This is a genomic window from Pseudovibrio ascidiaceicola (assembly GCF_900114245.1).
GTDB classification, from domain to species: domain Bacteria; phylum Pseudomonadota; class Alphaproteobacteria; order Rhizobiales; family Stappiaceae; genus Pseudovibrio; species Pseudovibrio ascidiaceicola.
The window spans coordinates 172,779-229,546 of record NZ_FOSK01000005.1 but is presented as its reverse complement, the minus strand read 5'-3'; the positions used below and the strand labels follow the sequence as shown (position 1 = coordinate 229,546).

The 56,768-nt window shown below is 52.3% G+C and carries 56 protein-coding genes (2 of these 56 cut by a window edge); 36 read left to right on the top strand and 20 right to left on the bottom strand.

Going from position 1 to position 56,768, the window contains the following annotated elements; all coding sequences use genetic code 11:
* The 3 genes in view from BM231_RS11520 to BM231_RS11510 are tightly spaced (at most 2 nt apart) and all read left to right on the top strand, a layout consistent with a single transcriptional unit that may run on beyond the window.
* A protein-coding gene (locus BM231_RS11520) for an amino acid adenylation domain-containing protein (RefSeq protein ID WP_093519476.1) crosses the window boundary here: on the top strand, positions 1-1,264 show its 3' portion. Its footprint begins 374 nt before the window's first position; 1,264 of the gene's 1,638 nt are visible here — the last part of the coding sequence; its start codon lies off the left edge, out of view; it ends in the stop codon at positions 1,262-1,264.
* A complete protein-coding gene (locus BM231_RS11515) occupies positions 1,264-2,577 on the top strand; it encodes a ferredoxin reductase domain-containing protein (RefSeq protein WP_093519474.1) in 1,314 nt (437 codons plus the stop codon). Before BM231_RS11520 ends, BM231_RS11515 begins: the two co-directional genes overlap by 1 nt.
* 2 nt (positions 2,578-2,579) lie before the next feature.
* Positions 2,580-3,368 carry an enoyl-CoA hydratase-related protein gene (locus BM231_RS11510; RefSeq protein WP_093519472.1) on the top strand — a complete coding sequence of 263 codons (789 nt, stop codon included), beginning with the start codon at positions 2,580-2,582 and terminating at the stop codon, positions 3,366-3,368.
* Positions 3,369-3,426: 58 nt separating this feature from the next.
* Here the strand turns inward: BM231_RS11510 and BM231_RS11505 are convergent, their stop codons facing one another.
* Entirely contained in the window at positions 3,427-4,326 is a 900-nt protein-coding gene (locus BM231_RS11505) for a LysR family transcriptional regulator (protein WP_093519470.1), read from the bottom strand.
* Between the two features lie 130 nt (positions 4,327-4,456).
* Here BM231_RS11505 and BM231_RS11500 point away from each other — a divergent pair, with 130 nt between their 5' ends.
* The 3 genes from BM231_RS11500 to BM231_RS11490 are packed head-to-tail and all read left to right on the top strand — an operon-like array spanning position 4,457 to position 6,150.
* The gene (locus tag BM231_RS11500; RefSeq protein WP_063296063.1) at positions 4,457-5,002 is read left to right on the top strand and encodes a carboxymuconolactone decarboxylase family protein; all 546 of its coding nucleotides are present in this window, start codon (positions 4,457-4,459) and stop codon (positions 5,000-5,002) included.
* 51 nt (positions 5,003-5,053) lie between these two features.
* Positions 5,054-5,518, top strand: coding sequence for a nuclear transport factor 2 family protein (locus tag BM231_RS11495; protein WP_093519468.1), 465 nt, complete (start codon positions 5,054-5,056; stop codon positions 5,516-5,518).
* 14 nt (positions 5,519-5,532) lie between these two features.
* Positions 5,533-6,150 (top strand): pyridoxamine 5'-phosphate oxidase family protein, encoded by a 618-nt coding sequence (locus BM231_RS11490; protein WP_093519466.1) that lies wholly within the window; start codon positions 5,533-5,535, stop codon positions 6,148-6,150.
* A 95-nt stretch (positions 6,151-6,245) separates the two neighbouring features.
* On the opposite strand, the gene BM231_RS11485 is transcribed toward BM231_RS11490, so the two are convergent.
* Positions 6,246-7,187, bottom strand: a complete 942-nt coding sequence (locus tag BM231_RS11485; protein ID WP_093519464.1) for a LysR substrate-binding domain-containing protein — start codon at positions 7,185-7,187, stop codon at positions 6,246-6,248.
* Positions 7,188-7,330: 143 nt separating this feature from the next.
* Here BM231_RS11485 and BM231_RS11480 point away from each other — a divergent pair, with 143 nt between their 5' ends.
* The 7 genes from BM231_RS11480 (at position 7,331) to BM231_RS11450 (ending at position 13,628) form a co-directional block, all read left to right on the top strand.
* A complete protein-coding gene (locus BM231_RS11480; RefSeq protein WP_093519462.1) occupies positions 7,331-7,846 on the top strand; it encodes a TRAP transporter small permease in 516 nt (171 codons plus the stop codon).
* A gap of 1 nt (position 7,847) precedes the next feature.
* Positions 7,848-9,146, top strand: a complete 1,299-nt coding sequence (locus BM231_RS11475; protein ID WP_057461316.1) for a TRAP transporter large permease — start codon at positions 7,848-7,850, stop codon at positions 9,144-9,146.
* A gap of 95 nt (positions 9,147-9,241) precedes the next feature.
* Positions 9,242-10,246, top strand: a complete 1,005-nt coding sequence (dctP, locus tag BM231_RS11470) for a TRAP transporter substrate-binding protein DctP (protein WP_093519460.1) — start codon at positions 9,242-9,244, stop codon at positions 10,244-10,246.
* Between the two features lie 145 nt (positions 10,247-10,391).
* Complete coding sequence (locus tag BM231_RS11465; RefSeq protein WP_093519458.1) at positions 10,392-10,721, top strand: (2Fe-2S)-binding protein; 330 nt, start codon at positions 10,392-10,394, stop codon at positions 10,719-10,721.
* Entirely contained in the window at positions 10,714-12,129 is a 1,416-nt protein-coding gene (locus BM231_RS27475) for an FAD/NAD(P)-dependent oxidoreductase (RefSeq protein WP_093519456.1), read from the top strand. The genes BM231_RS11465 and BM231_RS27475 overlap by 8 nt, the downstream gene beginning before the upstream one ends.
* The gene (locus BM231_RS11455) at positions 12,126-13,241 is read left to right on the top strand and encodes an NAD(P)/FAD-dependent oxidoreductase (protein WP_093519454.1); all 1,116 of its coding nucleotides are present in this window, start codon (positions 12,126-12,128) and stop codon (positions 13,239-13,241) included. Before BM231_RS27475 ends, BM231_RS11455 begins: the two co-directional genes overlap by 4 nt.
* Positions 13,242-13,277: 36 nt before the next feature.
* The gene (locus tag BM231_RS11450; protein ID WP_093519452.1) at positions 13,278-13,628 is read left to right on the top strand and encodes a RidA family protein; all 351 of its coding nucleotides are present in this window, start codon (positions 13,278-13,280) and stop codon (positions 13,626-13,628) included.
* Between the two features lie 43 nt (positions 13,629-13,671).
* On the opposite strand, the gene BM231_RS11445 is transcribed toward BM231_RS11450, so the two are convergent.
* The gene (locus tag BM231_RS11445; protein ID WP_093519450.1) at positions 13,672-14,280 is read right to left on the bottom strand and encodes a TetR/AcrR family transcriptional regulator; all 609 of its coding nucleotides are present in this window, start codon (positions 14,278-14,280) and stop codon (positions 13,672-13,674) included.
* 283 nt (positions 14,281-14,563) lie between these two features.
* Here BM231_RS11445 and BM231_RS11440 point away from each other — a divergent pair, with 283 nt between their 5' ends.
* From BM231_RS11440 to BM231_RS11425, 4 genes are all read left to right on the top strand, one after another.
* On the top strand, positions 14,564-14,941 hold the full coding sequence (locus tag BM231_RS11440; protein ID WP_093519448.1) for a hypothetical protein: 378 nt from the start codon (positions 14,564-14,566) through the stop codon (positions 14,939-14,941).
* Positions 14,942-15,070: 129 nt separating this feature from the next.
* Positions 15,071-15,748: a response regulator transcription factor gene (locus tag BM231_RS11435; protein ID WP_093519446.1), complete on the top strand. Its 678-nt coding sequence runs from the start codon at positions 15,071-15,073 to the stop codon at positions 15,746-15,748.
* On the top strand, positions 15,741-17,132 hold the full coding sequence (locus tag BM231_RS11430) for a sensor histidine kinase (RefSeq protein WP_093519444.1): 1,392 nt from the start codon (positions 15,741-15,743) through the stop codon (positions 17,130-17,132). The genes BM231_RS11435 and BM231_RS11430 overlap by 8 nt, the downstream gene beginning before the upstream one ends.
* Positions 17,133-17,240: 108 nt before the next feature.
* On the top strand, positions 17,241-17,885 hold the full coding sequence (locus tag BM231_RS11425; RefSeq protein WP_093519442.1) for a DJ-1/PfpI family protein: 645 nt from the start codon (positions 17,241-17,243) through the stop codon (positions 17,883-17,885).
* 54 nt (positions 17,886-17,939) lie between these two features.
* Here the strand turns inward: BM231_RS11425 and BM231_RS11420 are convergent, their stop codons facing one another.
* From BM231_RS11420 to BM231_RS11410, 3 genes are all read right to left on the bottom strand, one after another.
* A complete protein-coding gene (locus BM231_RS11420; protein ID WP_093519440.1) occupies positions 17,940-19,931 on the bottom strand; it encodes a copper amine oxidase in 1,992 nt (663 codons plus the stop codon).
* Between the two features lie 116 nt (positions 19,932-20,047).
* Positions 20,048-21,016, bottom strand: coding sequence for an AraC-like ligand-binding domain-containing protein (locus BM231_RS11415; protein ID WP_093519438.1), 969 nt, complete (start codon positions 21,014-21,016; stop codon positions 20,048-20,050).
* Positions 21,017-21,289: 273 nt separating this feature from the next.
* Positions 21,290-22,183, bottom strand: coding sequence for a LysR substrate-binding domain-containing protein (locus BM231_RS11410; RefSeq protein ID WP_093519436.1), 894 nt, complete (start codon positions 22,181-22,183; stop codon positions 21,290-21,292).
* A 155-nt stretch (positions 22,184-22,338) separates the two neighbouring features.
* On the opposite strand from BM231_RS11410, the gene BM231_RS11405 reads away from it, so the two are divergent.
* Positions 22,339-23,316: a TDT family transporter gene (locus tag BM231_RS11405; protein WP_093519434.1), complete on the top strand. Its 978-nt coding sequence runs from the start codon at positions 22,339-22,341 to the stop codon at positions 23,314-23,316.
* On the opposite strand, the gene BM231_RS11400 is transcribed toward BM231_RS11405, so the two are convergent.
* A complete protein-coding gene (locus BM231_RS11400) occupies positions 23,313-24,206 on the bottom strand; it encodes a MurR/RpiR family transcriptional regulator (RefSeq protein ID WP_063310603.1) in 894 nt (297 codons plus the stop codon). The two genes, BM231_RS11405 and BM231_RS11400, sit on opposite strands and share 4 nt — an antisense overlap.
* Before the next feature lie 144 nt (positions 24,207-24,350).
* Here BM231_RS11400 and BM231_RS11395 point away from each other — a divergent pair, with 144 nt between their 5' ends.
* The 7 genes from BM231_RS11395 (at position 24,351) to BM231_RS11365 (ending at position 32,323) form a co-directional block, all read left to right on the top strand.
* Positions 24,351-25,181 (top strand): N-formylglutamate amidohydrolase, encoded by an 831-nt coding sequence (locus BM231_RS11395; protein ID WP_093519726.1) that lies wholly within the window; start codon positions 24,351-24,353, stop codon positions 25,179-25,181.
* Positions 25,181-25,690, top strand: coding sequence for a TRAP transporter small permease subunit (locus BM231_RS11390; RefSeq protein WP_063287600.1), 510 nt, complete (start codon positions 25,181-25,183; stop codon positions 25,688-25,690). The genes BM231_RS11395 and BM231_RS11390 overlap by 1 nt, the downstream gene beginning before the upstream one ends.
* On the top strand, positions 25,687-27,012 hold the full coding sequence (locus BM231_RS11385) for a TRAP transporter large permease (protein ID WP_057461333.1): 1,326 nt from the start codon (positions 25,687-25,689) through the stop codon (positions 27,010-27,012). The genes BM231_RS11390 and BM231_RS11385 overlap by 4 nt, the downstream gene beginning before the upstream one ends.
* 139 nt (positions 27,013-27,151) lie before the next feature.
* Entirely contained in the window at positions 27,152-28,207 is a 1,056-nt protein-coding gene (locus BM231_RS11380) for a TRAP transporter substrate-binding protein (protein WP_063297147.1), read from the top strand.
* Positions 28,208-28,338: 131 nt separating this feature from the next.
* Positions 28,339-29,736, top strand: a complete 1,398-nt coding sequence (locus BM231_RS11375) for a glutamine synthetase family protein (RefSeq protein WP_093519432.1) — start codon at positions 28,339-28,341, stop codon at positions 29,734-29,736.
* Positions 29,737-29,771: 35 nt separating this feature from the next.
* Positions 29,772-31,154, top strand: coding sequence for an aldehyde dehydrogenase family protein (locus BM231_RS11370; RefSeq protein WP_093519724.1), 1,383 nt, complete (start codon positions 29,772-29,774; stop codon positions 31,152-31,154).
* Between the two features lie 5 nt (positions 31,155-31,159).
* Positions 31,160-32,323 carry an iron-containing alcohol dehydrogenase gene (locus BM231_RS11365; RefSeq protein WP_093519430.1) on the top strand — a complete coding sequence of 388 codons (1,164 nt, stop codon included), beginning with the start codon at positions 31,160-31,162 and terminating at the stop codon, positions 32,321-32,323.
* Between the two features lie 72 nt (positions 32,324-32,395).
* Here BM231_RS11365 and BM231_RS11360 read toward each other — a convergent pair whose 3' ends face one another.
* From BM231_RS11360 to BM231_RS11325, 8 genes are all read right to left on the bottom strand, one after another.
* On the bottom strand, positions 32,396-34,201 hold the full coding sequence (locus tag BM231_RS11360) for a M24B family metallopeptidase (protein ID WP_093519428.1): 1,806 nt from the start codon (positions 34,199-34,201) through the stop codon (positions 32,396-32,398).
* Between the two features lie 26 nt (positions 34,202-34,227).
* On the bottom strand, positions 34,228-35,229 hold the full coding sequence (locus BM231_RS11355; protein WP_093519426.1) for an ABC transporter ATP-binding protein: 1,002 nt from the start codon (positions 35,227-35,229) through the stop codon (positions 34,228-34,230).
* The gene (locus tag BM231_RS11350) at positions 35,226-36,221 is read right to left on the bottom strand and encodes an ABC transporter ATP-binding protein (protein WP_093519424.1); all 996 of its coding nucleotides are present in this window, start codon (positions 36,219-36,221) and stop codon (positions 35,226-35,228) included. The genes BM231_RS11355 and BM231_RS11350 overlap by 4 nt, the downstream gene beginning before the upstream one ends.
* Positions 36,221-37,096 (bottom strand): ABC transporter permease, encoded by an 876-nt coding sequence (locus BM231_RS11345; protein ID WP_093519422.1) that lies wholly within the window; start codon positions 37,094-37,096, stop codon positions 36,221-36,223. The genes BM231_RS11350 and BM231_RS11345 overlap by 1 nt, the downstream gene beginning before the upstream one ends.
* A complete protein-coding gene (locus BM231_RS11340) occupies positions 37,093-38,034 on the bottom strand; it encodes an ABC transporter permease (protein WP_057461341.1) in 942 nt (313 codons plus the stop codon). The genes BM231_RS11345 and BM231_RS11340 overlap by 4 nt, the downstream gene beginning before the upstream one ends.
* A gap of 187 nt (positions 38,035-38,221) precedes the next feature.
* A complete protein-coding gene (locus BM231_RS11335) occupies positions 38,222-39,799 on the bottom strand; it encodes an ABC transporter substrate-binding protein (protein WP_093519420.1) in 1,578 nt (525 codons plus the stop codon).
* Positions 39,800-40,212: 413 nt separating this feature from the next.
* Complete coding sequence (gene maiA / locus BM231_RS11330) at positions 40,213-40,848, bottom strand: maleylacetoacetate isomerase (protein WP_093519418.1); 636 nt, start codon at positions 40,846-40,848, stop codon at positions 40,213-40,215.
* Positions 40,849-40,934: 86 nt separating this feature from the next.
* Positions 40,935-41,435, bottom strand: coding sequence for a MarR family winged helix-turn-helix transcriptional regulator (locus tag BM231_RS11325; RefSeq protein WP_208860284.1), 501 nt, complete (start codon positions 41,433-41,435; stop codon positions 40,935-40,937).
* Positions 41,436-41,745: 310 nt separating this feature from the next.
* Between BM231_RS11325 and fahA the strand changes: the two genes are divergently transcribed.
* The 11 genes from fahA to map all read left to right on the top strand — a co-directional run bounded on the left by fahA (position 41,746) and on the right by map (position 52,262).
* Complete coding sequence (gene fahA / locus BM231_RS11320) at positions 41,746-43,014, top strand: fumarylacetoacetase (RefSeq protein WP_093519414.1); 1,269 nt, start codon at positions 41,746-41,748, stop codon at positions 43,012-43,014.
* Positions 43,015-43,029: 15 nt separating this feature from the next.
* Complete coding sequence (locus tag BM231_RS11315) at positions 43,030-43,980, top strand: MBL fold metallo-hydrolase (RefSeq protein WP_063297136.1); 951 nt, start codon at positions 43,030-43,032, stop codon at positions 43,978-43,980.
* Positions 43,981-44,406: 426 nt separating this feature from the next.
* Positions 44,407-46,029 carry an FAD-dependent oxidoreductase gene (locus tag BM231_RS11310; protein ID WP_093519412.1) on the top strand — a complete coding sequence of 541 codons (1,623 nt, stop codon included), beginning with the start codon at positions 44,407-44,409 and terminating at the stop codon, positions 46,027-46,029.
* Positions 46,026-46,235 (top strand): DUF2783 domain-containing protein, encoded by a 210-nt coding sequence (locus tag BM231_RS11305; protein ID WP_063319972.1) that lies wholly within the window; start codon positions 46,026-46,028, stop codon positions 46,233-46,235. The genes BM231_RS11310 and BM231_RS11305 overlap by 4 nt, the downstream gene beginning before the upstream one ends.
* 19 nt (positions 46,236-46,254) lie before the next feature.
* On the top strand, positions 46,255-46,797 hold the full coding sequence (locus BM231_RS11300) for a VOC family protein (RefSeq protein WP_057461348.1): 543 nt from the start codon (positions 46,255-46,257) through the stop codon (positions 46,795-46,797).
* An 88-nt stretch (positions 46,798-46,885) separates the two neighbouring features.
* Entirely contained in the window at positions 46,886-47,935 is a 1,050-nt protein-coding gene (locus BM231_RS11295) for a TRAP transporter substrate-binding protein (protein WP_063310617.1), read from the top strand.
* Positions 47,936-47,970: 35 nt separating this feature from the next.
* Positions 47,971-48,444: a TRAP transporter small permease gene (locus BM231_RS11290; RefSeq protein ID WP_093519410.1), complete on the top strand. Its 474-nt coding sequence runs from the start codon at positions 47,971-47,973 to the stop codon at positions 48,442-48,444.
* A gap of 4 nt (positions 48,445-48,448) precedes the next feature.
* Positions 48,449-49,765 carry a TRAP transporter large permease gene (locus tag BM231_RS11285; protein ID WP_093519408.1) on the top strand — a complete coding sequence of 439 codons (1,317 nt, stop codon included), beginning with the start codon at positions 48,449-48,451 and terminating at the stop codon, positions 49,763-49,765.
* 159 nt (positions 49,766-49,924) lie between these two features.
* Positions 49,925-51,175 carry an NAD(P)-binding domain-containing protein gene (locus tag BM231_RS11280; protein ID WP_093519406.1) on the top strand — a complete coding sequence of 417 codons (1,251 nt, stop codon included), beginning with the start codon at positions 49,925-49,927 and terminating at the stop codon, positions 51,173-51,175.
* A 104-nt stretch (positions 51,176-51,279) separates the two neighbouring features.
* Entirely contained in the window at positions 51,280-51,486 is a 207-nt protein-coding gene (locus tag BM231_RS11275) for a ParD-like family protein (protein ID WP_063310621.1), read from the top strand.
* Complete coding sequence (gene map / locus BM231_RS11270) at positions 51,483-52,262, top strand: type I methionyl aminopeptidase (RefSeq protein WP_093519404.1); 780 nt, start codon at positions 51,483-51,485, stop codon at positions 52,260-52,262. The genes BM231_RS11275 and map overlap by 4 nt, the downstream gene beginning before the upstream one ends.
* Positions 52,263-52,375: 113 nt before the next feature.
* Here map and BM231_RS11265 read toward each other — a convergent pair whose 3' ends face one another.
* The 5 genes from BM231_RS11265 to BM231_RS11245 form a co-directional block, all read right to left on the bottom strand.
* Positions 52,376-53,083 (bottom strand): glycosyltransferase, encoded by a 708-nt coding sequence (locus BM231_RS11265; RefSeq protein WP_093519722.1) that lies wholly within the window; start codon positions 53,081-53,083, stop codon positions 52,376-52,378.
* 283 nt (positions 53,084-53,366) lie between these two features.
* Positions 53,367-54,221, bottom strand: a complete 855-nt coding sequence (locus tag BM231_RS11260; protein ID WP_093519402.1) for an isocitrate lyase/PEP mutase family protein — start codon at positions 54,219-54,221, stop codon at positions 53,367-53,369.
* 17 nt (positions 54,222-54,238) lie between these two features.
* Positions 54,239-55,510: a TRAP transporter large permease gene (locus BM231_RS11255; protein ID WP_093519399.1), complete on the bottom strand. Its 1,272-nt coding sequence runs from the start codon at positions 55,508-55,510 to the stop codon at positions 54,239-54,241.
* 9 nt (positions 55,511-55,519) lie between these two features.
* Entirely contained in the window at positions 55,520-56,026 is a 507-nt protein-coding gene (locus tag BM231_RS11250; RefSeq protein ID WP_093519721.1) for a TRAP transporter small permease, read from the bottom strand.
* A gap of 179 nt (positions 56,027-56,205) precedes the next feature.
* Positions 56,206-56,768, bottom strand: partial view of a TRAP transporter substrate-binding protein gene (locus tag BM231_RS11245; protein ID WP_093519397.1) — the 3' portion only. Its footprint extends 427 nt past the window's final position; the window shows 563 of its 990 coding nt (coding positions 428-990); its start codon lies off the right edge, out of view; its stop codon occupies positions 56,206-56,208.

The window sequence follows — 56,768 nt, the reverse complement described above, 5'->3', positions numbered from 1 at the left end:
TGCCGCCCTGCGCGTTGGTGCAGCGTATATTCCGCAGCATGTGGGTGTTGCGCCAGAAAAGGCGTTGAACCACATTGCCTCTGTGACTGGTGCCGAAGTCATCCTAACGCTTCGCAGCCTTAAAGATCAGGTGCCGGTCGCCGAAGGGCAAACTCTCATCGCGATAGAAGATGTGATCGAGGATGAAACTCTGCCGACCACGCCGTTAGAGGGTGAGCAACACAAAGCACAGCCGGACGATCTGTGCATGATCCTGTTCACCTCTGGCACCACAGGCGTCCCAAATGGCGTTCAGGTCACCCACAAAAACCTCTGCAACATATTGCAAACCAGCCCCGGTGATCTTGGCATGCGTCCTGGGTTGCGGGTGGGTCAAATTCTTTCCATCGCGTTTGATATGGCGGCTTGGGAAACTCTTGGTGCTGTTTCAAACGGCGCTACGCTGGTTATTCGCGGCAAAAGCATTCAGGAAACAGCCGAAAAGGTGGACGTGCTGATTGCAACACCGTCAATTCTAAACTCGCTTGACCACAGCCGTTGCCAGCAAATGCAAACTGCTGCTGTCGCAGGCGAACCATGCCCAAGACCACTTGCAGATGCATGGAGCAGCTTCTGCCGCTTCTACAATTCTTGCGGTCCAACCGAAACCACCATCATCAACACGGCTGAGCCGCACTATCCGGGCAAGGAAATCCTCTCCATAGGTCGTCCGACACCCAACAACACGGTCTATGTACTAGACGAAAACTTACGGCCCGTTGCCATTGGCGAGAAGGGCGAAATGTGGGCTGGTGGTGATTGTGTGACTGCTGGATATCTCGCCAATCCCGATCTTACGCTTGACCGTTATCGTCCAGATCCGTTCCGTCCCGGTCACATGATGTTCCGCACCAAAGACCTTGGTCGCTGGACCAACACAGGTGAGTTGGAACATTTTGGGCGAGTTGATGATCTGGTCAAAATCCGCGGTTTCCGTGTGGAACTGGACGGTGTTTCCAACACATTGGAAGCAACGGAAGGCTGTGATCAGGCAGTGACGCTCAAGTTCGACAGCCGCAATCTGGTTGCCTTCGTCAGTCCGGCGAATGTGTGCACCAACACTGCGGCCCAGTCCGTGAAAGACAAACTTCCTTACTATTGTAGTCCAACGCTGATCCTTTCCATGGATGAGTTGCCTCGCACACCACGCGGGAAGTTGGACAAGCGCCTGCTTTTGAAGCTGGCACAAGACCATATTGACGCTCAGGGTGTGGAGTTAAATTAATGACTATTGAAGCAACAACTGCTGAAACTCGCAGTTACAACTGGCGACGGATAACGCGCCATCCATCCTTGATGGAGTACAACCGACTGGTGATGCTGGTCGCCGTGGTCAACATTGCAGTCTTTATCGCAGGTTTACAGGATGGACGCTGGTTTGCAGAAACTGGCTTTGCCCTTGGTGCTATTGCAGATATGGCGCTGATCAACCTGTCTCTTGGCATCCTCATCCGGCAGCAACGGGTGGTCAACGCCTTGTTTTGGCTGGCAACCCGCATTCCAACCAGCTGGCCGCTATGGCTTCGTTGGGGCGCTGGCAAGGTGTTCCATTTCGGGGGGCTTCACTCCAGCAGCACGGTGTCCGGCACAATCTGGTTTGGCTTCCTGCTTTACGCCATGGTTGCGAACCGCGTTGAAGGGGCCGCACTTCCATCAGATCAGACGCTTGCTCTCAGTGGGGCAATGGTCGCGTTGATGGTTCTACTTATCGTCACGGCACAAGGAGGTTTCCGCGCGCGCCATCACAACACCTTCGAGAAGGTGCACCGTTTTGTTGGTTGGACAGTGCTGGGCTTGTTTTGGGCACAGACTGTTTCCATCACACAGGACACTGGCGGCGTTCTTATGGAAACTCCAGCATTCTGGATGCTCTGCCTCATCACACTGTCCATCGTCTCACCTTGGCTCTCGCTGAAGCGCGTTAAAGTGGATGTGGTGAAGCCATCCAACCATGCAGTTTTGGCGAAGTTCGATTATGGCGATACGCCATTCCCGGGCAGCTCAAACGCAATCAGTCACACTCCATTTGGCGAGTATCATGCGTTTGCAAATATCCCATCTCCAGCTGAGCCAGGCTATCGCCTCGCCATCAGTCGGGCAGGGGATTGGACCGGAGACTTTATTGAAAACCCGCCAAGTCATGTTTGGGTGAAGGGCATCACCACCTCTGGCGTTGCGCGTATTGAGGTGCTGTTCAAGAAGGTCGTTTACGTTGGGACTGGTTCTGGCATTGGCCCAATTGTTCCGCACCTGCTTGCAGGTGACGTACCGAATAAGGTGATTTGGTCAACACGCAACCCACGTAAAACCTATGGCGATGCCTTCGTTGATGAGATTGAGGCAAGCACTGAGAACCCGGTGATCTGGGACACAGACTCCCAAGGTAAACCAGACCTGACCGCATTAACTCTGAAAGCGGTTGAGGAGAGTGGAGCCGAAGCTGTCATCGTCATTTCCAACCAGAAACTGACCCGCAAACTTGTTCATGACATGGAAAGCTTCGGCATTCCGGCCTATGGCGCAATCTGGGATAGCTGAACATGTATGAAACTATTGAAACATCCGTCGAAGGCCGCGTTGCGACTATTCGCTTCAATCGCCCAAAGGCTCTGAATGCACTTAACTCTCAGGTTCTGGAAGAGGTACTGGACGCTGCGACCAAGTATGATGCAGACTCTGCCATCGGTTGTCTTATCCTGACAGGCAACGAGCGAGCCTTTGCAGCAGGTGCTGATATCGCAGAGCTTAACGTGCAGGATTACGCCAGCATGTACTCCAGCAACTTCTTCACCGGATGGGATCGTTTTGCGGCGCTTCGCATCCCGAAGATTGCGGCTGTCTCTGGCTATGCCTTGGGAGGCGGCTGTGAGGTCGCCATGATGTGCGATATTATTTTGGCGTCAGACACCGCCAGATTCGGCCAGCCGGAAGTGAAGATCGGCTGTATCCCGGGTATTGGCGGTTCTCAGCGTCTGACCAAGCTGGTTGGCAAAGCACGGGCCATGGATCTCATCCTCACAGGCCGCATGATTGATGCGCAAGAGGCTTACGACATGGGTCTCATTAGCAGAAAGATCCCTGCAGATGAGCTGATGCCCGTTGCAAATGAAACAGCAAAGACTGTTGCTGGCTATGCACGCGACATCACGATGATGGCACGGGCCTGCGTGAATGCGGCGGATGAAAACTCATTGGAAAATGGCATTCGTTTTGAACGGCAGATGTACCATGCCTTGTTTGGTTCTCCTGCCCAGAAAGAGGGCATGGCCGCCTTCCTTGAAAAGCGGCCGCCAAACTTCAATGAGCAAGCAGAGCTGGAAGATGCTTAAATAAATGAGAGGCGCCCGGATACCATGTGAACATTCCGGGCGTTTCACTTTTTAGGTATCAGTCTCCGATAAACGGATTGTCTCGCAAGTGCTCAGCGGCGAAGTCTACGAATGACCGCACTTTTGCGCTGGCTCGTCGGCCTTCCATATAAACGATATGGACTGGAAGCGGCTCAGGCTCATAGTCCTCCAGCGCCAATTGGAGCACGCCATTCGCCACATCTTTTGCTACCTGATAGGACAGCAAACGGGTAATACCAGCCCCACCTATTGCGGCCTGAATAGCTGCACAGTTGTGATTACAGCGCAAATGCGGGCTGATCTTCACCACCTCAGTCTTCCCACCGGCAAACTTCCAATGGCTGCTCGTTTCAACCGAGGTCGGCTGGATAATCTTGTGCTTTGTAAGGTCTGACGGTGTTTGCGGTGTGCCACGCTCACTAAAATACGATGGTGATGCACAAATCACGCGGCGGATACTGCCTACGCGGGTGGCATAGAGCCCGGAATCCTGCAGATGTCCGATGCGGAATGCGACATCCAGATTATCTTCCACCATGTTGACGATGCGATCATAGAACTCCGCATTGGCGGTCACTTCAGGGTAGAGGTCGAGATACTCTGTGATCAGCGGGATGATGTATTTCTGCCCAAACAGTATGGGTGCAGTGATGGAAAGCTCGCCGATTGGCTTGGCATAGCTGCCGCTGACAAACGCTTCTGCCTGTTCAACACTCTCTAAAATGCCTTTTACATCGCAAAGATAATGCCGGCCCGCATCCGTCAGTCGGACGTGACGAGTGGTTCGGTTGAATAATCTTGTGCCAAGGGATTGCTCTAGCCGCGCAATGGAGCGAGTGACGGCAGGAGCTGAAAGGCCAAGCTTCTTGCTGGCTTCCACGAAGCTCTCCCGTTCAGCCACCTCCACAAACACCTGCATTGTTTCAAGTTTGTCCATATCAATCCCGCAATCAATCTCATTTATTGCGCTAGTTGTAATAGTGAATTGCACATTAGCCCAATTATTTCTTTTCAAACATTGGTTACATGAAGACCATCATCCGATTTTAAAAATAAGGAGATACACAATGTCACGCATTCCTACCCCATCTTCCATTGAGGCCGCTCCTCAGGATTCCCAGGCTTCCCTTCAGGCCGTCAACTCCCAGCTCGGCTCTGTGCCAAACCTCTTCCGCATCGTTGCTAACAGCCCGCAGGCGCTGGAAGGTTACCTCGGTTTGAACGGCGCACTTGGCAAAGGAACTCTACCAGCTGCTACTCGTGAGCGCCTTGCGCTGGCTGTTGGCGAGCAGAATGGCTGTAACTACTGCCTTTCCGCACACACATACCTTGCTTCCAACCTTGCCAAACTCTCCGCTGACGAAATTGCAAAGAACCGTCGCGGTAGTTCTGAAGATGCGAAAGCAGCTGTTGCTGTCGAGTTTGCTGTCGCAATCGTCAAGAACCGTGGAAAGGTTTCGGATGCACAGGTACAGGCCGTGCGCGATGCGGGTTATTCCGACGCAGAACTGGTTGAGATTGTTGGTCATGTCGCCCTGAACACGCTGACCAACTATATGAACGAAGTTCTGGGAACCGAAGTGGACTTCCCTGCTGTTAAAGAACTTGCCTGATACAACGGGCGGGTGGAGCCCAATCCACCTGCCACCCTTCCGGAGATCGTCATGACCAGACCACCACTCCCTCCGTTCACACGGGAAACAGCCAGCGCCAAAATCCGTGCGGCGGAAGATGGCTGGAACTCTAGAGACCCGCAAAAGGTAGCTCTGGCCTACACGCCAGACTGCCAATGGCGGAACAGAGCAGAATTTGTAACTGGACGCCCCGAGATTGAGCAGTTGCTTACTCGCAAATGGACCCGAGAGCTCGATTACCGCCTAATTAAAGAGCTATGGGCCTTTGAGGGAGACCGAATCGCGGTTCGCTTTGCCTATGAGTATCATGACGACTCCGGACAGTGGTTCAGAGCCTACGGCAATGAAAACTGGGAGTTCGCTGAGGACGGCCTGATGAAGCGCCGGATTGCAAGCATCAATGAACATCCGATCACACAAGAGGAACGCAAGTTCCATTGGCCGTTGGGTCGCCGCCCTGATGAGCATGCAAGCCTGAGTGATTTAGGTCTGTAACTGGAGGAAACCCCATGTATTCCAGTGATATCGGCTTCACTCCCACAGTGAAAGCCATCCAGAGCCGCAAAGGCTCCCGCCGCGGCTATGCCAGTATGGAAGAGCGCGGCGGTTGGAAGAGCGAAGTGACAGAAGAACTGGCGCAGTACATTGCAGATCAGCGCAGTTTCTTTCTGGCAACGTCCAATGCTGATGGCCAACCTTACATTCAGCATCGCGGAGGCCCAGCAGGCTTCCTTAAGGTGCTGGACAATCACCATCTTGGCTTTGCAGATTTTCGCGGCAACCGTCAGTACATCAGTCAGGGCAATCTGGAAGATAACTCCAAGGCCTTCATTTTTCTGATTGATTACGTGCAGAAGACGCGGATCAAGATCTGGGGTACAGCCAAGGTTGTTGAGGATGATCCGGGATTGGTTGAACAGCTGATGGATTACGATCAACCGTACCGCGCAGCTCCAGAGCAGGCGATTATCTTCCGTGTTGAGGCGTGGGATGCCAATTGCCCGCAGCACATTCCGGTCCGCATTGACGCCGAGTGGGTCAAATCCGCTCTGGAAGAAAAAGAACAGAAGATCGCAGAGCTGGAAGCACAAATCCAGAAGCTGCAAAGCGTCGTACAAGCGAACTGATTATATCGAATAGCAGGTGGGCGAACTCACCTGTTACTGCGTATTCCCGAAACTTATCTGGCCCTAATATCGGGAATACGCACTACCTCTCACCGCTATTGTGGCCCCCCATAAAAATCACCCCATTGCTTCTTTTCAATCTCCGTGACAGCACTCAGCAGCTTTTGCCCAAACGCATCTGCGAGTGCGGAGGCAGGCCGTTGTGATGGGAGCAAGATTGAAATTGCCAGCACCACCTTGGGCGCGAACGGTCGAAAAACGAGAGAACTGTGCTCCCGTGCAGTGTTCAGATACCCATCCGCCGTCATCGGATCACAAATGCAATAGCACAAGCCATCTTCCACAAGCTTCAGTGCAGGGAGGAAGTTGCGTAACTCGAAGCGTTGATTGAACACCGCTTTCTGGTCATCAAATGCCATCCGCGTGGAAACGCAATTTGGGTGCATCTCTGGCAGTGTCGCTAATGGCTTGCCTGAGAGGTCTTTCGCTTCAATAACCTCCTTGCGTGCCAGTGGATCATCGCTGCGCAAAGCACAAATGCAATTGAGCAGGAAATCATGCGTGATCAGCGCACTGTTGGGAGCGGGAGTTTCTGCCAGTCCCACATCATATTGCTGAGAGGCGACCCACTCTTCAATCACGTTAGACCCGCGCATCATCAGCGAAACCTTCACCTCCGGCTTGTCATGCACGAACTCTGAAATCAGTTGAGGAATGAGCACCTGAGAGGACGCAGGCATGAACGCCACATTGAGCCGTCCTTGCTGCAAAGAGCCGATCTCGCGCATGGTGCGGGTGGAACGAGCCAGACGGTCCAGAATAGCTTCCGCTTCCCCCAAGAAGAACTGCGCTTCCGGTTTGCGGATCAGTTTCCCGCGCTGACGTTCAAACAGTTCGATCCCAAGCTCCTGCTCAAGGTTCGCAATGAGGGAACTTACCGCAGGTTGCGTGCGGCCTAGGGTACGTGCTGCTTCAGAGATAGAGCCTGTTCGCATTACTTCACGAAATGCCTGCAACTGTCGAAAACTCAGGTTCATGTAACCACCTGTTATTGTGAGGCAATTACCAACCCCATAATTTTTTTCTATACCTTAATAGATTAAATCACTTTGATTTTATAGGTCAAAATCGAAATCTTCCCCGAACAGCGCTGCGGACATCTACTTAGGGAGGATTGCTGATGGATCGCTTAATGAGCCTGCTGCTGACGGGGCTGATATGCCTTGTTGCACTGGGCCAATTTGTACAGGTGATCACGCGATACCTGCTTGAGATTCCAGTTTTGGGGCTGGAAGAAAGTCTGCTCTATCCAACAATGTGGCTCTACATGGTGGGCGCAGTTAATGCCTCCCGCGAGAACAGCCATATCCGTGCTAACGTTCTGGAAATCTTCCTGAAAACGCCGAAGCAAGTGGCCGTGCTCGCCCTCGTTGGTGAAGCGCTGAGCCTCGCAATTGGTTGCTGGCTCACCTACTGGGCATGGGACTTTACCAAGTATTCGATGCGTGTATGGCGCGAGAGCCCGACCCTCTACATCCCGACCTTTTACGTGGACATCGCGCTGATCACTGGCCTTGTCCTGATGATGGTGTTCACCGCAATTCAGCTGGGCCGACACATCCATCAGGTGTTGACAGGGACATTCCCGGAGCCACTTCCAACCTCAACAGAACCCCCAAAAGAGGAGCTGGCCTGATATGGTTGAGATTGCACTTCTTTCCGTTGCAGTTCTCGTAATTCTGCTCACTCTTGGCGTTCCGCTGCCGTACTGCTTTGGCGCGGGTCTGATGACTATGTACTTCGCTGGTGATGTCATCATGAAGGGCAACATGCTCTGGGGCTTCCAGCAGCTCGGCAATCCTGTTCTGCTTGCTATTCCGCTGTTTGTTCTGGCGGGCACGATTATGAGCGTCAGTGGCATCGCCGCTAGTTTGCTTAACTTCGTCAACATCTTCATCGGCCATTTGCGTGGCGGTCTGGGTGTTGTAGCGACCGTCAGCTGTGCGTTGATCGGTGCAATTTCCGGCTCTGGTCTCACAGGCGTTGCCGCCATCGGTCCTCTCCTCATTCCTGAGATGGAAAAGCAAGGCTATCCGCGGGCTTATGCAACTGCGCTCATCGCCAATGCATCCTTGCTTGGCCTGCTTATCCCACCAAGCGTGACCATGATCGTTTATGGCTGGGTAACAGACACATCCATCCTCGCCTGCTTCCTTGCAACGCTTGGTCCCGGCTTGCTGATCATGTCCAGCTTCTCTGTGGTGAACCTGCGTCTGGCCCGCAAGTTTGACCTGAAACTGGAAGACCGCCCACGCGGCAAAGCTTTCGTGCAGGAAGCAAGTCATCGCGGGTTCAAGGCGACTCCAGCGCTTCTCATGCCAGTCATCATCCTTGGCGGCATCTACGGCGGCATCATGACCCCGACAGAAGCTGCTGCTGTTGCAGTAATCTACGCAATCCCTGTCGGGTTCCTTATTTACCGCGGGCTGGATGCCAAAACATTCCTTGGCGCTGGTAAAGAAGCGGCAACATCCGTTGGCGCGATCATGCTGATGATCCTGTTCTCAATGATCCTCTCCCAGATGTTCGTGCTGGAAAGCGTGCCACAGGAACTGGTGGAGGCGATCTTCTCCATCACCGAGAACAAGGTTCTGCTGCTGATCCTCATCAACATCCTGCTGTTCCTTGTGGGGATGGTGGTGAATGATGTGACCGCGATCATCCTGATTGCCCCGTTGCTTCTACCTCTCATGGAAGCAATCGGCATTAGCCCGATCCAGTTTGCAGCGATCATGGGCGTCAACACAGCCATGGGTGGTGTAACCCCGCCATATGCTTCGATCCTCTATCTGGGCGCACGCATCGGCAAGGTGCCAGTCACGCAAGTGATCCGCCCGGCCATGATCCTCATCCTGTTTGGCTATCTGCCGGTGGTGTTCCTGACCTCCTTCTGGGCAGATCTGTCTCTCTTCATTCCCCGGCTCTTTGGTTACTGACCCCATCACCAGACAAGAGCCCAAAGCGAGCTGTGGGAGCAGCTCCGATAACAGCAACCTCAGTTGCGATTGAAAACAAAACACAGAGGTGAACTATGATTTTGAAGGCATTGAAAACAACCCTCGCGCTGGCAACCATCATTGGTGGTGTAAGTGCAGCATCTGTCGCGCAGGCCAAAACACTGAAGATCAGTCACATCCGTCCGCAGGGCGCAACTGTTGATCTGGAAGTGAAGGACCTTGCTGAAGAGCTGAAGAAAGCAACCAATGGCGACCTGAAGATGAAGATCTTCGCAGCAAGCGCACTTGGTGACTACACCACTGTACAAGAGCGTATTTCTGTTGGCGCTATCGACATGGCCGTACAGCCAGCAGCAACTGCTGTTGAGCGCAAGATGCAGATCAGTGCCTTCCCGTATGTGGCTGAAAACTGGGAGCAGGCGCAAAAGATCTACGGTCCAGGCGGCGCAATCCACGACGCAATGAAAGAGCTTTACGCCAAGCAGGACATCACCATGCTGGCCGCTTATCCGGTGTACTTCGGCGGTATCGCGCTGAACCGTGATGCGGTGGCTCCGGGTGATCCAAACGCAGACAAAGGCATCAAGGTTCGCGTACCAGGCATCAAAAGCTTCCAGCTGACTGCAGATGCTCTGGGTTACATCAGCTCTCCAATCCCGTTCTCCGAAGCCTTCACCGCTGTTCAGACCGGTGTTGTTGATGGCGTCGTGGGCTCCGGTGCTGAAGGTTATTACGCCTCCTTCCGTGATGTCGCGAAGACTTACATCCCAGTGAACACCCACTTCGAAGTCTGGTACCTGATCATCAACTCCGAGCGTTTTGAAGGTCTTGATGAAAACTCCCGCAAAGCTCTCGTAGAAGCTGCGAAAGAGTTTGAAGCCAAGCGTTGGGCCAAAGCGGAATCCGATCAGGGTGCGTTTGAGCAGAAACTGGCAGACTACGGTGCGACTATCGTCAACCTTTCTGATGATGAATTGGCAGCGGCGGCCAAGAAAGTGCGCGCAGACGTATGGCCACAGATCCTGAACGACGTTGGCGCTGACTGGGGTCAGTCCATTCTTGAAAAAATCAAGAACTAAAAGTCCAGACCGATAGGTCTCCAAAGGATCAGGCAGTTTTGTTCCCAACCGGATCCCAATCCCGGTTTCATTCGGTCTGCCTGATCCGCCCGGTTTCATTGGGAAACCCACTTGTTTTAAAGCTTGCCACTAAAGGTCAGGTCCAATGTTCCGCTCACTGCGCAAACCCGAGACCCAAAGCGTCTCCATCAACATCAACGGGCAGACGGTTCAGGTTGCTGAAGGCTCCAGCCTTTGGGCAGCCATGGCATTGCACGGTGAAACACAAACCCGCCTTGCCTCTGTCTCAGGTCAGCAACGCTCTGCCTATTGCGCCATGGGCGTGTGCTTTGAGTGTCTTGTTGAGATCAACGGTGTGCCAAACCAGCAGGCCTGTATGACGACAGTAGAAGAGGGCATGCACGTCAGCAGCCAACACCTGACCGAACAATCCATTGCTGCACTTCATCAAAAAGAGAGTGCTGATCATGAGTGACATTTTCGATATCGCTATTATCGGTGCAGGCCCGGGCGGTATGTCCGCCGCACTAGAGGCCGCACAGCAGGGAGCTTCGGTCGCTGTGCTTGATCGCAAAGCAACTCCCGGCGGTCAGATCTACCGGGATGTGACGCAGAGCCCGCTGTTGGACCCATCCGTGCTCGGCAGGGAGTACACCGAGGGCGCAGAGCTGGTTCGAGCCTTCCTCGAAGCTGACATTGATCGTCACCAGAATGCGGATGTCTGGCACATTGGAGAAAACGGCGAAGTCCTGTACTCACAAGACAATCAGACCCGCCGTCTTGTAGCGCGTGAACTCATTATCAGCCCGGGTGCAATGGAACGCCCATTTCCTATTGAAGGCTGGCACTTGCCGGGGGTGATGACAGCAGGTAGCGCACAGGTGATGCTCAAATCCGACGGCATGGTCAAAGATGGCGCTATCTTTGCTGGCACCGGTCCATTGCTTTACCTGATCGTAGCACAGTATCTTCGGCTCGGCGTAACCGTTAACGCTGTGGTGGATACAACGCCCGCTGGCGGGGTTGGGCGCGCGATGCAGCACCTTGGTGGTGCGCTCCGCAAACCAGCTTATCTTATCAAAGGCCTGAAGCTCCTCAATGAAATTCGCCGTGCTGGTGTTCCGGTCTTTCGCCATGCCTCCAACTTGAGCATACTCGGAGAAAGCAAGGCCGTTGGCCTGCAGTTTCAGCAGGATGGCCGAACCCACTCCATCAATGCTGGTCATATATTCCTGCATCAAGGTGTCATACCTAACCTCAACATGACGCGGGCGCTCGGTATGGAGCATCACTGGGCAGAGCAGCAACTGTGTTGGACACCAGTGCTGGATGACTGGGGTCAGAGCTCAATCCCGCACATTGCTGTGGTTGGTGATGCAGCAGGTATTCAGGGGGCTGAAGCAGCTCGCCACGCAGGCCGCCTTGCTGCACTCAAAGCTATGAACAAACTTGGCAAACTCAACGACGCAGACCTTCAGCAAGAAAGCTCTGCTAACCTGAAGGCCATAAAGTCCTTCAAAGCCTTCCGCAGTTTTCTTGATGCGTATTATCCTCCAACACCAGAGCACCGCATCCCTGTAGCAACCAACACGCTGGTATGCCGCTGCGAAGAACAAACAATGGGACAACTTCGTGCCGGGTTTGAGCAAGGAGCGAAAGACCCGAACGCGCTTAAAGCATTGACCCGCTGCGGTATGGGCCCGTGCCAGGGCCGCCAATGCGGGCACACTGTGAGCGAGTTGCTGGCAGACTGGCAAAACAAGCCTGTTTCCGACATCGGCTATTATCGCCTGCGCTCTCCGCAACGATTGCTCAGTGTTGAAGAGTTGAGCCAGTTCCAAAACATAAAACCAGTTCAAAAACCGGCTGAGGTGTCCGCATGAATTTTGATGCAATCATCATTGGCGGCGGCATACACGGCAGCGCAACAGCTTACTATCTGGCGAAGGCTGGTTTGAAGACGCTGGTGCTGGAAAAGGATTATGTTGGCCGTCATGCGTCCGGTGTCAATGCTGGCGGTGTACGTCTATTGGGCCGCGATTTTGCTGAAGTTCCGCTCTCCAAAGAAGCCATGTCCCGCTGGCAAACACTAGATGATGAGCTGGACGGTGACACTGGTTTTCGCAGACGCAGCCTGATCAACATTGCGATTGATGATGCAGACATGAGCAAGATCCAGACGCGGATCAATAGCCTCGCCGGACTGGGTTACAATCACGAAGTACAGATCGACCAGCAGGAATTGCGCGAGCGGCTACCTCATGTAGCGCATAATTGCGTGGGCGGCGTGGTGTCTGAACAAGATGGCTACGCGATCCCCTACAAGGCAACCACTGCCTTTCGCCGGGCAGCTGAGCGGCTCGGCGCGACGTTTCATGAAGGCGAGACACTCGCAAACCTGCGCCAGATTGGTGATACGTGGCAGGTACGAACCGATAAAGCCACCTATGACGCTGGCACTGTGATCAATTGCTCTGGGGCATGGGCGGACAAAACGGCCATGATGATGGGCGACAACACCCCGCTCTCACACAGCGCGCCTATGTTGATGATCACAGCCCGCATGCCGCATTTTGCTGGTCCTGTTGTCGGCGCAATCTCTCGCCAGCTTTCATTCAAGCAATTTGAAAATGGCACCGTTCTCATCGGTGGTGGCGCCAAAGGCTTTGCAGACCGCGACAGCAATCACACGACACTGGATTACAAGAAGCTGGCCCTTGCAGCTGAGACAACCAAAACCTTTTTCCCAATCATGAAGACAGCCGTCATCAACCGGATGTGGGCTGGACTGGAAGCCTACATGCCCGACAACCTACCTGTAATCGGGGCAGGGGTGAATGCACGCAATGCCTACCATGCCTTCGGCTTTTCGGCCCATGGCTTCCAGCTCGGGCCAGTCGTTGGTGATGTGCTCACACAACTGATCACAACAGGCAAAACCAATTTTGATCTGAACCCGTTCCGCATTGATCGCTTTGAGCGCAAGGTTCTTTAACTCCCAATATTTCCAAGACAACAGGAAAGTAAAACCATGACAATTGAACGGGTGGATTCCAACCACCGCATGAGCAAGATCGTAAAGCACAACGGAACAGTCTACCTGTGTGGTCAAACTGCGGCCGATGACCCAAGCTGGGACATCACCGAACAGACAAAACGCTGTCTGGCCAAAGTTGATGCCCTGCTGGAACAAGCTGGCAGCAACCGCAACAAAATCCTGTCCACCACCATTTATGTGCGCGATATGAAGGACTTCGCAGCGATGAACGCTGTGTGGGATGCATGGGTTGCAGAAGGTGAGAAACCAGCGCGTGCCTGCGTTGAAGCACGCATGGCCCGTCCGGATATTCTGGTTGAATTTACTGTGGTTGCAGCTCAGTAAAACACAGAGAGCCCGTGGTTTTGCGGGCTCTTGCCAACTCCTGTTACTTCTGAATGAGCCCTTCCACCATTACCTCCCAAGAGGCAAGGAAGCGTCGTTCCACTTCGTTGTTGGTGCCTTCCAGACGACTTAGGATCAGGGTGCCTTCAAACAACTCGACAATCGCTTCAACGATATGCGTTGCATTTGCCTGCCGGATCACACCATTTTTCATTCCCTCAACAATCTGCTCACTAATACGCGTGCGAAGCAGGCCAAAGAATTTCTTTAGAACCACACGCGCCACATGGTGCTTGTAAAACTCAACCCAAATTGCTGTAAGTTCAGAATGTGTGCCCAGATAGATCAGGGTCGTGACGCAGATGGACTGGATTCGTTCCAGCACATCCGTATCTGATGCTGTTTCTTCTTTAATTTGCTGAACGATCTCGTCATCACACATTTGCAGATATTCTGCCAGAATCTCATCCTTACTGGCAAAAATGGACCCAATACTTTGTTGCGAGAGGCCGGTTTCCTTAGCAATATCCTTGAACGTAGTGTTGAAATAACCGTTGCGTGCGAAACAACGCAGTGACCCGTTGAGAATGATCATACGATCATCCTGCAGAGCAGCGGGAACATCCTCTCTCCGTTGCTGGGGGTCGTCCATAAACGCTCTCCACACATTGGTTTGCAGGCACACTTAGGGCTGCAAGTCGGCATCCTTCAGGACCTTAGCGGAAAAGCTAGCATGCAATCACAGGGTTGAGGCCGGGGATGTTGCGCAAGGTTGATACGATTTTCTCCCATTCACTAAGCTCAAAGCTTCTATTGATTTGAGTTTGACGAATTTGCGTAAGTTTACAAACTTACAAAGCTCATGTCCGGCAGCTGAAAAACTGAATGAGTATTCCTTGGATGTCCCGGCAATAACGCCCCCAAGGAGATACATTATGAAAACAATCAGTATTTTGATGAGTTCCGTTCTTTTGACCGTTGCCTCAACCGGTTTTGTCGCTGCTGCGAGTTCCTCCAATCTAGAAGAAGGTCTCCAGACCAAAACACCATTTGTTGTCGCTGATGCAGCTTCCGATAAAGACAAACCTCGCACCGAGGGCGTTGAAGCTTGCAAGGATTATGATGGATCCTCTGAGCATGGCGATAATCATGATGACGATCGACGCGATGAGCATAGTGATCGTGATGAACACAGAGAAGACGACTTCGACCAGGGGCACAACGATGATCGTGAAAACGGCGATTGTGATGATCACGATGATGGGGTTCAGCGAGAACGCGTAGACGAGCGTGCCAGCAGGGTAAACGGCTAATATTATCTACGGTAGTCCCCAGCATTACCCTACAAAGTGCGCATCAACGTTCAAGCGTGTTGATACGCTTTCTTGACCATAACAATCCGTTCGTGCAAACACATCATAGAGCTATAGCCAGAGTATCTTATGCGCATTCTTTTGCTTGAAGACGACATCGAAATCGGAACATGGGTCGAAGATGGACTTTCCAAAGCCGGGCATGTCATCGATTGGGTCAAAGACGGGCACGATGCATTCTTGAATGCAACGACACGAGACTACGATGTCATTGTGCTGGATCGGATGACACCAGGCCTTGATGGCCTCTCGGTTCTAAAGGCACTACGCTCAACCAAGAATGCGGTTCCGGTCCTGTTTCTCACAGCCTTAGGTTCAGTAGAAGACCGTGTTGAAGGGCTGGATGCTGGCGGAGATGACTATCTGCCCAAACCCTTTGCGTTTTCGGAACTGTTGGCCCGTGTATCTGCCCTTGGACGACGGCCAAGTTCAAACACTACTGATACGGTGAGTTGCCTCGAGGTTGAGAAGTTTCAGTTGAACCTGCTCAAACAGCAATGTACCCGTGCTGGTCAACCTGTCCCGCTCAACGCCAAAGAATTTCGCCTGTTTGAGACCTTTATTCGCAACAAAGGACGTGTTTTGACCAAGAACATGTTGCTGGAGAAGGTCTGGGATATGAACTTCGACCCAACCAGCAGCGTCGTGGAAACCCATATCAGCCGGCTGCGCACCAAAATCGAAAAGCCGTTTGGTATTGAGCTCATTCGAACAATCCGCGGAGCAGGGTATATTCTTGATGACTAACTCTCTGAAACATCTCTGGCAGATGTCCGCGCTGCGTCAGGCATTTGCGCTCACACTGGTGTTTTTGGGGGGCTTGGTTGCAACGGGCTTTCTGGCAGATGTTTCTATTCGCGCCAACCTCAACCAAACTATCGACAACGACCTTCTTACAAAATTCAATCAGATCAAAGCTGATCTCGCTAAAGGTATTTCCTACCAATCCATTGCGGGTTCCTATCAATCTGAGAGTGAGCACTTCAGCGTTGATGAATTTGTCAGCTTCAAATCAGATTCCGGCAGGATATATGGGTATTCAATCCCAGACGTTTATGGACAGACAGGCTTTGTAAACCTCGCTCCCTATTACTTCCATGAGGAAGAGGGCGAAGAGGCAGAGGACCATGTAGAAACAGAAACCAGCTGGCGCGTTTATGTTGGCACCGTCCTCGGTGGCACGCTTGCCGTAGGCTCAAGTCTTCGCGCCAGTAACCAACTGCTGAACACATTGCCTTATGCGTTTTTGTTCAGTGGCGGTGTTATGATGTTTATAACGCTGAGCGGTGGCCTCTGGTTTGGCTGGCGCACGCAGCGAAGGCTCTCCAAAATAACGAATGCTCTGGACCAGATCGCAGCAGGTGATCTGGCAACCCGCATTGCACCTTCAAGCTGCAGAGACGATCTGGATATTCTTTCCGTCAAACTGGATGAAACCACACAGCGACTTTCAACCACACTTCAGCAAGTTCGCGACCTGTCAGTCAATATCGCACACGATTTAAAGACTCCTCTCACTCGTCTCAGAGCGCAACTGGAACAGACACAGGAGCAAAATCAAAAAGGTGTCAGCGATGCAGAAGGCGTTGCCGGAGCACTTAAGAAAACAGATAATCTGCTTGAGGTATTTGACGCCCTGTTGCGAATTTCGCGTGTTCAGTCTGGCGAGAGAAAAAAGCAGTTCCAACACATCCAACTGGCTGACTTGATCCATAATGTTGCTGAGATCTATCAAGCTGTCGTTGAAGAAACTGGCCGTTCTTTTTCCGTTGAAATTGAAGAAGCTGGAAGCATATCCGGCGATCAGGTACTTCTTGTTCAGGCACTTGCTAATCTCATTGAAAATGCCTTACGCCACACACCCATAAAGGCCAAAGTTACGCTGTTCGTTTCAAGAAACACGATTGGTCTGCGGGACAATGGGCCGGGTATACCCGAGGCGTACTATCCACGCGTTGTCGAGCCTATGTATCGAATGGAGCAGAGCAGGAGTACACCAGGCGCTGGGTTAGGGCTTGCTTTGGTGAAAGCCATTGCCGATCTGCACCAAGCAGAACTCGTTTTATCCTCTCCAGCTTCTGGTAAAGGCCTCAGTATTCAGTTTGTCTTCCATCCACCAATCAACGAGTAACTCGACACAAACTGAACTAATCACGGATCAAAATTGAGTTGATCGCCAAACAGTTTGCTCAGTGCACCATGGCATCTTTCACACCAATTATTTTGGAGGGATGTCCTTATGAAGCTCAAGATCTTATTGATTACCGGTGACTTTGGCGAGGACTATGAAGTCATTGTTCCATTCATGTTGCTGAAAGCCATCGGTTATGAAGTGCATGTTGCTTGCCCCAAAAAGCGGGAGGGTGAAACGGTCGCCTCGTCCATTCACGATATCAATAAGGACTATCAAACAGTCACCGAGTGGGAAGGGCACCGGATCAACATCAACGTGTCTCTTGAGCGTCTGAACCCTGCCGATTACATCGCCCTTGTGCTTCCCGGAGGTCGCTCCTGCGAATACTTGCGCACATACCCAATTGTCCGTGATGTAACATCTCATTTCATCAAGGAAAACAAACCGATCGCTTCCATTTGCCGAGGGGTGCAGATCCTGCTTGCCACGGGGCTTTTGAAGGGCAAAACCATGACGGGGAATTTTGTGTGTCAGACAGAAGTTCAGATGTCTGGCAATACCTACGAAAAACTGGGGTACGAAGGTGTCGTGGTAGATGGAAACATTGTTTATGGCGTGGAATGGCATGGCCTTTGGACGTGGATGCAAGCCTTCATGGAAAAGCTTGGGGTCATCATAGATTTGCCCCCCAAAGCTGGCCGCGTGAAACCCACTCCCGGAGAAGGATATACTTACAAAAGCCTCGGTTAGAGCACCTTCCGTTTGAAGGTAATCAAGGAGGATGCTCTAACCAAGGGTGCAGCCTTAGCTGGACTCGTCAGGCAACCGGATTGTGAGAGCCGGATTGCGAGGGAAGAAGTTCATTGGCTGAATATGGATGGTCTTCCATTCCGTTGACATGACCGGCCAGTCTTCCAAACGTGGTACGTGGTGGAAGCCAGCAGTGAACCATGTGACTACATCCTTGTTCATGAGTTCGCGGTCCTGCTTGACCCATTCTGCCAGACCATCAGACCCGTCAGATCCCATAGCGAGCGCGCCACCTGCATAACGCTCCTTTGGATCATAAGCAGTGTTCCAGACGCTGTACTCGATGTAGCGGTTACGCACGAACGGAGCATCGTTTTCAAAGTCAAATGGAGCATAGGACACGCTGCCGTGGTGGAGCATGTAGGCTGGCTTGTGACCAAGGTAACCGTCAACATTCCCGTTCATCACCATAAAGGCTTTCGGCTTCATAGAGCTGAGGCGGAAACGACCTTCCATCTCACTTTTGACCGGTGTGTTCTTAACGGTCCAGAGTGAACGACGTGGAACGTTGACCGGAGGTTCACCGCCAACAATCTCCTGCACCATCATGGTGTTGTCTGGTCCGTCCACGTCAAAGTCCAGACGGAAGTTAAAGTAGTGGTCATGGAACGGTGCCACCAGATGCGGCGCAATGAGCGAGCCATATTTGGTGTCTTCGGCAGCAGTTGGATCCTGCAAGGTTTTAGAAGCGACGCCCTTCACGGCATCCAGACCGGATGCACCGACTTTCAAGTAAATCGTGCCATCCTGCTTGAAGCGGTAATCGATCAGGTAGTCGTAGTTGCCAACCTCAGAGGCTGTGCGGATGACCAGTTCAGTTTCTGGCCGACCTTCTGCAGGCACAAACTCCGTTTCTGATTGAGCAAAGACTTCAAAGTGACGCCATGCCGGGTTCCCAATATCGCGCTCAAAAATGCAAATCGCGTCAGGAATTTCCAGTGGCTGGCCCATATCATCATGGATCAATGCCGGAAGGAAAGTCGCGTAATCCGGGCAATCTACATTCTTGCGCAGGGGAGTCAGGAACAGGCCAAATCCATATTCGCCGCTGTCCATATAGGTCCGCCAATACCAACCTGCCGATGGGTCCATATACGGTACGAACACTTCAGACAGGGAGGCTTGATAGAGCACTGAACGCCAGTTCGCACCATCATTGGCTTTGACCTGCGACAGAACAAGGCCCGGACGTTTATCGACGCGATACCGCATCTTCCAGATGTCCCAGGTGATCTCACTGCCATCAATGCTGAAGTTTGGACCACCTTCCTGACGCAGGCGCGCCGGATTGGTTTTAGCCCTTAATGCTGTGCGTTTGGCAACTTCGTCCTCATTATAGCCCCAGTCATCTTCTGGCAGCGGCACGGCGCCTTCATCAAGAACTTCCAGCACTTCGCGCTCAGAAAGCTCTACCACAGCCACCAGCCCCTCGACCGGCTTGGCATAGAAGTTGGAACTTGTCGGGTTCACGTAGCAAGGCACCTTCATCAGGCGCTTGCCCTGCTCTGCATCTGTGAAGAAGTTTCCAGCGGTCAATGGAAGGCAAAATACGTCATCTGGCGTTAACCCGCGTTTGGCAAGACCAGCAACCATACGCTCATCTCCAAGCGCAATCTCCATGGCTGACATAAAATCTGCCAACATGATCATGGGCTGACCTTCAAGCTCAGAAGTGCTTTCCACTGCTCCCTTAGTGATGTTCACTACGGCTTGGTAGAACTTGTCATTTTCCTGAAAATGCACAGTCGCTCTGCGATCAAGGCTCCCATCTGTCGCATTGCTCATGACCGCTTTTTTGTGCGGCTCCAAAAGCTCGATCAACGGATATAGCGTTTTATCACTGGCAGCATTGGCTTCAATCAGGGTTGCCCGAACTGCATTGAGTTCATCTCCTGTCAGGCCATCGAGTGGATGAGGATCTGCAGCATACGCGGCAGTCGTGAGCATTGAGGCGGCTACAAGCCCCCCCAGCATCTTTAAAGTCATTGGTTCCCTCCCATCGGAAGGGGAGATGAACCCACCTGTGTCTTCTCCCCCTAAATCCGTCCAATCAAAGCTTAGGCGAGCCCGGATCGCTGTGTCTGCGCATCCTGTGCAATTTACTAGGCATATCGGTTCACAGTCGGCTCGTTTTGCCTGATCTGCTCCGCAAAGGTACGCGGCGACATGCCCACCTGCGCCCGAAATGCCCGGTTGAATGTCGATAGATCGCGAAATCCAAACTCGAACGCCAGTTGTGAGATTCTGAAGGCTTGCCGGGTATGCAGACGGCGCGACAATTCGCGTTTAAACCGACTGACACGTACCTTGGCGATCTGTTCGTTGCAGCTCAACCCATGTTCTCTGAAGAGCCGATAAATGCTACTGCGTGACATACTGGAAAGCTTTGAAAGCTCGTCGATATTGAAACTCTCTTCCAACGCGTTGTCATGAATAAGAGACAACAACAGCTGCAACTTGTCGTAGCCCTCTTGCAGGGCGCCAGTATCTTCTTCAAGAAAAGTCGCACTCACCACATCGTTGAACGCCCCTGAGAGCAAATGTTGCTTCTGGCTTCCCGGTTGCGCTTCAAGCAGCAAATTCAAATGGGCGTTGATCAGTTGACCAGACCCAGAAAATGCCGGGATCTTGCGGCCACATGCATAGGTGGAGTTGAAGTGACGATGCAGTAAATGGCGGGGGATGTGGATGGAAATCTGGTCAGACCCTAAGGTATGGTTTGCCCTGAAACTGGAAGATTTGACGGAGTCGATCAACGTCATATCTCCAGGCTTGGAAAGCAGCGCGGTTTGTCCGTTCTGTTCCAACTCAGCTTCACCGCGAAGTTGCAGGATCAGGAAATAATAGGCCTCACCGTCCTTACTAATATCAGCAGGCCCGCGGGTGATCTCTTTTGCGTTGTGAGTGACACGGGCGCAATCAACATCACCAAGCTGGAGTATGGAGGCATTTCCCGTGACACTTCCAGCTTCTGTGTTTGTGACGAAGTGACCACAGATTTCGGTCAGCCGTGTGTTCCATTCATCCAGCTCAAATCGGCAGGATTGATTTGAAGGTATCTGAATACACACTGGCGCCTCCCCTAACCAAAGGGAATGCTAGAAAGAATCTAAACAGCAATCAAGCCAGATATATGCATTTTCCTATAAATGACCTATTTCATATTCATACCAACTCAGTTTCAACGGTCAGTTCAGCTAAGCGAACTTTGTATATACTATTGTAAAACAGAGTTTTATTAGGATGTAAGGCAGTCAAACCACAAGAATAGGCACAGTAGTCAAAATACATTCAAACACTGCTTATTTGCAATTCCATGGAACTCATATTACGCTCATTGGTCGTTATTCCCGGCCTAAGGCCCAATTGTGGGCGAACTCCCGGAAGGACTTGAAGACAGGGCTCTGGTACTTCTCGGTGTTATAGACCAGCGAAAATTGCCGGATCATCTTGCGTTTCAAGGGAACGATCGACAAGCGGCCATCTTGAACGGCGGCACTCACAGAACGACGAGAAAGCACTGTCAGACCGAGCCCTGCAATGACTGAGTTGACAATGGCAGTGGTGCTGTTGAGCTCGAACGCTTCTGTCCACTCCTCCAGGTTCGCTGCAACTTCCGTCAGAAAGTATTCTCGTGTGCCAGATCCCGGCTCACGCAAAACCCAGCTCTTTCTTTCCAGCGTCTCCAAATCAAGTGGCTCATCCGCCGAGGGGCATTGAGATGGCGCGCAGACCACCACCATTTCGTCTGTCATCCACGGCTCAACCTTGAGGCGCTTGTCACTGACCTTTGCCTCAATGAACCCCAGGTCCAACTCAAAATCCAGCAGCATCCGGCAGGTTTTGGTGGAGTTGGAAAGGCTCATGGACTGGTGCAGATAACCCGTGTTTTCACGGAAATCTCCAAGCAAGGTGGGCAATAAATGATTGCCGATTGTGTAGCTGGACCCAATGCGCAAGTTACCGTTGGTTGCATCGTCCCCTTCAAAAAGCTGCGTGATCGCTTCAGACCTATCCAGCAGTTCATCTGCCAGAGGGAGTAAACGGCGGCCTTGCTCGTTTAAGATGAGTTGCTTGTTGGCGCGATCAAACATCTTGCGCCCCAGCTGGCGTTCCAACTCCGCAAGAGCCATGGAAATGGCTGATTTGGTGAGAAACAGTTTTTCTGCCGCAGCTGTGATCGACCCTTCCTGCGTAATCGAAACAAACACTTTGAGCTGACGAAACGTTACATTCATTTCTCATTAGAGCCTATATGTGGGACAGTATTGTATGAGGTTCAATTTTACTGAACGACCTATTCAATATATTCAGATTTTCAGGACATATCAAATCAGCTAGGAACTTGAGTTGCATACTTTATCTTCTCACCCTCAGGTTACTGGCATTTCCGATGAATACTCTTCGAAACAAACTGGCTCACGTTCCGGCCCCTCTCGGTGGTCTCGCCCTAGGGATAGCAAGTCTCGGCTGGTCGATGGAAAATGCCGGCGATTTTGGAGGGGCACTGCAACTCACAGGCGCATTGATTTCCAGCGTATTGCTAGTGCTTTTGCTTGGTAAAATCTTTTTTGCGCACACTGCGGTTTTTGAAGATCTGAGGCATCCTGTTGTTGGAAGTGTGCTCCCGACAACCGCTATGGCGCTGATGATCGTTTCCTATGCAATCGCGCAATACAACTTCGCCATCGGGCAAATGCTCTGGTTGTTGGGGATTGCCCTGCATCTCACGTTCTTATCTGTGTTCATTTTTCATCGCGCAAAAGGCTTCAATCTACAACATATGGTGCCAAGCTGGTTTGTGCCGCCAGTTGGAATCATTGTGGCCGCTGTTGCTTTTCCCGGCGGTATGTTTGAAGGCTTTGCAAACGCTTTGCTCTGGTTTGGACTGGTTGCCTACGCGCTGATGCTCCCAATGATGCTCTATCGTTTGATTTTTCACGCCGAAGTGCCGGATGCAGCCAAACCGACCATCGCGATCCTCGCTGCACCAGCCAGCCTCTCGCTTGCTGGTTACCTCACACTGACGAGCAATCCATCTCCAATTATGGTCGCCGTGCTCGGCGGAATTGCTGTCGCGATGACGGCGCTGATTTACATCTCATTCCTGCGCTTGTTCCGCTTACCGTTTTCTCCGGGCTTTTCTGCCTTCACATTTCCGCTCGTAATTGGCGCAACAGCGCTCTTTAAAACGGTAACATGGATGGAAAGTCTGGGTGCGAATGCCAGTCTTGTCGCGCAGATCAGAGCTTTGGCACACATTGAGCTTTATGTGGCGATAGCAGTTGTTCTCTATGTGAGCTTCAAATACCTGACATTCTTCGCACCAGCCCTATTGCCAGCGCGCTCAACGGAGCAGCAGACCAACTAGCTGGATTTACTGAACATCTTGGTCTTGTCGAACAGGTTCTCCAGCGTGTTCATCCGCTCCTTGGTCACTTTCCATGTGGAGGTGGTCATGGCTTCGATCATAGCTTCCAGAATGAACATGATGACAACGCTACTGTCCCAAGCTGACGGGGCTTCAATGCGGGCGTTGAAAACATACTCCGCATTAACGGCAGCAGGTGACGTCCACTGATCAGTAAAGACGATCACAACCGCCCCACGTTCACGTGCTAAATCGACAAATCGCAGAATATCGTGTTCGTATCTTCGGATATCAAACACCACGACCACATCACCCTGTTTCATATTCAGGAGATAATGCGGCCACGTGTTTGAGTTGGAAGCGATGGCAATCACATCGTCGCGGATCACCTGCAAATGGGTGAAAAAATAGTCCGACAAAGCGCGTGTAATACGGCCACCAACAATGTGGACAGCGCGCTCACGATCAGTCAGCAAACGCACTGCCTGATCGAAATCCTGCGTGTCGAGCTGCTGTAAGGTTTGTTTCAGGTTGTCGATGACAGCGTCAGCAAACCTGTTCAGAATATGTGCATCGGGTGCATTTCTGGTCCAGCGCTCTTGTTTGGAGATTGGGTTGGAAATTGTTTCTTCCACCTCTAATCGCAAAGCGGACTGTAATTCCGTAAACCCAGCAAAACCAATCTTTTGCGCCATTCTGACAACTGTTGGGCCAGAGACATTTGCAGATTTTGCAAGCTCGGAAACGCTGCCTAATCCGCTGACTGGATAATTTGCAAGCAAAGAGACGGCCAGCTGACGCTCCGCACGAGTTAACCCATTAAAATGTCCGCGTAATTTTTCTGCGACAGTCTGTTCATTTGGGTCTCTCACGTCTCTCACCTGCCTCATGTATGTATATTTGCCTAGTTTTTAGGCTTTGTGAAACGTTCCTTTCAGACTAGTCTCCATGGAAACGTTTCTTTCAGAAACTCTTTTACGAATAAAAAGACTGAAAGTACAAGGAAAAACAAGATGCAATCGGGGGGACTGTTCTTGTCTGAAGTCAAAACTGACCAGATAGAATCTGTTGGCAACGACACTGTTGAAACGATCAATACAGGAGGAACGGCTCCAGTTGTGTTGATCTGCGAACATGCATCCAAGTTTATTCCTGCATACCTAAATGGCCTCGGTCTAAGTGAAGAAGCTGCAAGCAGCCATGCAGCTTGGGATCCAGGAGCTTTGGCGATTGCCAAACTTCTCTCCACCAAGCTGAACGCACCTTTGGTCGCTCAACGAATTTCGCGCCTCGTTTATGATTGTAACCGCCCACCGGAAGCACTCAGTGCAATGCCGGAAAAAAGCGAGATCTACGAGGTGCCGGGCAATGTTTCGTTGAATGATGAACAGCGGCAAGACCGGGCCAACAAATTTTATCGCCCCTTCCAGTCTGAAGTAAAACAGGTGATCGACGCCAAGTATACGGCGGGTCAGCTTCCAGTGATGGTCACGATCCACTCGTTCACACCGGTTTACAACGGCAAGAAAAGAGCCGTCGAGGTGGGTGTGCTGCATGACAGCGATACCCGCTTTGCCGATGCACTGCTGGAAGCACTGTGCCCATCGGATCTCTACGACATCCAAAGAAACGAACCATATGGGCCGGAAGACGGGGTTACGCATACCCTCGTTGATCAGGCACAATCCCGCGGCCTGCTAAACGTTATGATTGAAGTTCGCAACGACTTAATCGCGGAGCGCGCAGACCAGAAGAAAATTGCAGACTTGTTAGGAGAGGCAATTCTGCAAGTCCTGCCACAGTTTAGCGCTGAAACAACTGTGAGCGGGCAGGGAGCAACAACAAAAGCAAGGGCAGTAGATTAATGCCAAGGGGAATAGTTGTTTTCGTCAGGTATGTGGACTGGATCAACAAATATGTTGGCCGCTTCGCCATGTACCTCATCTTCGTGATGCTGGGGGTGCTGTTGTACTCCTCAATCGCGAAGACCTTTTTCGCGCCGCCACTCTGGACGCTGGAAACAGCCCAGTTCACCATGGCAGCCTACTACCTTCTGGGTGGCGCCTATTCCATGCAGACACAGTCTCACGTGCGCATGGACCTGTTTTACGGAAGCTGGTCTCCTCGGCGTAAAGCCACCATGGATGTCATGACCATCCTGCTTCTGATCCTGTACCTCATCTTCCTCCTTTACGGCGGTCTTTCCTCGTTGGAATACGCAGTCAAATACGGTGAGGAAAGCTACTCGGCTTGGGCACCACCTATGGCGCCGATCAAAGCCATTATGTGTTTTGGAATATTCTTGATGCTGCTTCAGGCAATCGCGACGTTCTTTAAGGACTTGGCCGCCGCCCTTGGGAGGCCTGCGCCATGAGTTATGAACTGATCGCAATTTTGATGTTCTCCAGCATGATGCTGATGCTCCTGACCGGGCAACGTGTTTTTGCTGCTATTGGTTCCGTTGCTGTTATCGCCGCCCTTCTGCTGTGGGGTGATGGTGGCTCCGAAATCGCCTTCTCCGCCAGCATGAAGCTGATGAAGTGGTACCCGCTCCTCACGCTGCCACTGTTCATTTTCATGGGCTATATGCTCTCTGAATCAGGCATTGCCGAAGATCTTTATAAGATGTTCCATGTCTGGACAGGTGGCCTTCATGGTGGATTGGCCATCGGCACAGTCGGCCTCATGGTGATGATTTCAGCCATGAACGGTCTGTCTGTGGCCGGTATGGCCATCGGCGCAACAATCGCTCTGCCTGAACTGCTTCGTCGTGGCTATGACAAAGTCATGGTAACCGGCGTTATTCAGGCTGGTTCTTCACTGGGCATTCTCGTACCGCCAAGTGTCGTTCTGGTTCTTTATGGCATGATCGCCCGCCAGCCGGTTGGTAAACTCTGGCTCGCAGGAGCTATTCCAGGTCTGCTGCTGGCAGGGCTGTTCATTCTTTACATCGTAGTTCGTTGCCGCCTTCAGCCAGAACTGGGCCCAACCCTTTCTGAAGAAGAGCGCAAAGAGATCACGTGGTCCGAAAAGATCCGCCTTTTGCAAGCCGGCGTGATCCCGCTGTTTATCTTCTTTGCCATGACTGGCCTGTTTCTGATGGGTGTGACCAGCCTCGTGGAAAGTTCCGCCGTTGGTGCAACAGCTGCAACACTGGCAGCTGCATTCAAGCGACGCCTCACATTCCGCTTACTGCACATCACAACTGAGAAAACGCTTCAGATCAGCTGTATGTTCATGTGGATCATCCTTGCAGCTCTCGCCTTTGGCGCAGTGTTTGATGGGCTGGGTGCTGTGCGTGCGATTGAAGGCTTCTTCGTGGGTGACCTTGGTCTTGGCCCATGGGAAATCCTTCTACTGATGCAGCTTTCCTACATCGTCATGGGCATGTTCCTGGATGACACTGCAATGCTGGTTATTGTGGCTCCACTCTACGTGCCATTGGTCAAAGTGCTTGGGTTTGATCTGGTCTGGTACGGCGTGCTGTACACCATCACCTGTCAGATCGCCTATATGACACCGCCTTTTGGTTACAACCTGTTCCTGATGCGTGCCATGGCGCCGCCGGAGATCTCTCTGACAGACATCTACAAATCCATCATTCCATTCGTGGCAATCATGGTGTTTGGATTGGCTCTGGTCACGATCTTCCCGCAAATCGCACTCTGGCTGCCCAACCTTTATTACGCGAGGTGACATGACAAGGCATCATCAACGTACCCATTGAAGTAATTAGCGAATTCCGGATGGAGACAGATAAAAATCACACCCCTCGCTATAAAAAGTCCACCGGTTCTGAGGGATCCAGAAATTCATATTCCAAGGGGAATTGAGTATGACGAATAGACGTGATTTTCTTAAAAAAGCTGGTTTGACAACCGTCGCCGCTGCTGGTGCATCTACTCTTGCAGCTCCGGCTGTTCATGCAGCAGGTCGTCCTATCAAATGGCGCCTTCAGACATATGCTGGTGCAGCACTTGCTCAGCACGTGATCAAGCCATCCATTGACGCCTTCAACAAGGCAGCAAATGGCGAAATGGAAATCGAGCTGTACTACGCCGACCAGCTGGTTCCAACTGGTGAACTGTTCCGTGCTATGCAGCGCGGCACCATTGATGCTGTGCAGTCTGATGATGACTCCATTGCAGCACCAGTAGACGTATCTGTTTTCGGTGGCTATTTCCCATTCGCTTCCCGTTACAGCCTTGATGTTCCAGCCCTGTTTAACCATTGGGGTCTGAAAGAGATCTGGGAAGAAGCTTACGACGAAGTCGAAGGCGTTAAGTGGCTTTCCGCTGGTGCATGGGATCCTTGTCATTTTGCGACAAAAGATCCGATCCGCAGCCTTGCTGACCTTAAAGGCAAGCGCGTCTTCACCTTCCCAACTGCTGGTAAATTTCTGACACGCTTTGGCGTTGTTCCGGTTACCCTGCCATGGGAAGACATTGAAGTTGCTATGCAGACTGGCGAATTGGACGGGATTGCGTGGTCCGGTATCACTGAGGATTACACTGTAGGCTGGGCTGATGTGACCAACTACTTCCTCACCAACAACATTTCCGGTGCTTGGGCTGGCTCTTACTTTGCCAACGAAGAGCGCTGGAATGAACTGCCTGATCACCTGAAGACCCTCTTTAACCTGTGCATGGATAGTTCTCACTACTACCGCCAGCACTGGTACTGGGCAGGCGAAGCAAAGCTGCGCACACAGGGCGAGAAGATGGAGCTGACCTCCATTCCTGATGAAGAGTGGGCAACTGTTGAAACAGAAGCTCTCAAGTTCTGGGATGAGATCGCAGCCAAGTCCGAGCGTAATGCACGCGTTGTTAAAATCCTGAAGGAATACAACGCAGCGATGGCAAAAGCCGGTCGTCCTTACCGTTACGGCTAAGCTGTTTTTCCAAGATTGGCCAGCCCGGTTTTTGGGCTGGCCACACCACACAGTAACGAAGCAGTGTCGGTGATGCCATGCAGGAGAGGCACGGGCATCCGCCGCTTTAACAGGGTCCTCGGGGAACAGGTATGTTGCGAGAAGAAACCAAAAAGACACGTAGAACCGGAAAGCTGACCCTCGACGAATTACGCGAGCTGGTCGCCACCGGTGAGATAGACACCATTATCGCAGCGCAAGTGGACATGCAGGGCCGCTTGATGGGCAAGCGTTTTCAGGGCGAGTTCTTCGTGAACAGCGCCTGGGAAGAGACCCACAGCTGTAATTATCTGCTTGCAACCGATATGGAGATGGCCACTCCGGATGGCTACAAGGCCACAAGCTGGGAAGCGGGCTATGGCGACTACGTCATGAAGCCAGACCTTGCCACCTTGCGCGTTATTCCATGGCTGGAAGGCACCGCACTGGTACTGTGCGACGTGCTAGACCACCACACCCACAAAGAAGTTCCACATTCTCCACGCGCCATTTTGAAAAGCCAGGTCGACCGCCTCGAAGGCATGGGCATGACCGCTAACATGGCAACTGAGCTGGAGTTCTTCCTGTTCAAAGAGAGTTTTGAAGAAGCCCACGCCAAGGGTTACCGCGGTATTTCTCCAGTTTCTGCGTACAACGAGGACTATCACATCTTCCAGACCACCAAGGAAGAGAACGTGATGCGTGCCATCCGTAATGGCCTTAACGGCGCCGACATTCCGGTCGAGTGTTCCAAAGGTGAGGCCGACGCGGGTCAGGAAGAGATCAACGTCCGTTATTCCGATGCGTTGAACATGGCAGATCGCCATTCCATCATCAAAAACGGCTGTAAAGAGATCGCATGGCAGAACGGCCAGAGCATCAGCTTTATGGCGAAGTGGCACTATGATGCTTCCGGCAGTTCCTCCCACGTGCACCAGTCTCTCTGGGGCAAGGATGGCGAGTCTCTGTTTTACGATCCATCCGGCGACTACGGCATGTCTAAGATGATGCGCCATTACCTTGCTGGTTTGCTGAAGCATGCGAGTGCCATCACCTATTTCCTCGCGCCAAACATCAACTCCTACAAGCGCTTTGCCGCTGGCACCTTTGCGCCAACCAAAGCCATCTGGAGCATGGACAACCGCACCGCTGGCTACCGTGTATGCGGCGATGGCACCAAGGCTGTGCGTGTTGAATGCCGCGTTGGCGGCGCAGACCTGAACCCATATCTGGCAATGGCAGCTCTGCTTGCTGCTGGCATTGATGGCATCGAAAACGAACTCGAGCTGGAGCCGGAATTCAGAGGCGATGCTTATGGAGGTGAGGGCGCTCGCGAAATCCCGACGACCTTGCGCGATGCTGCTACCGAGATGAAATCATCTGAAATGCTTCGTGGTGCGTTTGGGGGCGATGTGATTGATCACTACGCACATGCCGCCAAGATCGAGCAGGATGAATATGACCGCCGTGTAACCGACTGGGAAGTTGCACGCGGGTTTGAACGGGCCTGATAGAACCAGCCCACGCTGTGAATGATGAGTTGACCATGACAAAAACACTAAAATGTATTTCGCCGGTTGATGGTTCTGTATTTGCAGAACGTCCGGTGGCAAGCCAGAAAGAAGCAGAAGCCGTCATTGCCAGTGCCAAAACTGCGCAGAAAGAGTGGGCTGTTCGTCCACTCGAAGAGCGTATCAAACTGGTGATGGCTGGCGTCGCAAAGATTGGTGAACAGAACGACGAAATCGTTCCTGAACTTGCTAAGATGATGGGCCGCCCGGTCCGTTATGGCGGTGAGTTCGGCGGCTTTAACGAACGTGCCTCTCACATGGCAAAGATCGCAGAAGAGAGCCTTAAGCCGATCATTGCCGAAGAGAGCGACAACTTCGAGCGCCGCATCGAGAAGGAGCCGCACGGCGTCATCCTCGTGATTGCGCCTTGGAACTATCCATACATGACGGCGATCAACACCGTTGCACCTGCTTTGATCGCAGGCAATGCGGTGATCCTGAAGCACGCCACTCAGACGCTTTTGGTTGGTGAACGTATGGCCAGTGCCTTTGCAGAAGCAGGTGTTCCGGCAGAAGTATTCCAGAACCTCTTTCTTGATCATGACACCACATCGCACCTGATCGCAGGCCGCAATTTCGGCTTCGTCAACTTTACAGGTTCTGTTGGTGGTGGACGTGCGATGGAGATCGCTGCAGCTGGCACCTTCACGGGTCTTGGACTTGAGCTGGGCGGTAAAGATCCGGGCTACGTGATGGATGATGCAGATGTTGAGGCTGCGGCTGAAACACTCATTGATGGTGCTATGTTCAACTCCGGCCAGTGTTGCTGTGGTATCGAGCGCATCTACGTGCATTCTTCCAAATACGATGCTTTCGTGAAGAAGGCTGTCGAGATCGTTTCCGGTTACAAACTCGGCAACCCGCTGGATGAGAAAACCACCATCGGCCCTATGGCGAACGTTCGATTTGCAGAACTGGTACGTAAGCAGGTCGCAGATGCGGTTGAGCACGGCGCAAAGCCTATGATCGACGCAAGCCTTTTCCCGGAAGATGATGGTGGCGCTTACCTCGCACCTCAAATCCTCGTGGATGTAAACCACGATATGGAAGTGATGCGCGAAGAGAGCTTCGGTCCTGTCGTCGGCATCATGAAAGTGGAGAGTGACGAAGAAGCAATCCGCCTGATGAACGACAGTCACTACGGCCTGACGGCGTCTCTCTGGACACAGGACCCTGCACGGGCAGCAAAGCTCGGCGCTCAGATTGAGACCGGTACCGTGTTCATGAACCGTGCGGACTATTTGGACCCGGCTCTGTGCTGGACAGGCTGCAAAGATACTGGTCGCGGAGGCGCTCTGTCGGAAATCGGCTACCTGAACCTGACCCGTCCAAAATCGTATCATCTTAAAAAGGCATAAGAAAAATGACTCTGACAGCAAACTGGAGCTACCCGACCGCCATCCGCTTTGGTGCCGGACGCATTAAGGAACTGGCCGATGCGTGCGCTGCGGCTGGCATCAAGAAGCCATTGCTCGTAACTGATAAGGGCCTTGCTAGCCTGCCGGTGACCGCAAGTACCTTGGACGTGATGGAAGAGGCAGGCCTTGGTCGTGCCATGTTCTTTGAGGTCGATCCAAACCCAACCGAGATCAATCTGGAAGCAGGCGTTGCAGCCTTCAACGCTGGTAGGCATGATGGCGTGATTGCATTCGGTGGCGGCTCAGGCCTTGATCTTGGCAAGCTGATTGCGTTCATGGCAGGTCAAACGCGCCCTGTTTGGGATTTCGAAGATATTGGTGATTGGTGGACACGGGCTGACGCGGATGCGATCTACCCGAACATTGCTGTTCCAACCACTGCTGGCACTGGCTCAGAAGTTGGCCGCGCAAGCGTGATCACCAATTCTGAGAGCCACGTAAAGAAGATCATCTTCCATCCAAAGATTCTCCCAAGCGTTGTGATCTGTGATCCAGAGCTGACTGTTGGCATGCCGAAGATGATCACTGTTGGGACCGGCATCGATGCATTCGTGCATTGTTTGGAAGCCTACAGCTCTCCACACTACCACCCGATGTCTCAGGGCATCGCGCTGGAAGGCATGCGTCTTGTGAAGGAGAATCTGCCAAAAGTCGTTGCAAATCCGAATGATATCGAAGCTCGCGGTCACATGATGAGTGCCGCTGCGATGGGTGCTGTCGCCTTCCAGAAAGGCCTTGGCGGTATTCACGCGCTGGCGCATCCAGTTGGGGCGGTTTACAACACGCATCATGGTCTGACCAATGCTGTGATCATGCCAACTGTGCTCAAGTTCAACCGTGCAGAGATTGAAGAGCGCATTGAGAAACTGGCGTCTTACCTTGATATTCCCGGCGGTTTCGACGGTTTCTTTGATTTTGTTATGAAGATGCGCTCGGATATGGGCGTGCCAAATACCCTTGCTGAGCTTGGCGTAGGCACTGACAAGATTGACGTGCTTGCAGAAGAAGCAGTGAAAGATCCAAGTGCTGGCGGCAATCCGGTCGAGTTTACGCTGGAAGCTGCGAAAGCTCTGCTCATTGAAGCGATTGGAGAACAGGTGTCTGCCTGATTTCTGTCTAACTTACACACGATTAGCCCCGCAAAGCTTCAAGCTCTGTGGGGCTTTTTTTGTCAGCCGTAATTACTCCGGCAGTTCACAACAACTTATCAGATAGTCATAGGCGTCCGGGCTCAGTTCCGGGCCAAGAACCCGTTTCAAATCAGCATTGTAGTCGCCAAGCCATTTGATTTCAGCACGGGTGAGATCAACCATGTTGAGCATCTGCGGTTCAATGGGAATGTAGGAGAGGTTCTTGAAAACGAGGAAACCATCGTCTTCCTCTACGATCTCAAAAAGGTTCTCAATCCGGATACCGTATTGATTTGCAACGTAATATCCCGGTTCAATGGACATTACCATGCCAGCAACAAGGTCCACCGGATTGTATTGCTTACCGATGCGTTGCGGCTGTTCGTGAACGGAGAGGAAGTGCCCGATCCCATGACCGGTACCGTGATCATAATCGAGCCCCAGATCCCAAAGCGGCCTGCGGGCAAACCCGTCGATGTGATGGCCTTGTGTGCCTTTCGGGAAACGCAGTGAAGCCAACGCTACAAAGCCTTTGAAAACAGCGGTGTAGGCGGCTTTAAACTCTTCCGATGTTTCCGAGAACGCAAAGGTGCGTGTCGCGTCGGTAGTGCCATCCTGATACTGGCCGCCGGAATCCAGCAGATATGTATGTTCAGGAAGGATCGCGGTATTGGAGGCATCCGTGGCTGCATAATGGCACATTGCAGCGTTGCCGGCGGCAGCTGAAATGCTTCTAAAGCTCGGATAAACAAAGTCTTTCTGACGTTTACGCTCGGTCAGAATGCGTTCTTCCGCTTCCAGCTCGTGCACCGGATCGCCTGCCTTGGCTCTTTGCGGCACTTCCCGTTTTAACCAAGCAGAAAACTCGGTCCATGCAATGCCATCACGCACATGACAGTCGCGCAACCCTTTGAGTTCATTTACGTTCTTCTTAGCCTTGGTGAGCGTAATCGCACCCTGTTCCATGACGGGAATACCACCAGAAGCCTGAACAGCAAGACGGGTTGCGACGGGGGAGAACAGCGGATCGATCAGAACCTGCGTTCCTTCTCCGGTCATTTTTTCCAACGAGCTGATGAAGCTGGCAGGGTCTGCGGTTTCTACCTTCTCCAGTTCATACTCATCCAAGCTATTGGAAAGTTTTCGAGAATCCACGAACCAACTCGCAGAGCCATCGTCTTTTAGCAGCAGGAAGGAATGTGGGATAGGGTTGAACTCAACGTCATCACCGCGAACATTTAGAAGCCAGGCGATGTTGTCGGGCTGGGTTTCCACCAGCACCTTCGCGCCTTTGTGCTTCAGATGCGCTGCAATTTCAGTCCGTTTCTCAAGGCTGGTTTTACCTGCTTTTTCAAGAGAGTACGGCGTAACTGGAGAGAGCGGTTTTTCTGGTTGGTCCGACCAGACTGCATCAATGATATTGCTAGCTGTTGCCACCAGTAAGGCACTTGTGTCTTTAGCTCCACCAGCAAAACGATCCCACCAAGCTGAGGGGATAAGCATCGGATCGACGCCGATTTGCTGACCTGCCTTCATATTGGTGGAAATCCAATTTTCCAGTGGTTCATCAAAGATATGCTGGTAGGAGAAGAACTCGCTGCTACATTGGTTGCGCACCTGAACGGTGTAGCGGCCATCAACAAACATAACCGCTTGATCTACCGTGACAATCGCCAGACCTGCGGAGCCAGTGAAGCCAGTTGCCCATGCCAGACGCTCATCATGCGGGGCGCAATATTCCCCCTGATGCTCATCAAAACGCGGGATGATAACTGCATCCAATCCGGTGCGCTTCAGCTCGTCTCGCAGGAGGTTCAAGCGGTCAGTGGTTCTCTCAAATTTCTGATTTTCCAACATTTTTAGCTCGATCGTGTGATGGGGTTTTATGCTGATAGAAGAGCTTCGGCATGATGACAAGCCACTTTACCGAGCTCGTCTAATGCCCTCAATCTGGGAGTTTCACTTTGGCATTGCCCCGAGGCATGGGGACATCTTGCATGGAATGCGCAGCCCTTTGGCACGTTGAGCGGGCTGGGCAGTTCGCCTGATATTGAAGGTCGAGTATGGCGCTTGTCTGGATCAAGAGAAGGGGCTGCTGCCAGAAGTGCCTTGGAGTAGGGGTGTTTGGGGGCGTTGAAGAGCTGTTCTGAATCGCCGATTTCAACAATTGTGCCCAAATAAATCACGGCGACCCTGTGGGATACATGGCGGACAAGTCTGAGGTCATGCGCCACAAACAAGATGGTCAGATCCAGCTTATCTTGCAGTTCCAGGAGCAAGTTCACCACCTGCGCCTGAACTGATACATCCAGAGCCGACACCAGTTCATCCGCAACCAGCACCTCTGGTTCAACCGACAAAGCACGCGCAATAGCAATGCGTTGGCGTTGTCCGCCAGAAAACTCGTAGGGCAGCTTATCCGCAGCATCTTGCGGCAGGCGCACCAAGTCCAGCAACTCGGCTATGCGATCATTGATTTGCTCAGGTGGCCGCATGTTGTGAACACGCAGCGCCTCGCTCAAGACCTGTCGCACTGTCATGCGGGGATTGAGGGAGGAATACGGGTCCTGAAACATCATCTGGACCTTGCGGTTATACTCTCGCAAGGCAGCGGCATCCTTGGCCGCAACCTCTTGCCCGTCATAATGTATTTTGCCCGCATCTGCCTCATAAAGGCGGGCCAGACAGCGGGCTAAAGTGGACTTCCCGCAGCCAGATTCTCCAACAATGCCAAGAGTTTCACCCCGTTTTACTTCAAGGCTCACCCCGTTGAGTGCTTTGACGATGCGTTTTTGTTTGCGTTGAATTGCATCGAAGAGGGTTCTTTTGAGCGGAAAGTGTAAATGAAGGTCTTCAACTTCCAAAACCGGAGCTTCATAGGTCATGCCAGCACCTCCTCACGAATGTCTGCTGTGAAATGGCAGGCAGATGAAATTCCATCTCCCAACACCGAGAGTGGTGGTTTAGTACCAAGGCACACATCCTCCGCTTTGTGGCAGCGCGGCGCGAAGGCACATCCTTTGGGCAGAGCATCCAGCGCCGGTGGTGTGCCGGGAACAGAGTACAGCGGTGTGCGGGGTGGCATGTTTTCTGGTACCGACTTCAGCAGGCCAAGTGTGTATGGGTGCTGAGGTCGTTTCAGGACATCACGAACTGAACCGGTTTCTACCAGGCGACCAGCGTACATCACCGCAACACGATCACAGGTTTGTGCGACGACCCCCAGATCATGGGTCACCAGCACAATCGCCATATTGAGATCTTTGGCCAGCGACAACAGCAGCTGCAAGATCTGATCCTGAATGGTGACATCAAGTGCGGTGGTCGGTTCATCAGCCAGCAACAGCTCCGGATTGGACGCCAATGCGATGGCGATCATCACACGCTGCCGCATGCCGCCGGAGAACTGGTGCGGAAAGTCCTTGAGCCGTGATGACGCGCTGGGGATGCCCACCATATCCAGCAGTTCGATGGCACGTGCTTTGCGGGCGCGGCGGTCCAGATCGGTGTGGGCTTTCAGGTTTTCCTCAATTTGCAACCCAACAGTGAGCAGCGGGTTGAGTGAGGTCATGGGTTCCTGAAAGATCATCGAGATCTGGCTGCCACGAACGCACTGCAACTGTTTGTCTGTTTGAGTGAGCAGATCCTCCCCCTTCCAGTAAACGTTGCCTTCCACCGTGCCATAGTCGCGAGCAAGGCCGATGATGGAGCGCAAACTGATGGATTTACCAGAGCCACTTTCGCCCACCAGTCCAAGCACCTCACCAGCACGTACATCAAACGAAATGCCATCAACAGCGCGCAGAACGCGGCCTTTGCTGTGGAAGGTGGTGGTGAGATCGCGAACCTGTAACAGGCTCTCGTTTTGGTTGGTCATTATGATGCCCCCCGTGGTCTGAGAACATCAGCAAGACTGTCTCCCACAAGAGAGAATCCAAGCCCAGTCACAACAATCGCAATCCCCGGCATCAGGCTCATCCACCAGGCGGTGGTGATGAAGTTGCGCCCTTCTGCGATCAGCACGCCCCATTCTGCCTGCGGTGGCTGTGCGCCAAGGCCGAGATAACCAAGAGAAGACCCAAGCAGGATGGCGAGCGCCATATCGGTCATCCAATAGGTGATCAGCGGCGTTGTGGCGTTGGGCAGCAAATGTCGGAAGATGATGCGAGTGGAGGAGTATCCCATCACCTTTCCAGCGGAGGCATAATCACTGGTCATCTGCGTCATGATTTCTGCACGAGTGAGGCGGGCATAATAGACCCACTGTACCAGCGTCACCGCCACGTACATGTTGGTCAGTCCCGGTCCCAGAACCGCAACAACAGCAATGACCAGCACCAGAAACGGGAAGGTGATGGTGACGTCCACCAATCGGCCAAAGAGCACATCGGCAATGCCGCCGTGATAAGCGACCAGTGATCCAACAATCACGCCGATCACCATGGCAAAGAAGGTGGCGAAGAACGCAATCTGCATATCCACCTGATACGCCCAGATGACACGAGAAAGCGTGTCGCGGCCTAGATTGTCCGTGCCAAACGGATGCGCCCAGCTTGGTGACTTCTGGATCGCATTAAAGTCAAAGGCATTGGGATCATACGGTGCAAATGCCCATGGGAATACGGCAAGCAGGATGGAAGAGGACAGGATGAAGAAGCCCAACAAGAACCCAGGGCGAAGCAGAGCTTTGACCCGTGGGTGGAGCTTTTTCTTCTGCGGTGTGGTGGCTTGAAGAGTATCGAGCTGGGTCATGACAGGCGCAACCTCGGATCAAGCCATGCCTGCACCATGTCGGTGAACAGAAATACGAGAGAAACCATAACAGCGAAGGTGAGTGTGAGGCCCTGTATCAACGGATAGTCACGGGCAAAGATCGCTTCCAGCATCAACCGGCCAAGGCCGGGCACCGCGAATACCGTCTCCGTCACCAGCGTCCCACTCATCAGGTTGCCAATGGAAAGGCCAAGCAGTGTGACAGTGGAAATCATTGCGTTGCGCAGAACATGGCGGCCCAGAATGACACTTCGGGACAAGCCTTTGGAGCGGGCGAACTGAACATAGTCAGCATCCAGCACCTCAATCACCGCAGAACGCAAGTTCCGCATGATGATGGCAGAAGTGTAAAGCGCAACCGTCAGGGCGGGCAGCATCAAGTGGTGCAGGTGTTGCAAAAACGTGGTGCCGTAACCACCAACCGGAAACAGCCGCAGGGACGCTGCAAGGAAGGTGAGCAGCAACAGACCAATGTAAAACACCGGGGTTGAAAGCCCCACCTGAAAGCCGCTGCGAATGGCAATATCCAGACCACCATTTTTATTCAGCGCGGCAACAAAGGCCAGCGGGCCGGCAATGAGAATGGAAAGGCAAACGGCATAGAGAGTGAGGAACGCCGTGACTGGAATACGTTCAATAATAACTTCCAGAACAGGCGCTTTGAGAAGAATGGATGTGCCCATATCTCCACTCAAAGTGTTCTTTACAAAATAGAAGAACTGCATGACCAGCGGTTCATTTAACCCGAGTTTTTGGCGGATGAGTTCCAGCTGAGCTTCGGTGGCTTTGGCATCGGCCATGGCAATGGCCGGATCCCCTGGCAACATACGCACCAGCAGAAAGATAACGACCATCACAAGAAGAAAGGTCGGAATAATCTGCAGCAGCCGTGACACCAGATAGGAAAGTGACGACATTCCTGAGTCCTAATAGGGCGAGAGTATTGAGAGCCGAAGCGACAGAGTTATGAGATTGGCGCTTCGGCTTTCCGGATTGCATGGGGCAGGTGGTCTGGTCCTGCCGTTTTCTGATCAGACCATCTGCTCTGTTTACTTCACGCCCGGCTTGCCTGTTGATGCAGACCCGGCGCACTCAGTGGAGGAGTTATTTTGCAATCCACGCCGAGGAGAACTCGTTGTTCCCCAACGGTGTCTGGAGATAACCGTTTACGTTGGCAGACAGAGCAACAGCAAATGGCGTTTCATAGAGGAACAGAAGCGGAGCAGCATCTGCATAGATTTCCTGCATGCGCTTGTATTGCTCGCTGCGCTTTTCCGGATCAATCTCGGTATTGGAGGCTTCAAACAGGGAGTTGAATTCTGCGTTGTTCCAACCAGTGCCAACAGCTTTACGGGTTGGGTAATAGCCTAACCAACCTGCCACCTGTGCCGGATCGTTCACATCATTCACCCAGCCGTAGGTATGAATGTCGAACTCGCCGGAACGGTTCTTCGCGCCGCGGGTTGGGTTATCGACCTGCTCCACTTTCACGTTGACGCCGATTGCACCCCACATTTGCTGGATCGCAGCAAACAGAGTTGCATCATCAGAAGAGCCTGCAAGCGTGGTCAGTGTGATTTCTGCACCCTCAAGGCCTGATGCAGCTGCCAGTTCTTTCGCCTTGGCAACATCATATGGGTAAAGCGGGCCACCATCATGTGCCAGCTGGGTTGTCGATGCCATCAACGGGGATGTCATGGACTTGCCAGTTCCATGCGTGATCAGCTGAACCAGCGCGTCTTTGTTGATGGCATAGTTCAGCGCCTGACGCGCCTCTTTGGTCGCCATTGGGTTTGGAGAGCCATCTGCCCGGGTTTCACGAGAGTTGATCGGGCTGTAGATGATACGGGTGGATGGATACAGCTCCATGTTGATTGCAGGATCTGCCTTCAGTTCTGCTACGCGAGAGAATGGCACAAATTCAGCACCGTTCACTTCACCCGCCTGCAACTTCAGAATACGTGTTGCATCATCCGGAATCACGACGAAGCTTACTTCATCCAGATACGGCAACGGCTTACCATCTTCGCCCTGACGCCAGTAATGCGGGTTGGCGGAGAAGGTCATGGTGCTGCCGCGTGTGCGGTCCTTCAGCGTGAATGGACCGGAAACAGGCGTGCCCGGAGCGAAAAGAGCCGTTGCTTTTTCCTGATCATTAGCTCCCGGTGCTGCCTCAAATGCAGCCTTGGACACGATCGCGGTGTTGAAGGTCGCCAGAATTGAGATGATGGTCGGGTCAGGGTTCTTCATGGCGAGCGTCACGCCATTATCGGTCTCAGTGATGCTTTCAACAGAGCCCAGAAGACCGGACCACGGACCGAAATCAGGGTTGGTGGCGCGCTCCAGCGAGAACTTTACATCAGCCGGTGTAATTGCAGAGCCATCGGAAAACTTAATGCCGTCGCGTAGGGTGATGGAAATGGTTTTACCATCTGCGGAAACCTCATAACCGGACGCCAGACCCGGTACGATGGTCTTGCCATCTGCCTTGGTGCGAAGCAGAGTATCGTAGAGGTTTGTGACCATCCAGATATCTGGGTTCCGATCTGCATAAACTGGATCAACCAGGTTGGAATCATCATAGCGGGCGAAGGTGAGCGTGCCACCACGTTCTACGGCCTGAGCCGAATTGATGGCGAGCATCGACACGCCTGCAAGCGCGGCAATCAACAAAGTCTTCATGATAGTCCCCTCAATTGATACACGCCGGGCCTGCTTATTATTTTATGATGCATGGTGGCGTGCAGGTGGTGGCCTCTCCCAATAAATCCATTAGCCACCGGTGATATATCAGTATTATCTCTGATATATCTCTGTTTGCAAGAGGCAAAACTCAGTAAAGAAGAATTTTCACGACAACAAAGCGAGACAGGGAGATGGTTTAGGGGTGAAATATTGCTAAAATCACAGTTTCACTGAGAGAAACTTGCGCACATTATTCCTAGGAAACTTGGTATGTTTCTAACAATCTCGGAGCCAAACAATTGATTTATTCTGGAATACGGCTTTCCAGACAAAGAAACGCGGCGCAGGAATATTTTTCCAACACCGCGTTAAAAATGAACACCATTCATTGAACTGAGGGATATTTTCCCTCACGCATCCTGTTTAGGTGCTGCCTTCTGAAAGGCTTCAATCTGCTCAGTTTGCTTGATAATGGCATTGATGCGGGAGAGGTGAGATCGGTCCACACCCCAGCGATCCGCATTGTAAACTTGCGGTACAAGGCAGATATCGGCCAGTGTCACCTGATCCCCATGACAGAATGTGTCGCTCTGCCCATCTGCCAGCATCTGCTCAAAAGCATCAAGGCCCTTGGCGATGAACTCGCGCATCCAGTCAACTTTGACCTGATCATCTCCGCCAGCCAGCTCTACAATGCGCTGAACCACACCCAGATTACAAACCGGGTGAATATCCATAGCGATGGCATGAGACAGTGCTCGCACACGGGCACGCTCACGGGCTGAGGTTGGCATCAGGGCAGGGGCTGGGTGCAACTCATCCAGATATTCGATGATGGCGAGAGACTGGGTCAGCATATCGCCGTCCAAGTCCAGCGACGGCACAAAGCCCTGCGGGTTGCGGCTGAGGTTTTCATCAGCCTTCTGCTCGCCTTTAAGCAGATTGACCGTGACCATATCGTAGGAGAGCCCTTTCAGGTTCAATGCGATGCGGACCCGGTAGCTCGCGGAAGAACGCCAGTAATCATATAATCTAATGTTGCTCATCGTATTGGCGCCCCCTCCCAGAGCTCAATTCATGATCTTACGCGTATCCTTGTCCGAAAATCGGTTCTGATCTTCGGAGATACGCTTCAGGCCCCGTTGGCAGCCTCGGCACTCATTTCCCCAATAAGTCCCTCTGCGTTTTTTTGAACCTTTTCCATCAATTTCAGAAGAACCGCCTGTTCTTCTGCGGAAAGGTTCTCAGTCAGTGCCGCTTCCACATCCCGCACCAGCGGAATGACATCGTTGAACACGGCAAGACCTTTTTCGGTCAGACGCAGCACGGACTTGCGGCGATCCTCTCCGTCAATATCGCGGCGCAGAAACTCCTTCTTGCGAAGGGCCTGAACGGCGCGGCTGACATTCACCTTGTCCATACTGGAGCGCTCAACAATCTCTGAAGCAGACAGCGCCTGATTGCGACCCAGGATCGCCATGGTGCGCCACTCAGATACGCTGAGGCCATACCGTTCCCGATAAACACTTGAGACAGCAGTACTAACGGCTGTGCCAAAAACACGAACCTTGTAGGGAAAGAACGACCCAAGCTGGAAGTCTTCCTTATCCATCGTGTTATTCGCAGTCACCATCATCACGTCTCGTTGGTTTAAAATGAAACTATTGCACATAGATACTTGCACAATTATCCTGATAGTATCAATTGCAACTATATGTCAAGACCATCAAACAGCTCACTGATATATATCCCAAAGTAGAATAATCAGCTATTTTTAGCCATTTTGCAGCATTTTAGCCCGCTTTCTTACGCTTAGGGAATTTGTTTTAGCGGAAAATGTTATTGACAAAGTTACAAGTGAAACTATTCTGAGATTAGATAAATTACAGATTGCCTGAGTCTGGGAGGACTTTGCTGCGATCTTCAATTGCCAAGGATGTGTTATGACGAGTTGGATCGAGAGTGCGAATGCAGCGCACTGCCATTTCCCAATCCAAAATCTTCCCTACGGCGTGTTTGCCAAAAACGGTGAAGAGCCACGTTGTGGTGTTGCGATCGGTGACATGGTTGTTGACATGGCTGTGCTGGAATCTGCCGGCCTTCTCAAAGCGGGCGCCGCCACTACAGTTTTCGATAAGCCAACTCTGAATGCCTTCATGGGCCTTGGCAAAACATCCTGGGACAGCGTTCGCGAGCAGCTCACATCGCTGTTTGCGAAAGGCGGCAATGACGCGCTTTCTGGCAATGATACGTTGAAAGCAAAAGCGCTGGTGCCAATGAGCGCTGCGCAGATGTACCTGCCTTTTGCAGTTTCTGAATACACCGACTTTTACGCCGGCAAGCAGCATGCCATGAACATTGGCACTATTCTTCGCGGCGCTGAGAATGCACTACCACCAAACTGGTTGCATATCCCAATCGGATACAATGGCCGCGCCTCAACGGTCATTGTATCCGGTACAGATATCAAGCGCCCTCTAGGTCAAACCAAAGCGCCAACGGCTCAGGTGCCTTCTTTCAAAGCCTGTGCACGCCTCGACATCGAGCTGGAAATGGGCGCGGTTGTTGGTACGCCAAGCACTATGGGTCAGCCGATCACCGTGCAGGAAGCCGATGATATGATCTTCGGTTATGTGCTGCTCAACGACTGGTCCGCACGCGACATTCAAGGCTGGGAATATCAGCCGCTTGGTCCGTTTCAGGCGAAAGCATTTGCAACCTCCATCAGCCCGTGGGTTGTGACGAAGGCAGCACTGGAATCCTTCCGCACCAGCACACCAGAGCGTGAAAAAGAGCTTCTGCCTTATCTCAATGAGCCGGGTCCGATGATCTACGACATTGAGCTGCAGGCCTACATGCAGCCAGAAGGCGCTGACAAAGCGACTTTGCTCTGCCACACCAATTACAACCGCATGTACTACTCTGCGGCACAGCAGCTGACACACCACGCCATTGGCGGCTGTAAAATGAACACGGGCGATCTGCTCGGCTCCGGCACCATTTCCGGTGCGGACAAGGCTGAGTTTGGTTCCCTGATGGAACTCACATGGGGTGGCAAAGAGCCGATCACTCTGGACAGCGGTGAAAGCCGCACGTTCATCGAGGATGGTGACACCCTGACGCTGACAGGCTGGGCACAGGGCGATGGCTTCCGCATCGGCTTCGGCGAATGTACCGGCAAAATTCTGCCAGCTCCAGATTTCAAAGCATAATTTAGGATAGTGACGATGGCTAAAGCATTTGCATCCAGTGGCGACATGGAAGCCAAAAAGATCTCCTTCACCGAAGTTGGACGCGATCTGTATGCGTTCACCGCTGAAGGTGATCCAAACACCGGCGTTATCATTGGTGATGACAGCGTCATGGTGGTTGATGCGCAGGCAACCCCTGTCATGGCTCAGCTCGTGGTAGATAAAATCCGCGAAGTCACTGACAAACCGATCAAATACGTAACTCTGTCTCACTACCACGCAGTGCGCGTGCTGGGTGCTTCAGGCTACGGCGCTTCAGAAATCATTGCCTCTGAAAAGTGTGAGGGCATGATCTATGAGCGCGGTCAGGAAGACTGGGATTCTGAGTTTGGTCGCTTCCCACGCCTGTTTGATGCAGCGGACTCCATTCCCGGTCTCACATGGCCAACTATGACCTTCAAAGACCGGATGACCATCAACATGGGCAGCCGCAAGGTTGAGCTGATGCATCTGGGCCGTGCCCACACCGCTGGTGACATTGTTGCATGGGTTCCGGATGAAGGCGTGATGTTCACCGGTGATATCGTTGAGTACCACTCCGCCTGTTACTGCGGCGACGGTCACTTCAAAGACTGGGGCAACACGCTCGACGCAATCAAAGCCTACAATCCAGACGCAATTGCACCGGGTCGCGGTGATGCGCTTGTAGGCAAGGAAATGGTCAATAAAGCGATTGAGAACACCCGCGACTTTGTTGAAAGCACCTACAAGCCAGCAGCCCGCGTTGCCGTTCGTGGTGGCTCTTTGAAAGAAGCATGGGATGCTGTGCGCGCAGAATGCGATCCAAAATTCGCTGACTACGCAATCTACGAGCATTGTCTGCCGTTCAACGTCGCACGCGCTTTTGACGAAGCGCGCGGCATCGAAACACCACGTATCTGGACCGCTGAACGCGATCAGGAAATGTGGGCAGCATTGCAGGGCTAATATGAATGAGCTGAGGTGAGGGTGTCCTTTGTTGGCGGCTTGCAAGCTGCACAAAATCCTCATCACCACCTTTCTCCATTGAAGAGATAAAGGTCGCAACGCTCAAACCAAATCGAGGTGGAAGACCTAAAGAGAGATGACAGGAAACTACAGAATTTGGGTCACTCGCATCAGAGCGAATGCATCCAAGAAATAGAAAATACTGGCTCGCGGCAACAGCTTGAGTTCTTGTCTCTCTCAGCATTTTGGCAGTGTTTATCCTGAACACCAATTTTGCTGGTCCCTTCCACCTTCAATACCGCAGGCGAAAGCCACCCCATATGCGTCAGGGCGCCGGATGGACCCCAAGTTCCAACCGGCTCTCCAAAGTTGATTGATGTTTTGCCGGATGCTGGCTGAGGCATCACACTTGCTGGGAGGCAGCGTATGACGAAAAAAAAGATTTTCGAAGTTCCGCTTTATCCGTATGTCCGATCGCCGGATCAGGATGCGGAAAAGGCAGTGCGCCATAAGGTTGTTGTGGTGGGAGCGGGCCCGATTGGTCTGGCTGCAGCAATTGAACTGGCCATGCAGGATGTTGAAGTTGTTGTTGTCGACGACAACGATAAGGTGAGCTGGGGTTCCCGTGCGGTTTGTTATGCAAAGCGCCCGCTGGAAATCCTCGACCGCATTGCCTGTGGTGATCAGTTTGTCGACAAAGGCGTTCAGTGGAACGTGGGCAAGGTCTTCTTTGATGAGCGTCAGGTTTATCAGTTTGACCTGTTGCCAGAAGACGGCCACAAGCGTCCGGCTTTCATCAACCTGCAACAGTATTACTTTGAAGAGTATCTGGTTGACCGGGTCAAAGAGCTGCAAGCACAGGGCAAGCCTATCGAGATCCGGGGCAACAACAAGGTTGTCTCCGTAGATCAGGGCAGTGACTTTGCAACTGTTGAGCTGGAAACACCAGAAGGCAACTACTCCGTTGAAGCCGACTGGGTGATCGCGTGTGATGGCGCAGCCTCTCCAATCCGTGCCATGATGGGTATGGATTTTGTAGGCCGCATCTTTGAAGACAACTTCCTGATTGCTGACGTGGTTATGGAAGCGAATTTCCCGACAGAGCGCTGGTTCTGGTTCGATCCGCCTTTCAACCGTGGTCAATCCGCTCTTCTTCATAAGCAGCCAGACAATGTGTGGCGCATCGACCTGCAGCTTGGCTGGGATGTCGACAAGGAAGAAGAGAAGAAACCCGAAAATGTCATTCCACGCCTGAAAGCCATGTTGGGCGAGGATGTAAACTTCGAGCTTGAGTGGGTTTCCATCTACACCTTCCAGTGCCGCCGTATGGAGCAGTTCCGCAAAGGCCGTGTGATCTTTGCTGGCGACAGTGCCCACCAGGTGTCTCCGTTCGGTGCCCGTGGTGCAAACTCCGGTCTGCAGGACACTGACAACCTGATCTGGAAGCTGAAACTGGTAATGGACGGCGCGGCCCCAATGAGCCTGCTGGACACTTATGATGAAGAACGCATCTACGCAGCGGATGAGAACATTTTAAACTCATCCCGCTCTACCGACTTCATCACACCGAAATCCGCCATCAGCCGCGTGTTCCGCGATGCTGTTCTGGACCTTTCCGAGGCTGCTGAATTTGCGCGTCCACTGGTGAACTCCGGTCGTCTGTCCGTTCCGGCCACCTATGACGGATCTTCATTGAACAGTGATGATTGTGCTGGCATGCCAGTGCGCTCCCGTCCGGGTTCTCCGGCAGCGGATGCGCCAACCGCAAATGGCTGGTTGCTGGATCAGCTGGGCAACAAATTCCAGTTGCTGGCAATCAACGCGGATGTGCCGGACACTGTAGACGTTGGCGGCATCACCATCTCAGCGCTGCGTGTGAACGCAACAGATGAGGTCAGGGATCGTTATCTGGGAGATAAGTCTTCCGCTGTTTATCTGATGCGCCCGGACCAGCACGTGGCTGCCCGTTGGGAGACCTATGACGGCGCGAACGTTGCGCAGGCTCTGAACCGCGCTATCGGCATTTTTGAGCAGGAGGCCGCACAATGAGCCATCTGAATACAAAAGCAAACATCGCCAAACCGGACGAGTTTTATCACGATCTTCTGGTTCTGCATGAAGGACGTTCTGAAGAGGAAAGCGAGGCGCTCAACGCCAAACTGGTTCTCATTCTTGCCAACCACATTGGGGATGCAAGTGTTCTTCGTGAAGCAATGGACCTGGCTGCCAAAACACAGGGAGGAGGCGAGGCTTAGTCGCCTCGCTTAGAGTCTTATGAAAATTGAGCAAATTCACCACGTTGCCTACCGTTGTAAAGACGCAAAAGAGACCGTTGAGTGGTACACCAAAAACCTCAACATGGACTTCGTATTGGCCATTGCAGAGGACAAAGTTCCTTCTACACACGAGCCTGATCCGTACATGCACCTGTTCCTTGATGCAGGCAACGGCAACGTGCTGGCGTTTTTTGAACTGCCAACCAAGCCGGAAATGGGTCGCGACGAGAACACGCCAATCTGGGTGCAGCACATTGCCTTCAAAGTGAAGGACCGTGAAACTCTGATCGAGTTTAAAGAGCACCTTGAAGGCAACGGCATTGATGTGCTGGGCGTGACAGATCACTCCATCTTCCATTCCATCTACTTCTTCGATCCAAACGGACACCGCGTCGAGCTGGCATGTCCGGATCCGGCAGAAGAAGAGAAGCTCAAGCGTCTCGATGCTGTGAAGTGGGACATGCTGGAAGAGTGGAGCCGCACCAAGAAGGCGCCAAAACACGCTGACTGGCTGCACGCAAAAGAACTCGGCAAAGCCTAAGATTAGGACTGCCTGAAGAATGGGGACTGGGAGGTTCCCGTTCTTCACCCAACAAAATGATTTTATTGGTATCTTTAGGGAGGGAGCCATGGAATTCTTGAAGACGAAAGTTGCCCGCCGCACGCTGCTTGGCATGGCAACAGCTGCCATGTTGGCGCCAACTGCATTTGCAACCGCTGCTTACGCAGAAACCAAGCTGGTTCTTTCCAGCTGGCTGCCACCACGCCACCCGATTGTGGTCAACGCAATCAAGCCGTGGGCAAAGGAAGTTAAGAAGGTTACTGATGGCCGCGTTTCTGTGCGCGTTCTGGCAAAACCTGCTGGCGCTCCACCTGCACACTTTGACATGGCTGCTGACGGCGTTGTCGACATCACGTACGGTCTGCATTCCTTTACCAAAGACAACCGCTTCCAGCGCTCCCGTATCGGGCAGTTCTCCTTCCTTGGAGATGACGCTGTTTCCGGTTCCAAAGCATTTTGGGATGTTTACGCAAACGATCTGGATGCGCAGGCCGAGCACAAAGGCACCAAGGTTCTTGGTCTCTTCGTTCATGGCCCAGGCGTGTTCCATAACAACGTGCGCAAGCTGAACACACCAGCGGACATCGAAGGCCTTAAGATCCGCGTGCCGGGCGGCTACATCGCTGATCTGGCAAGTGACCTTGGCGCGTCTCCGCTGTTCATGCCATCCGGCGAAGTGTACGAGACTCTGTCTCGCGGCATCATTGACGGTGTTACCTTCACCTATGAAGCTCTGACCGCATTCAAACTGCTGGACCACGTCAAATACTCCATGCGCGTTCCTGGCGGCATTTACAACACCACATGGTTCCTCGTGATGAACGAAGACAAGTGGAAGGGCATCTCTGCTGAAGATCAGGCCGCTATCATGGCAATTTCCGGTGATGCTTTTGCTGAGCGTGTTGGTAAAGCCTGGAACGGTGCTGACGAGAAGGCAATCGAGCGCATCAACAAAGCTGGCATCGAAATTTATGATGCATCTCCTGAAATGGTTGCGGCCATCAAGGAAAAAGCTGCTGGCTACGAGACCGAATGGGCAAAGGCTGTTGCAGAAGATGGCTTTGACGGCACTGCTGCTCTGACAAAGTTCCGTAAATCTACAGGCGTAGAAAAGTGATCGGGTCTAACAACTCTTCAGGGGGCGCATCGCGGGTGCGCTCTCTCACCAACCTCATAGAGCTTGGCCTTGGAATATGTTGCGCGTTACTCCTCGCGGGTCTGACTGGCCTTACAGTCGTTGATGTGGTTGGCCGTTATTGGTTCAACGCCCCTGTTCGCGGCGCTTTCGAAATCACCCAGCTGATGCTTGGCGCTTTGGTTTTCACAGCTCTGCCGCTAACAACCTCTCGGAAAGAACATGTTGAAGTAGACATGATCTACGGCATGGTTCCACCGGTCATGCAGTCTCTGATGAAGGGCGTTGCCTGGTCTGTCTCCACTGTCACGCTCCTGATCCTCTCCTGGCGACTGGCTGCACACGCAGAACGCCTCATGGAAGATGGAGCCGTCACCAATGCTCTGGACATACCATTGGCACCCCTTGCCTGGATCGCTGCTGTCTCTGCGCTGCTGAGCGCCGGTTACACCTTCGTATTCTTCAAAAAAGCATTCCGCAGAGGTTTTTAAAGTCATGTTTGAGTCCCTTGTCGGCTTTGCAGCTCTGCTCGTCCTCATTTTCCTGCGCGTGCCAATCGCGTTTGCTATGATCTTTGTTGGTGCGGCTGGTTTTGCGTGGTTGCGCGGTTGGTCTGCCACATGGTCTGTTGTCAGCTCCGTTGGGTTTGAAACCAGCCTTTCTTACTCACTCTCCGTAGTGCCTCTGTTCATCCTCATGGGCAACCTGCTCACCATCTCGGGTGTAAGCCACGGCCTTTATGCTGCTGCAAACCGCCTGCTCGGCGGCGCGCGCGGAGGCCTTGCCATGGCATCAGTTGTGGCGTGTGGTGGTTTCTCGGCTGTTTGCGGATCATCTCTGGCGACTGCGGCAACCATGTCCAAAGTGGCAATGCCGTCCATGCGCAAGTACGGTTATGCAGACAGTCTGGCCTCTGGTTCAATTGCCGCTGGCGGCACGCTTGGCATCCTCATTCCGCCATCCGTGGTAATGATCATCTACGGCCTGTTGACAGAATCCGACATCGGTAAACTGTTTGTTGCTGGCGTTATTCCAGGCATTCTGGGGCTCCTGCTTTACATCGGTGCCATCTACGTCGCCACGTTAATCACCCCCTCTCTCGCTCCCAAGGCAGAAGGTGTTGAACCATTCACTCGCAAGGAAAAACTCGGCGTATTTGCTGTGCTTGGCCTATTCGCTGTGATCATGGTTGGTATCTATGGCGGGTTCTTCACGCCGACTGAAGCTGCTGGTATCGGCGCAGGCACGTCCTTTCTGATCGCACTGCTCATGGGCGGTATGACCATTAAAAACCTCTACCACGCCATGCTGGAGAGCGCCCGTACCACAGCTATGATCTTCATGATCATCATTGGCGCAGAAGTGTTCTCCAACTTCGTGAACTTTGCAGGTTTACCAGACACACTGGCGGAATGGGTGCTGGACCTTGAAGTCAACGCCTACATGGTAATCCTCGGCATTGTGCTCATCTACATCGTACTTGGCTGTGTGCTGGAGAGCCTCTCCATGATCCTGCTGACCGTACCGGTGTTCTATCCGCTCATTCTGGAGTTGGACTTTGGCACAGAAGTACTGAACGATCCGGAAGCCGTGCTTATCTGGTTTGCAGTCATTGTGGTGGTTGTCACGGAGATAAGTCTGATCTCGCCACCTGTCGGGCTCAATGTTTTCGTACTGCGTAACGTGCTGCAGGATGTGAAACTCTCTACGATCTTCAAGGGCGTGTTCCCGTTCTGGGTGTCTGACCTTGTACGCCTGGCGCTGCTAATTGCGTTCCCCTGGTTCTCTTTGTGGCTTGTTGGAGCCATGTAGCGACAACGGATCTCAGATCAACGAAAAAGGGGAGGGCATCAGCTCTCCCTTTTTTTGCATTGAGGCCACTTACTCCTCTCACATCCTAACAAACGCACGAACCGGCAATTAACCCGCAAGGCCCATAGTAGCCGCAACAAAAATAAGGCTGAGGGTTTCATGGCTCCTAACATCGCCATTATCGGGGCTGGCCCAACCGGGCTCACTGCTGCGATTGAGCTCAAGCGTCGCGGCATCATTCCAACTATATTTGAAGCACGCAACTGTCTGGGTGGACAGTGGGCTTATGAGGTACTTACCGACGAGCCGGTTGATGTGCGCGACCCGCAAAGCCAGAGCGTCTATTCAGCTATGTACCCCAAGCTTTGGGCCAACCTGCCCAAACGCGCCATGCAAATCAGCGACTACAAACTGCCAGAGGATCTGCAGTTGTTCCCGGGCCGTGTTGATGTTTTGGACTACATCGACGCCACCGCCAGAGAAGCAGGGATCCAACCGCTCATCGAGTTCAACACGCCGGTCAAGCACATTGCCAAAGCAGGCGATGGCTGGCGCGTGAGCACTGAAGGTACGGAAAAGATTTTCACCCACGTGATTGTTGCAACCGGTAAGGACAGTTACCCCAACATTCCGGAGATCGATGGATTGGATCGTTTTGAAGGGCCTGTCACCCATTCCCAGTCGTACCGCCTGCCTAATCTTTATGACGGCAAACGTGTTGTCTTGATTGGAGCCTGTGTCTCTTCAGAGGATATATCGCTGGATCTGAGTCCGCATGCTGAGCAGGTGTATATCTGCGGTACGTTCCCCCCAAATGGACACAAATGCTATGTCCGCGACGGACTTTACGGGCAGGGGCTCAATATCAGCCAGCATGCACGTCCAGAGCGTATTGAAGGTCGTAAGGTCTACCTGCAAAACGGGGAAGTCCTGCACGACGTGGATGATATCATCCTATGTACAGGATACATTTATAACTTCCCCTTCTTGAAAGGTTCGTTGGATGACATTGAACTGAGCGGTTGTTCCATGGGTCCGCTGTACCTGAACATCTTCTACCCAGCAGACCCCACCCTTATCTTCCTCGGCCTGCCGCGGTTTACAGTCCATTTCGCCAACATTCATCTGCAAAGCATTTACTGCGCCAAGATCTTAAATGGTGAGTTGGATCTACCATCTTCCGATGAGATCAAACAGGAAGTCGCCAATGGTGGTTGTGTCCTGCAAAAGAACCCTGCCAATTTGGAAGAATACCACAACAGCGTGTTCGAGAGCTTCACCAGACTGAGCGATATGACCGGAGAGCCTGACCTGGACTGGAGGACGTTTTTAAATACGCTCAACGATCATAAACGCCAGTACCAACAATACTACCGTCTTCATCCCTTCACCTACGATCTGAAGGAATAGAGAAGATGAGATTGCTCTGACTTACTACGATCATCGCCATTCACCTCTTGCCTTTATGCGATTCGTATACGATATGTATATCAATCATATAAAGGACCATTTCCATGGGCATTGTAAAAATCTCTGATGACCTGCATGAGGAAATCAGAAAAGCGAGCACCGTTATGTCTCGCTCCATCAACGCGCAAGCAGAGTTCTGGATCAAAATGGGCATGCTTGCAGAGTTGAACCCAACGCTGAGTTACACAGAACTGGTTCAACAACAGCTCAAAGCTTGTAAGGTCACTCCCCCAGAGGTGATCGAGACATGAGTGCCATCATCATCAAGAACGCCGATGAAGTCGCACTGATGCGCCAGTCCGGCAAACTTCTCGCACAAGTGTTCAAAATGCTGGAAGACGTTGTGAAGCCCGGTGTTTCGACGCTTGAGATCAATGATCGGGTAGAAGATTATATCGTCAACGAACTACAGGCCCGCCCAGCCAGCAAAGGCCAGTACGGCTATAAGTTTGCGCTCAACTCCTCTATCAACGAAGTCGTTTGCCACGGCATCCCCGACAAGGCACGCAAGCTGACAGCCTCGGATATCATCAATGTAGACATTACATTGGAGAAGGATGGCTTCATCGCGGATTCCAGTACCACCTTTGTGATGCCGGGTGCCTCTCGCAAAACACAGAAATTGGTCAAGACCACTTACAAAGCCATGTGGGCCGGCATCAAAGAAGTGCGCCCCGGTGCAAGACTGGGTGATGTAGGTGCTGCTATCCAGCAGATTGCCGAAAGCGCAGGTTATTCCATTGTGCGTGACTATTGCGGTCACGGCATTGGGCGGGACATGCACGAAGGCCCTTCCGTGATGCACTTCGGTAAACGGGGCACTGGCGTTCTGCTAAAAGAAGGCATGACCTTTACCATCGAGCCTATGGTCAACGCAGGCACAGAGCTCACCGTCACCAAAGAAGATGGCTGGACCGTCGAAACCCTCGACCGCAAACCCTCCGCCCAATGGGAACACACCGTACTGGTGACAAGCACCGGCTTTGAAGTGCTGACACTGCGGGAAGGGGAAAGGGTACCGGGGTAGGAGAATGGGGCTTTATCTTCTCCCTTCTGGGTAATTTTCAAGTTAGATTCAACACACCCCCGCAAGCGTTGCACGTATGCGGGGGTGTGTAAATGTGTCAGTGAGTTACCAGCTTATGCCGGTTCTGGTTCCGCTTTGGCACGTTGAGTGACATGCAATGTGCTGCGTTTGTATTGCTGCCAATCTTCCGCATAATCACAATCCAGATACTCTTCAAAATAAGGCCCACCATAGGTGTAGTGAACGAGGGCGGCCTCTGGATTGTAAGGGTAATCTTCAACCAGATGGTTCCAGACAAGCGGCAAAGAGCCGATCAGGTTGTCATTTCCTAACCACTTAAATTGGTGCAGCTCGAGGCCTGACCGAGTGTTCACATACTCTGGGGTCAGCGCTCTACACCTAGCATTATTGAACATCATTACACTCGACCAGTTCTTCTTTTCATATTTGGACTGGACGTTATTGAGGAACTTCGTGTCACTGACTGGCGTATAATCGTGCTTGCAACACATCACCGCATAGTCGTCATCGCGCATATTCCAAAGCTCTGCGATATCTTTTCGCACGATCATGTCGCAATCCATAAAGATCGACCAGCCTTCATAATTGGACAAATACGGCGCCAGAAAGCGACTAAATGAGAACTCGGTGGACTGAAGCGGATGCTTGTCGCGTTTGAAGATACTACGCACGTTATTCAAAGCGATGGGCGTAATGGAAAGTGGAAGGGATGAGTTCTCGATAATGCTTTGAACAAGCACATGATAGGCAATCGTTTCATTGGAATCATAACCAATGAATATTCGAACACTCTCTGGCATTTCAAGCACCACCACTTTGCTGAGAAAATAAATTTCACAAACTTGATGGTGCAATTTGAATGGAAAATGTCAGACTAATAAATCCGCAAGTTCTTGCTGTGTTTTAATGCGTTGTCACATTCCGTAGGTTATTGATTTATTGTAACATTTCTAAACTGCCAGATAATTGTAAAACGACCACCTTTCATTCTGCCTTCGTTAAATTCCTTAGCTTAGTTAATTATTCGCAATGCATTGCAAAAGTCAGGTTGCATGTTTTTACGCAGCCCCTCTAACTAAAAAATCAATGCCGATATCGCTCCTCAGCCTCATAGTACGTATCGAAGCCTACAGCCTTTTGCAAATCTTCAAAGCTCATGGCAGGGTCAGGGAAGATCCCCTGTTTCATCTGGGCAAGAGCCTCTTGCTGGGCTTTGATCATGCTCATCAGGCCGGTGAAAGGGTAGGTTGAGATGGCGAAACCAAGCTTCTGAAGCTCAGCTGGTTGAAGGAACGGCGTTAATCCTCCTTCCAGCATGTTTGCCATTTTCGGTCCATCAACTTCGTCGCAATAGCGTTTCATTTCGTCAATGGTCCGAGGAGCTTCCACAAAGGTCATATCAGCGCCAATTTCCCGGAAGGTTCTGGCGCGCTCTATGGCTTCGTCCAAACCATGCTCGGCACGAGCATCGGTGCGGGCGAGGATCAGGATGTCTGCGCCTTCGTTCTTGGCATCGACAGCAGCACGAATGCGCATGAAGGCCTCGTCCCGGTCCACCACATGCTTGCCTTTTGTGTGACCGCAGCGTTTGGGCGCCAACTGATCCTCAATCATCACGCAAGCCATGCCTGCATTGGCATAGCCCTTGACTGTGCGCTTGACGTTGAGAGCGTTGCCATAGCCCGTATCACCATCCCCAATCACAGGCATGCTGGTTGCCGAAGCAATGTTACGGGCCTGATCAACCATTTCCGCATAGGAGATGAGGCCAGCATCTGGTTGCCCGAGCCGAGCTGCAGAAACCCCGAACCCGCTCATAAAGGCGAGGGGGAAGCCAGCTTGCTCGATAAGGCGTGCAGAGAGAGCATCCCAGCAACAAGGCGTGACATTCAGTTTGCCGCTCTCGAGAAGAGCTTTGAGCACCTGAGTTTTTGACATTTTTATACGCCCATCTTCTATGTGTTGTAAGGGATATACAGGGCAAGCCCTTGCCAAAAGTAAAGCAGGGCAGCAGTTGCCAGCATCATCAATGCAAACGGCCACGCCCCTTTGGCAACCTCTGAAAGTTTCGCTCTGCCAACAGCCTGAATAATAAACAGGTTCATTCCCACTGGTGGTGTAATCAACGCAGTCTCAATGAGCACCACGAAAAAGATGCCAAACCAGATCGGATCAATGGCCATACCCGCCAGCGCAGGAAACAGGACTGGCACCATAATCAGCAGCATGCTGAGGGATTCCAAAAAGAAACCGACGATCAGAAGCACAAGACCAACGGCCAGAATAAACAGGCCGGGCTCGGAGATGTTAGTGGTGAGCAGTGTGGAAATATCCTGCGGCAAGCGATAAAGCGTGATGGCGTAAGAAAAGACCTTTGCCCCTGCAATGATGAGGAACACCATTGTGGTGGTCTTCATGGACTTGTAGGTGGCTTCCTTCATCTTCTCCCAGTTCATCCGCCCCATGGCAAATGTGATGAGAAGCGCCATAACAAAGCCAATGCCAGCACTCTCAGAAGGCGTGGCAATGCCCATGTAGATGGACCCGATGATTGATCCAGCCAATAGCATTGTTGGCAGCGCCATGAAGGTCGCGCGCCTGCGTTCCGCCCAGCTCGCTTTCTCAATGCGCTCATACTTGCTGTTAAAGCGCGAATAGAGCATGCCGTAGATGATGAACACGCTGGCGAGGAACAAGCCAGGACCAATGCCCGCCAGAAACAGTTTCGGGATCGAACTCTCAGTGACGATGCCATACAGGATCAATGGGATTGAAGGGGGAATGAGAATTCCCAATGTGCCACCAGCGGCCAACATACCCAGCACAAACGGGCGCTCGTAACCGCGAGAGGTCATCTCAGGGATCGCAACTGTCGCAATGGTGGCCGCGGTCGCCACAGAAGAGCCCGAAACGGCAGAAAACAAGCCGCAGGACAGGATGGTCGCCACGCCAAGTCCACCCGGCCAATGGCCAACCCAGCTTTGAACAGCCGCAAACAGATCCTTGCCCACACCACCTTTCAGCAGCACGTTTGACATGAGCAGAAACATGGGCACGGCCAGCAGTTCAAAACTGTCCATTGAGCCATAAAGGCGCTGGGGGACGGCATTCAGTGGTAGCGGGAAATACCAGAGCAAGAAGACACCCAGCGAACCTAGCGCAAACGCAACCGGCACACGGAGAATAAGAAGCAGCAGCAAGGCTGCGAGAATGAGAAACGCAGTCATGTTTAGCCCTTAGATCTCATGTTGCAAGGTGTCATCAGCTGGCACGCCATCGCGCCAGATTTTCACGGCCTCGGCAATGGATTGAAGACCCAACAAGGCAAAGCCAACCCATACGGAGGCATGGGTGAACCACTTCGGCAAAGCCAGATAAGTATCTGTGGTGTGGCCACGCAATGTGGATTTGAGCCAGAGACCGTAACCATACCAAACCGCAGTGATGCAAAAGAGCAGGATCACCAGAATAGAGAAGGTCTCAACCATCTTACGCAGCACCGTATCAGGACGTCGGAAGGCAACATCAATGACGATCATCTCGCGATGCTTCAGCGCAAAAGCACCTGCCAGATATGCCCCCCAGATCTGGCCGATACGCGAGACTTCATCCACCCACACAGTCGGGCTGTTGAAGACGTACCGGGAGACGACCTCGTAACAGATGAAGAAACCAATTGCGAAAAACACCCAGGCAGCCAACTTGCCGGTGAATTCGGAAATATGATCTATGAGCTTAATCACGGCTGAACACCAAATGGATTTGCCGGAGAGCAGACACGCACTGTTTTGAGTGATCATTATGTGCAGTCGGCTCCCTCAAAATAAAGGGGATCCTAAAACAGGATGGGCAGAAAAGGAGCCTAATGGCTCCCTTTCCAAATCAAGTTGAAGATCTGAGCAGGTGAACCTGCCCGCAGACCTTACATGCCTTTTGCAGCATCAATGGTTTGTTGACCAACAGGGCCTGCAGCTTCAACAAAACGGTCCTGAACAGAAGCTGTTGCTTTCACCCACTTCGCACGCTCTTCATCGCTGAGACGGATCACGTTGATCTTATCCTTGACGCTTTCAACCAAGGCGTCCTCACCGGAATACACCTGATCACGCAGTTGTTTTTCAACTGTGGCTGCCGCATCCAGAATGATCTTCTGGTTTTCAGCTGAAAGGCCCTCAAAGAACTCGTTGTTGATCACAGCAACAAACTCAATCGCGAAATCATAGGAGAGTGTCATGTTCTCCATCACTTCATAAAGCTTGCGGCTGGTAACGCCGGAGGTGCCGGTCATGCCCACATCAACAGCACCTTGCTGATAAGCGAGGAACTGTTTCGACCCGGACATCAGAGTTGGTGCACCGCCGAGAGCTTCGACAGTCCAGCCCAAAACCTTACCGTAGGTACGAACCTTCTCACCTTTGATGTCCTCAGGGGTTCTGATCGGATCACCGTTGTTGAGGTAAATGTTACGGCCATAAGCCTGCCACC

Excerpts from the sequence above, each read along its gene's own strand:
- BM231_RS11425 (WP_093519442.1), top strand. The coding sequence starts at position 17,241 with ATGAAGCTCAAGATCTTATTGATTACCGGTGACTTTGGCGAGGACTAT.
- BM231_RS11490 (WP_093519466.1), top strand. The coding sequence starts at position 5,533 with ATGTATTCCAGTGATATCGGCTTCACTCCCACAGTGAAAGCCATCCAG.
- BM231_RS11495 (WP_093519468.1), top strand. The coding sequence starts at position 5,054 with ATGACCAGACCACCACTCCCTCCGTTCACACGGGAAACAGCCAGCGCC.
- BM231_RS11400 (WP_063310603.1), bottom strand. The coding sequence starts at position 24,206 with ATGAGGCAGGTGAGAGACGTGAGAGACCCAAATGAACAGACTGTCGCA.
- BM231_RS11280 (WP_093519406.1), top strand. The coding sequence starts at position 49,925 with ATGGCTCCTAACATCGCCATTATCGGGGCTGGCCCAACCGGGCTCACT.
- BM231_RS11440 (WP_093519448.1), top strand. The coding sequence starts at position 14,564 with ATGAAAACAATCAGTATTTTGATGAGTTCCGTTCTTTTGACCGTTGCC.
- BM231_RS11430 (WP_093519444.1), top strand. The coding sequence starts at position 15,741 with ATGACTAACTCTCTGAAACATCTCTGGCAGATGTCCGCGCTGCGTCAG.
- BM231_RS11390 (WP_063287600.1), top strand. The coding sequence starts at position 25,181 with ATGCCAAGGGGAATAGTTGTTTTCGTCAGGTATGTGGACTGGATCAAC.
- BM231_RS11360 (WP_093519428.1), bottom strand. The coding sequence starts at position 34,201 with ATGTTGGAAAATCAGAAATTTGAGAGAACCACTGACCGCTTGAACCTC.
- BM231_RS11315 (WP_063297136.1), top strand. The coding sequence starts at position 43,030 with ATGGCTAAAGCATTTGCATCCAGTGGCGACATGGAAGCCAAAAAGATC.
- fahA (WP_093519414.1), top strand. The coding sequence starts at position 41,746 with ATGACGAGTTGGATCGAGAGTGCGAATGCAGCGCACTGCCATTTCCCA.
- BM231_RS27475 (WP_093519456.1), top strand. The coding sequence starts at position 10,714 with ATGAGTGACATTTTCGATATCGCTATTATCGGTGCAGGCCCGGGCGGT.
- BM231_RS11405 (WP_093519434.1), top strand. The coding sequence starts at position 22,339 with ATGAATACTCTTCGAAACAAACTGGCTCACGTTCCGGCCCCTCTCGGT.
- BM231_RS11475 (WP_057461316.1), top strand. The coding sequence starts at position 7,848 with ATGGTTGAGATTGCACTTCTTTCCGTTGCAGTTCTCGTAATTCTGCTC.
- BM231_RS11420 (WP_093519440.1), bottom strand. The coding sequence starts at position 19,931 with ATGACTTTAAAGATGCTGGGGGGGCTTGTAGCCGCCTCAATGCTCACG.
- BM231_RS11455 (WP_093519454.1), top strand. The coding sequence starts at position 12,126 with ATGAATTTTGATGCAATCATCATTGGCGGCGGCATACACGGCAGCGCA.
- BM231_RS11325 (WP_208860284.1), bottom strand. The coding sequence starts at position 41,435 with ATGGTGACTGCGAATAACACGATGGATAAGGAAGACTTCCAGCTTGGG.
- BM231_RS11305 (WP_063319972.1), top strand. The coding sequence starts at position 46,026 with ATGAGCCATCTGAATACAAAAGCAAACATCGCCAAACCGGACGAGTTT.
- map (WP_093519404.1), top strand. The coding sequence starts at position 51,483 with ATGAGTGCCATCATCATCAAGAACGCCGATGAAGTCGCACTGATGCGC.
- BM231_RS11485 (WP_093519464.1), bottom strand. The coding sequence starts at position 7,187 with ATGAACCTGAGTTTTCGACAGTTGCAGGCATTTCGTGAAGTAATGCGA.
- BM231_RS11275 (WP_063310621.1), top strand. The coding sequence starts at position 51,280 with ATGGGCATTGTAAAAATCTCTGATGACCTGCATGAGGAAATCAGAAAA.
- BM231_RS11435 (WP_093519446.1), top strand. The coding sequence starts at position 15,071 with ATGCGCATTCTTTTGCTTGAAGACGACATCGAAATCGGAACATGGGTC.
- BM231_RS11310 (WP_093519412.1), top strand. The coding sequence starts at position 44,407 with ATGACGAAAAAAAAGATTTTCGAAGTTCCGCTTTATCCGTATGTCCGA.
- BM231_RS11345 (WP_093519422.1), bottom strand. The coding sequence starts at position 37,096 with ATGACCCAGCTCGATACTCTTCAAGCCACCACACCGCAGAAGAAAAAG.
- BM231_RS11385 (WP_057461333.1), top strand. The coding sequence starts at position 25,687 with ATGAGTTATGAACTGATCGCAATTTTGATGTTCTCCAGCATGATGCTG.
- BM231_RS11480 (WP_093519462.1), top strand. The coding sequence starts at position 7,331 with ATGGATCGCTTAATGAGCCTGCTGCTGACGGGGCTGATATGCCTTGTT.
- BM231_RS11515 (WP_093519474.1), top strand. The coding sequence starts at position 1,264 with ATGACTATTGAAGCAACAACTGCTGAAACTCGCAGTTACAACTGGCGA.
- BM231_RS11450 (WP_093519452.1), top strand. The coding sequence starts at position 13,278 with ATGACAATTGAACGGGTGGATTCCAACCACCGCATGAGCAAGATCGTA.
- BM231_RS11380 (WP_063297147.1), top strand. The coding sequence starts at position 27,152 with ATGACGAATAGACGTGATTTTCTTAAAAAAGCTGGTTTGACAACCGTC.
- BM231_RS11285 (WP_093519408.1), top strand. The coding sequence starts at position 48,449 with ATGTTTGAGTCCCTTGTCGGCTTTGCAGCTCTGCTCGTCCTCATTTTC.
- BM231_RS11510 (WP_093519472.1), top strand. The coding sequence starts at position 2,580 with ATGTATGAAACTATTGAAACATCCGTCGAAGGCCGCGTTGCGACTATT.
- BM231_RS11500 (WP_063296063.1), top strand. The coding sequence starts at position 4,457 with ATGTCACGCATTCCTACCCCATCTTCCATTGAGGCCGCTCCTCAGGAT.
- BM231_RS11375 (WP_093519432.1), top strand. The coding sequence starts at position 28,339 with ATGTTGCGAGAAGAAACCAAAAAGACACGTAGAACCGGAAAGCTGACC.
- dctP (WP_093519460.1), top strand. The coding sequence starts at position 9,242 with ATGATTTTGAAGGCATTGAAAACAACCCTCGCGCTGGCAACCATCATT.
- BM231_RS11505 (WP_093519470.1), bottom strand. The coding sequence starts at position 4,326 with ATGGACAAACTTGAAACAATGCAGGTGTTTGTGGAGGTGGCTGAACGG.
- BM231_RS11265 (WP_093519722.1), bottom strand. The coding sequence starts at position 53,083 with ATGCCAGAGAGTGTTCGAATATTCATTGGTTATGATTCCAATGAAACG.
- BM231_RS11340 (WP_057461341.1), bottom strand. The coding sequence starts at position 38,034 with ATGTCGTCACTTTCCTATCTGGTGTCACGGCTGCTGCAGATTATTCCG.
- BM231_RS11365 (WP_093519430.1), top strand. The coding sequence starts at position 31,160 with ATGACTCTGACAGCAAACTGGAGCTACCCGACCGCCATCCGCTTTGGT.
- BM231_RS11370 (WP_093519724.1), top strand. The coding sequence starts at position 29,772 with ATGACAAAAACACTAAAATGTATTTCGCCGGTTGATGGTTCTGTATTT.
- BM231_RS11410 (WP_093519436.1), bottom strand. The coding sequence starts at position 22,183 with ATGAATGTAACGTTTCGTCAGCTCAAAGTGTTTGTTTCGATTACGCAG.
- BM231_RS11355 (WP_093519426.1), bottom strand. The coding sequence starts at position 35,229 with ATGACCTATGAAGCTCCGGTTTTGGAAGTTGAAGACCTTCATTTACAC.
- BM231_RS11255 (WP_093519399.1), bottom strand. The coding sequence starts at position 55,510 with ATGACTGCGTTTCTCATTCTCGCAGCCTTGCTGCTGCTTCTTATTCTC.
- BM231_RS11445 (WP_093519450.1), bottom strand. The coding sequence starts at position 14,280 with ATGGACGACCCCCAGCAACGGAGAGAGGATGTTCCCGCTGCTCTGCAG.
- BM231_RS11335 (WP_093519420.1), bottom strand. The coding sequence starts at position 39,799 with ATGAAGACTTTGTTGATTGCCGCGCTTGCAGGCGTGTCGATGCTCGCC.
- BM231_RS11260 (WP_093519402.1), bottom strand. The coding sequence starts at position 54,221 with ATGTCAAAAACTCAGGTGCTCAAAGCTCTTCTCGAGAGCGGCAAACTG.
- BM231_RS11300 (WP_057461348.1), top strand. The coding sequence starts at position 46,255 with ATGAAAATTGAGCAAATTCACCACGTTGCCTACCGTTGTAAAGACGCA.
- BM231_RS11295 (WP_063310617.1), top strand. The coding sequence starts at position 46,886 with ATGGAATTCTTGAAGACGAAAGTTGCCCGCCGCACGCTGCTTGGCATG.
- maiA (WP_093519418.1), bottom strand. The coding sequence starts at position 40,848 with ATGAGCAACATTAGATTATATGATTACTGGCGTTCTTCCGCGAGCTAC.
- BM231_RS11350 (WP_093519424.1), bottom strand. The coding sequence starts at position 36,221 with ATGACCAACCAAAACGAGAGCCTGTTACAGGTTCGCGATCTCACCACC.
- BM231_RS11465 (WP_093519458.1), top strand. The coding sequence starts at position 10,392 with ATGTTCCGCTCACTGCGCAAACCCGAGACCCAAAGCGTCTCCATCAAC.